Here is a 57,671-nt window from a genome sequence, read left to right on the forward strand (position 1 = left end):
GTCTCCTTGATGCGACTGGCGTTCAATGCGCCAGGCGTCGTTATAGGTCCGGCAGCAAACTCCTCTACCGGTGTCTGTGTCTAGAAGGAATGGCTGATGCCGGCCATCACGCCGAGTTGGCCGACACCCGCTGCGGGCGTTGCGCCTGGGCCACCGGCACTCAACGTGTAGTGCGCTTTGGCACTATTGAACAGATACCCGCTTTGCAGATAGACGCTGGTCTGTTTGGAGAGCAGATAGGTACCACGCAAAGCGGCCGATGTGGCACGCGTGTCCTGTTGCTTGTCGATGGTGTGATAGACACCGCCGTCCATCACGAAGTAAGGCGTCACGTAGTAGGAACCGGTGAGGTAGAAGATATCCGTGCGCACGTCCCGAGCTGCCGTCTCAACGCGACGACCCAGCCAGCCGCCACCGACTTTCGCTTGCCCCGCCTTGATGTAGCCATTGAGTTGCGTGCGTGCGTCCTTGTCACTGCTGTTCGCCAAGGCAATCGGTGCCAGGCCATTGAAGAAATTGGCTGCTGCGCCTGGGCCGCCGTGCTGTTCGTCATAGGAGGCGGCCACGCCGAACGCACTGGCGTCGTAGCGCAGCATCGCGGACCATTGGCGGCACGCCTGCGAATTGCCCGGGATCGATCCCGCACAGGTCCCTTGTCCAGGTGAGTTGCCGGTGCCGCTCGAGTCGCGTCCGAACGAATACGTCGCGCCGACCGTCACGCCGTAGAACGTGCCTTTATAGGCCACCGTGTTGTCGCTGCGTGAGTTGGGAATATAGGCGTCGAGGCCACCCACGCCACCGTAGATATCCGGACCCAGAATGTCGGAATCGGTGATGGCCCAAAAACTCATGGTGTACTGGCGCCCAAAGGTCAATGCACCGTACCGGCTGGACAATCCTACCCATGCCTGACGTCCAAATAGCCGGCCGCCCTGATTCATGTCACCTGCACGAGTATTGAAGCCATTTTCCAACACGAAGATGGCCGCGAGCCCGCCACCTAGATCCTCCTTGCCGCGCAAGCCCCAGCGAGACGGCACGGAGCCGGTAATGCCGGGCATCCGAATCACCTTATCGCCTGCGGCATTCGCATGAGTGACGAGCTCGATACCGGTGTCGAGAATCCCGTAGAGCGTCACGCTGCTTTGCGCGAACACGGGACCGCTGATGGCGAGCATGGCCGCCGCTGCAATAGTTGTGTATTTCATGTCTCCAGACCTGATATTTTATTTTCTTCGACTGAATTGCGCTTTACATGACGTCAGTAATCGTCATGATTCGTCACGCTTTGGCGTTGCAAATAGGGTGACAAGTACTACGAATTGATTGATGCAGACCATCAATCCAGCCAGGACCTCTCAGGCGACCAGAGGACGTACCGGGGCTGAGATGGTGCCGATGTCCGTGGGCAGGTGCCCTACTGCCCTGAGCGCCACCGTTTCAAAACCGCGATTCAGCACATCGCCACGCCAGGCGACATGCTGGTCGGGGCGGATCAGTACGAACCTGGCCTGATAGAGCTCCGCGACGGCTGCTTCGCCGACGTGCACGACGGCGAGTTGAGGCAGCGCTGCGCCGGCGCGTTGCAGCGCCAGTTGCTGTTCGTCGCTGAATCCGCCCGCTCCCGTGCAAAGCAGCGTGAAACCGCTGCCAAAGCGGTCATATAAGGAACGACCGTCGGCGAGCCATGCGTGTGGCGCACGATGGCCCGGCCGTGCGCATGGCACATACAGGTTGGCCGGGTCCGGAGAAGCAGGGCCTGCTTCAGCCTCGAGGAGCGGAGACGACTCGTAGCGTGTCCCAAGATGAACACCCGGAATCACGAACTCCGAAGTCGCATGGAACATCAGGTAGTCACCGAATGCCGCGCGTGCGGAGTTGCCAGCGGGGCCGGACTCATACACTTCACGAGGCACACGCAGGTGGCCGATACTATCGGCAAAGCCGCGTGCAAATGCCGTGTTTCTCAGCGCAGCGGGACGACGCTCCGCTTCATAGCTCGCCCCCAGCGCCTGGCCGGCGTGGCCCTTGATCATGGCTTCGAGCTTCCATGCGAGATTGGCGGCATCGTCGATGCCGGTGTTGTAACCGAGGCCGCCGGTCGGCGTAAACAGGTGCGCGGCGTCGCCCGCAAGAAACACCCGTCCAGCCTGAAACTGTTCCGCCACCAGCGTGAACCCCGCAGTCCATGTCGAACTGCTCTTCAGCTCGAAAGGAATATCGGTGCCGATTGCTTCGGCAATCCTCTGCCGCACGCTGTCGTCGTCGGGGCGTTCATCGTCGCGCATCTGCACGTTCATGATGAAATGACCGTGGCCGTCAACGGCGATGATGAGGGCGCGCTGTTTGGGGCTGAAGGTCCAGTATTGCCAGGCGGGTGCGTGCGGGCTCACGCGATAGAGGTCGGGTGCGTAGAAATAGACGGCGTCCATCTGGCCGCCCATGAATTCCCGCTTCTCGCCGGCCACACCTTCATAGCGGATACCGAGCGATTTGCGCACGAAACTGCGTGGACCATCGCAACCGATCAGGTAGCGCGCGGTGACGGTGCGGGTTTCGGCAGCACGCTCGGCAGTGGCCTCGAACTCGACGGTTGCAGTGACCCTGTCGTCGCTTTGCGAGATATCGACCACACGCGTGCTGAAATGCACCCGGCAGCGGGTATGACTGCGCGCCGCTTCAAGCAGAACCGGCTCGACATACAGTTGCGAACAGCGATGCGGTGGCTCGGGCGTTGCCCAGGTGAACGAATGTGCCTTCGCCCATTCCACCGCGTCCTGCGATGCGGGTTGATGAAGCCGGGCCAATTCGTGACCCGTAATCGACGTGAAGTACGCAACGTCCGGCGCATAGTCGCGCGGCAGCCCCAGCGAGCGGATTGCCGCAGAAATACCGATGCGGCGGAAATGCTCCATCGTGCGTGCGCTGTTGGCATTGGCGGCGGGATGGGTGCTGGTGCCGGGTTTCGCATCGAATACCTCGACACTGATGCCGCGCTGGCCGAGCTCAGCGGCCAGAAACAAACCTACCGGGCCACCGCCCACGATGATCACGTCGCAGTCCACCACATCCATCTCCTCATTCTTTTAAAGTGTGGATGCGACGTTAAACGCTGGCGGGCTATAAATCTATACAATGGATTTCATACTCACCATGAAACAGGTGCATAGATGCAACCGCCCGATCTGAATTTCCTGTACGTGCTTCAGGCCCTTGCTGATGAACGAAGCGTGTCGCGGGCTGCCGATCGGCTCGGGCTTACGCAACCAGCGGTCAGTCATGCATTAGGGAAATTGCGGACCCTGTTTCAGGACGATCTGTTCGTCCGCGCCGGACCGGTTATGGCTCCTACCCCTGTTGGCGAGCAACTGATCGAAGGTGTCGCACGCGTGCTGGCCATGGTGCAGCAGGAAATCTGGAGCACGAAAGCGTTTGACGCCACGACCACGGAACGTACATTCTCTGTATGCCTAAGTGATATGGGCATGATCGTGATACTGCCGCGGCTCCTGGCAGCGTTCCGTGAGCGGGCGCCACTTGCGACGTTAAAGCCGATCCAGCTGCCGTCGATGGAACTGGCGGGCGCACTACAGGATGGTAAGGTCGATCTGGCAATCGGCTATCTAGGCAAACTCGGTGACAATCTGCATCAGCAGTCGCTGTTTCGCCGCTCGCTGGTCGGCATCGTCAAGGCTGGCACCAAACGCAAGAAGATCAGCATGACGCTCGAGCAATTCGTTGAGCGAAAGCATGTTGTCGCCGGCACCCTGGCGCTGACCAACCAGTTGTTGGAGAGGGAGTTGCGCCAGCAAGGCGCGCGTTTGAAAGTGGGCGTAGAAGTGCCTTTTCTGCTGGCTGTCCCGAACCTCGTCGCCACGTCCGATTTCATCGCAGCCGTGCCCGACGAACTCGCAACCCTGTTCGCGAGGCTTGCAAATGTTGAAGTGTTTCCCCTGCCGATCAAGCTTCCCGACCTTACCGTTCAACAATTCTGGCACGCCCGCTTTCACAACGACGCAGGGCATCGTTGGCTCCGAGGTGTCGTTGCGGAAACGCTAGGACAGGGTTGGAAAGATCAGGCCTAGCGCTCGCCGTCGCCTTATCGAATGGCCCACGGCGGATGTGGATTGAATGCGTCGAGAAGGAAATCAGTCATGACCCGCACCTTCGCCGGGGGAGCCCGATCCGGCGCGCGAACCAGGTGTATGCCGCCGAGGTCCGCGGTGCGGACTTCGAGCGTGATCTGCTCCAGTGCGCCTTGCCGGATTGCATCGGCAACGATGAACTCGGGCTCGTAAAGAACGCCGAGACCGGCAACGGCTGCTGCAACGAGTGCATCGCCGTTATTGGCCCGCATGGTTCCCTTGACGGCCACATGCTTGTCCCCATCTTTGCCGAACCGCCATTCGTCGGGTCGCGAGATGTTGGAGAAAGTAACGCTCAGGCAATTGTGGCCAGCCAGTTCGGACCAGCGTTTCGGGCGCCCATGCCGCGCCCAGTAGCCCGGAGCCGCACAGACAATCATCGCGCTCTCCGCGAGCCTGCGTGAGACGAGACGACTGTCCTTCAGACGCCCAACCCGGATCGTCAGATCCCAGCCCTCTTCCATGAGATCGACGACGCGATCGTTCAGCCCGAGGTCGATGGTGACCCCGGGATGCTTGTTTCTGAAGGCAGGGATCAGCGGCGCGATGTAGCGAACGCCAAACGAAAGCGGCGAATTCAGCCGCAGCACTCCGCTCGCCTCCACGCGCTGGGACGCGATCGTCGCCTCCGCTTCTTCCAGATCGGGCAGGAGGCGGGCACAGGTCTCCAGATACTGCTGTCCCGCTTCGGTGAGCGTGAGCTTGCGCGTGCTGCGGTGAAACAGACGCACGCCCAGCCGGTGCTCCACCGCATCCAGATGCTTGGTCGCCATGGCGGGAGACAGGCCGAGTTGCCGGGCGGCCGCGGAGAGGCTTCCGGCAGTAGCTGCACGGGAGAACACCTGCATTCCCGTAAGGCGGTCGAGCATTGTGATTTCTCGCTGTGGTTAAAAACTGAATCGACGAATATGCATGTTATCGCCTAAAAAGTGCAACTGTATCCTTGCGCCGTAATGTTCGAACCAGCCTGCGTGCGCCAGCAAACGGATCCTTCTGAAGTTGGCGCTTCCATTCAGTGAGCGGGTTCGGATGTACATCGAACTTCTGCGCCAGTCAGTGCCACCTTTGCCTTGAACGCCGCTAAGGGCTTCCGCGAGGCTCAGATTCAAGCAGTTCCACGAATCGCCCTGTCCGAATTTTTGACGCCACCTCTAGACGGTCTGGCGTAGCTTTGTGCTGCTCATTTGTTCAGCAATGAACATTTTATCATTTGTTTTTAGGGAATTTTTTTGCCGTGAAGGTTGAATCCGCGTTTTGGATGTGATGAATCGGCAATCTGTGCGCCTCGGTTCTGACGTGTTGTTGCCGCTGAGTGGCCAGCCTCGATTCGACTTGAGCGAGACGCATAGTATTGAAATTTATGAATTTTTTGTGAAATAAATAGTGCGCGAGAGAAGTTTCAGCATTTGATGCCAGCGCTGCTGATCGGGAAACATAGGGTTTACCCCAATCAAGATATTTGTGGTTGATGCCGTCATATCATTTGTTCATACATGATCACTTGATCATCGGTATGGCCGTAAGTCGAATGGAAGCGCAAACGTTAGCCACCAAGAATTATGGCGACCGTCGCGCGATTCAATCCGCTGTGGAAGGCCCCCATGTCAGGCGAATAACGGGGTCGATGTTGCGGGTTGGCTAGTTTTGGCCCACAGGTGCCGTCGAGCAACGCACCGAGGCGGGCAACATTGAATTGCGCGCTGCTCGCGGCGAAGCAAAACCACACACGCTCGAAAAAAACAGGATTTCGCCATGCGCGATCGCGTTTGGAAGGTTACGGGGCAGCTTGCCGGTTTGTTTGCTTTGCTGTGGGTCTTGCTGGTGTTCGCCGCAGTTCATGCAGTCGCGAGTGACGATCTGCCGGCATCGAACCGCATCAGGATCAATCTGGGGCAGACGCCCTGGCGGTACGTCAAGGACGTCGACGATCCTGGTTCGATGCAGCCGGGTTTCGACGACTCGGGTTGGCAATCGGTGGGCGTGCCGCAAACGCCGTCCGACAACGACACTTTCATCAACACGAAATCCGGTGGCGACCAGTTGTACCTGACGGGCAACATCAACTGGTACCGCAAACACTTCACCGTGGATCCGTCCTACGCGAACCGCAAAATATTCGTCGAGTTCGAGGGCGCACACACGGGGGCACAGGTCTACATCAACGGCCAGTTCATTCCCGGCAACAGCCTGATCAACCCCAAAGCCACTCACGTGATCGGCTTCGTTCCGTTCATCGTCGACATCACGCCTTACGTGAAATTCGACGGGACGGATAACGTGATGGCGGTGAAGGTTGCGCGCGGCGACAGCTTCTTCGAGTCGCCGAGTTTTTCGGGCGCCTTCCGCTTTGGTCAGGACGATACCGGTCTGTTCCGGCCCGTGTGGATGTACATCACGGACAAGGTTCACATTCCGGAGAATGTCTATGCGGTCCTTGGCACCTGGGGAACTTATGTCTCCACGGTCGCCGCGAGTACCGCTTCGGCCACGATCCGTGTACAGACCAACGTGCTGAACGAATATCCGACGGACCAGCAGGTGACGTTGACGACGCAGATCGTGAACGCCAGCGGTAACGTCGTGGCAACCGCCCAGGATACCAGTACGGTGCCGGCCAATGCGCCGCCGGGTTTGCATCCGGGCCTGTTCGATCAGGTGCTGACAGTCGCGAACCCGACCCTCTGGTTTCCGAATAACAGTATCTTCGGCAGTCCATATCTGTATCACGTGATTCACTCGGTCAGCGTCGGCGGCACCGTCGTGGATTCCACGGAGACTCCGCTCGGCATTCGCACGATCACGTGGGACCAGAACTTTCCGATCATTAACGGCCACCCGCACTATCTGTGGGGAGCCTCCGGGCGCTACGATTACCCGGCGCTCGGATCGGCTGTGCCGGAAGAGCTGCAATGGCGCGATCTGAACCTGCTCGCGCAGGCGGGCGGCAGCCTCTACCGGCCCGGCCACTCCAGCCAGGGCCCGGAATTCCTCGACGCCGCGGACGCCTACGGCGTGATGATGATTCAACCCAGCGGCGACGGCGAGAACGGATTTTCGATCCTCTGCACGAGCACGGTCACGACGGGCTGCACGACGGCTGACAACGTGGAACTGAAGAAGGAGCTGCACCGGGACATGATCGTGCACGATCGCAATCATCCCTCGGTGCTGGCATGGGAAGCCGACAACGGCTCGACCGATACATCGCTCGCGCAATCCCTGAAGGCATTGTCGCAAGTGTGGGACCCGATTCTCACGCGCGCCCAGGCCGACCGCATGCCGAACCCGCTTAACGGCGACATCCTCGGCTGCAGCGGCGAAGGGTGTGACATCAATGTCAAACAAACCTATCCGGATTCGCCTGCGTGGGGGTCCGAATATTGGGGAGACGGTGTCGGCCGCGCGCTGTATGACTATGAACTCGCGTTTGCCGCGCCTTACCTGAACGATTGGGTGCACAGCGTGGCCGGCAAGTCGTTCGGCATCGCGCACTGGTACCTGGCCGATACGCCAGGTGAAATCAACCAGCAGATCGATGGTCCCGGCTCGCCGCAAGGAAACGCGAACGGCACCACCCCGGAGATGGTGCGCGGCAATGGCGCATCGATGATGGATGCCAACCGCATTCCACGCCTGCTTTACTACATCTATGAAGCGGCCTGGACGCCGTTCCAGATCAAGCCGGTGGTCAAACTCGCCTACCACTGGAACCGTTCTGCTGCCGGCCCCGTGACCGTCAATGCGTTCAGCAATTGCGCCACGGTGCGGCTGCTGCTCAACGGCCAGCCGGTTGGCCCCGACCAGACTCCGAACCCGCCGACGTCGGACCCGAGGGCGGACCTGAGCGAGAACACGACGCTGCTGCCGGCCCAGGTGCACTGGAATAACGTCGCGTGGGCACCCGGCACGCTGCTGGCTGAATGCCTGGACGGCAATGGCCAGGTCGCCGCGACGGACACCCAGGTGACGGCCGGTCCGGCCGACCATATCGTGCTCACGGTCGAGCCCGAACTCGTCAAGCCGGACGGCGAGGTTTTCGCGCTCACGGCCAACGGTACGGACGCGGCCCTCGTGACGGCGACCGTGGTGGATGCGAACAACGTTCGCGTGCCTGACGCGAGCCCGATCATTACTTTCAACGTCAGTGGCCCCGGTACCTACCGCGGCGGCTCCGACCACCTGGTCACGGCGAACCAGCCGCTTGGTTACCATGCGCCTGGCGATCCTAACTTGTCGGCTGAAGGCGGCCTGACCCGAATCGCAGTCAAGACGCAGTTCATGCCCGGCATGGTCACCGTGACGGCAAGCGCGCCTGGCCTCGGTGGCGGCACGACCACGTTCAACGTATTGCCGACCGGCAGCCAGCAGGTGTTCAACGGCAATGCCCTGGTTATCGGTCCGCAACAGGCGAGCAGTCTGCAGATCATCACACAGCCGCTCAGCCAGACGGCCGCCGTGGGACAAACGGCGCAGTTCACCGTGCTCACGGCCGGCGCTTCGCCGAACTTCCAATGGATGAAGAATGGCGTGCCGATCGCCGGTGCGACCAGCTTTACCTACACGACGCCGGCTGTTCTGAGCGGCGACAACGGCGCAAGCTTCAGCGTCGACGTGAGCAACGCCAGCGGCAGCATCACGTCGAGTGCGGCAATCCTGACGGTGGTGGCGCCGGCGGTGCCGACCATCGTCACGCCTCCCGCGCCGCAAAGCATCACGAGCGGGCAGGGGGCTGAATTCACCGTGGTGGCGGCCGGCTCGCCAGTGCTGACCTATCAGTGGCTGAAGAACGGCGCCGCCATCCCGGGCGCGACGCAAGCGGTGTACGACACGCCGATCATGCAGACGTCGGACAGTGGCACGGTGTACAGCGTCGTCGTGACCAATAGCGCAGGTACGGTCACGTCGGGCGGCGCCACCTTGACGGTGGGCGCCGCGACCCTGCCGTCCATCCTCTCGCAACCGCGCAGCCAGAGCGTGCCGGTTGGCCAGAGCGTGACCTTTAACGTGCTGGCCAGCGGCTCGGCACCCCTCCAATACACGTGGACGAGAGACGGCACGCCGGTCGGCACGAACGCCTCGAGCATCGTCATTGCATCGGCGCAGAACGGCGACGCCGGCAGCTACGTTGTCACGGTTACCAATAGTGCCGGTAGTGTCACGAGTACGCCGGCCACGCTCGCCGTAAGCGGCGGCGGTGATACCAACCTGGCGCTGGGTGCGAAGGCTACGGCCAGCAGCGAGCAAAATGCAGGCCTTTCGGCTAGCTTTGCCGTGGACGACAGCTTCACGTCGCGCTGGTCATCCGCACCAGGTATCGACCCGTCCTGGATCGAACTCGATCTCGGTTCCGTGCAAACCTTCGACGAGGTCGCGCTGGTGTGGGAGAACGCCTTCGCCAGGGCCTACCAGATCCAGGTGTCCAACGACAACCAGAACTGGACGACCGTCTTTACGCAGAACGCAGGCGTGGGCGGCACCGAGACGATCAGCTTCCCGAGCACCTCGGCCCGCTACGTGCGCATGTACGGCACACAGCGCGCGACGGACTACGGCTATTCACTGTTCGAGTTCGAAGTCTTCGACGCACCGCAATGCGGCAGCGCAGCCGAGCGCTATACGCCGCTGGGCGCGGCGCCCGGTCAGTACACATCGACCATTCCGGGGCTGCCGTCCGGGCCGAACGTCCCGACCGTGCGTGACAATCTGAGCGGTCTGGTCTGGCAGCAGTTCCAGACGACTTTCCCGGCCCAGGGCGCGCAGTTCACGCAGACAATCGCCGCGCAATACTGCGCGTCGGTCGGCATGCGTCTGCCCACGCAGAACGAAGCGTTGACCGTGGCCCGCTCCAACTACGGCGCATGTGCGTTTCCGGCCCCGTGGGGTACGTGGACGACAACCGGCGTGCCGAACGATCCGACCAACGCGTACCTCGTGTTTTCGTCGGGCCAGTCGGTACCGGGCATCATCAACAACACGCCGGGTTGGGCGCTGTGCGTCGCGGGCACATCCGCCGCCGCCCCTGTGATTGCCGCGCAGCCGGGCAGCCAGAGTGTGGCCCAGGGCCAGACGGCCCAGTTCACGGTGGGCGTTACGGGCACCGGTCCGTTCAGCTTCAATTGGCTGAAGAACGGCACGCCGGTTGCCATCACGACCACACCGGTTTACACCACGCCGGCAACGGTAGCGGCCGATAGCGGCGCAGTGTTCACCGTTGTCATCGCCAACGGCGGCGGCAGCGTTACCAGCGCGCCTGCAACGTTGACGGTGACCGCGGCAATCGACACCGGCACGGGCACGGGAGATGGCGGCAATCCGGTCGCCGGCGGCAATCCGGGAGATGGCGGTAATCCGGGCGCTGGTGCGCCGGGCGCCGGCAACCCCGTGCCGAGCGCCAACCTTGCAATCGGCCATGTCGCGACGTCGAACGGTGTGGAAGGCGACGCGTTCCTGCCGGCAGCGGCTGTGGATGGCAACGACGCTACGCGTTGGTCATCGTCGTTCGTCGACCCGTCATGGATCCAGGTGGATCTGGGCTCGGCGCAGACGTTCGATCGCGTCGTGCTGCGCTGGCAGGACTCGTATGCCGTCGCGTACCAGATTCAGGTATCGAACGACGAGGGTGACAACAAGAACTGGACGACGGTCTACTCGCAGGCGACCGGCAAGGGCGGCACCGAGGACCTCCGCTTTACGGCCACCACGGCCCGCTATGTGCGGATGTTCGGTACGCAGCGAGCCACCCAGTTCGGCTACTCGCTGTTCGAGTTCGGCGTGTACAACACCGCGACCACGCCGCAATACGCGGTCACGGCGAGCGCGAGCGGTAACGGCGCGATCACGCCGGCCGGCACGACCCAGGTGTTCCAGGGCGGTCCACAGACGTACTCGTTCACGCCGGCGGCAGGCTTCGCGGTCACGGGCGTGCAGGTGGACGGCAGCAGCATCGGGTTGGTCAACAGTTACACGTTCGACGACGTGCTGGCGCCGCACACGATCAGCGTGACGTTCGGACCGAGTTCGGCCGCGGCGAATCTCGCACTCGGCGCGAAGGCGAGCGCAAGCGGTCTCGAAGCCGATGCGTATCCGGCATCGGCCGCGGTGGATGGCAATCTGGCTACGCGCTGGTCGTCGGCCTTCGTCGACCCGTCGTGGATCCAGCTCGATCTCGGTTCGGTGCAGACGTTCAACCGTGTGATTCTGTTCTGGCAGGACGCGTTCGGCGTGGCCTATCAGATCCAGACCTCGAACGACGGGCAGAACTGGACGCCGGTGTTTACGCAGACTGCCGGCAAGGGCGGCACCGAAGACTTGTCGTTCCCGACCGTCAGCGCACGCTATGTGCGGATGTTCGGCACGCAGCGCAATACGGCGTATGGCTACTCGTTGTGGGAGTTCCAGGTGTACAACATGCCAGTGGCGCCGGCCATCACCGCGCAGCCGGCGGCCGTCACGGTGAATCAGGGCGATCCCGCGCAGTTCGCAGTGGTGGCGAGCGGTACCGCACCGCTCAGCTATCAGTGGCTGAAGAACGGCACGCCGGTTGCGACGACGACAACGCCGTCCTATACGACGCCGCCGACGGTGGCGGGCGATAGCGGCGCGACGTTCAGCGTGATCGTCAGCAACGCTGCGGGCAGCGTGACAAGTACCGGCGTGACGCTGTCAGTTAACGCGCCGCCGGGCAGCGCGAACGACGGCACTGGACAGGACACCGGCGGTGGCACGGCCGGAACGGCCAGCGCGAATCTGGCGCTGGGCAAAGTCGCCACCGCGAGCGGCGAGCAGGGCGACGGTTACAGCGCAGCGAACGCCGTCGACGGCAACCTCGGCTCGCGCTGGTCGTCAGACTTCAACGACAACGCGTGGCTCACGGTCGACCTCGGTCAGCCGATGCGCTTCGACCGCGTCGTGCTGCGCTGGGAGAACGCGTACGGCAAGTCCTATCTGATTCAGGCGTCGAACGACAACCAGACGTGGACGACCGTCTCGACGCGCGATGCAGGCGCGGGCGGCACGGAAGATCTGCCGGTGGTGGCCACGACCGCGCGTTACGTTCGCATGCAAGGTGTGCAGCGTGCCACGCAGTACGGGTACTCGCTGTTCGAGTTCGAGATCTACAACTCGGCTGCGACACCCGCCGTCACGATCGCCGCGAGCAGCGGTCCGAACGGCGCGATCAGCCCGTCGGGCAGCGTGAGCGTGGGTGAAGCGGGAACGCAGACCTTCACGGCGGTGCCGGCGGCCGGTTTTGCCGTAGGCGCATTGACCGTGGACGGCCAGTCGCAGGGTGTGCAGTCGACCTACACCTTCACTAACGTGACCGCGCCGCACAGCATCAGCGTGAGCTTCGTACCGCTCGCTGCAGCCGTGAACCTGGCGCTGCACAAGACGGCGACCGCCAGCGGCCTCGAAGCCGATGCGTATCCGGCGTCGGCAGCAGTGGATGGCGATGCGGCTACCCGCTGGTCGTCGGCTTTTGTCGACCCGTCGTGGATCTCAGTCGATCTCGGTACGCGGCAGACTTTCGATCGCGTCGTGCTGAACTGGGAAAACGCGCATGCGGTGGCGTATCAGATCCAGACCTCGGACGACAACCAGAACTGGACGACGGTGCTCACGCAGACCGCGGGCCAGGGGGGGATCGAAGACCTGAAGCTGCCGGCACCTGCGGCCGGACGTTATGTCCGCATGTTCGCGACGCAGCGCTCGACGCCGTACGGTGATTCGCTGTACGAATTCGAGGTGTACAACACTGCGGCAGGGACGTCGGCGGCGGCGAGCTTCATCGAGCAGCCGGCCGACCAGACAGTACCGGCCGGACAAAACGGCCACTTCGCGGTGATCGCGTCGGGCAGCGGTCCGTTCAGCTATCAGTGGCGCCGCAACGGGACGCCGGTCAGCGGTGCGACGTCCCGCACGTACGACACGGCGGCTACGACGAATAGCGATGACGGTTCGGTGTACAGCGTCGTGGTCACGGGGCCGAACGGCCCGATCACGTCGAACTACGCCAGGCTCAGTGTGGACAGCACGATACCGAACTACACGGTGACGCCGGGCTTCGTCGGCGTCGATCTGCTCAACAACACCAAGGGTGCCTTCACCGACGACCAGGTGTATGTGGAGATCATCGGACGCGACCCGCAGAACGGCGGCAGGTTCGTGTGGCTCAAGCCGGACGGCACGATGGTGCCGATGGCCCTGTCGGACAACGACGCGCCGGGTCACCTGAGCGCCGCTGGCCAGAACTACAGCAACTACGCCTTCACACTCGCGCAGGCCAAAACGCTGCAGTTCCCGCACGTGTCGTCGGCTCGCATGTTCGTGTCGCTCGGCAGTCCGCTGTTCATCAAGGTGCTGGACGATGCGAACGGCAATGTCGCTTTTGCCGGGCCGAATCCGCAGAACCCGACCGATCCGAACGTCAATGTCGTTTTCGACTGGATCGAATTCGACAACGGCGGCGACACGCTCTTCATCAACACGACGCAGGTGGACGAGTTCGGCATACCGCTGGTCGAGGACATTTACGGCATGAATCACACCACGCACATGCAAACAGGCACCACGCTGAGCAGTGCGGAAATCTTCGCGGCCTACGCGCGTGAAGTGCCGCCGGAGTTCCAGTCCCTGTCGGCTTCGAAGATCCGCATCATGGCGCCGGCCAAGGGCAGTTTCGGCGCGGGGCAAGCGAACGGCAATTACTTCGACGGCTACGTGAATCAGATGTGGCAGCTCTATGCGAACCAGGATCTGGTGCTGAACCTGTTCAGCAATAGCCGGCGCTTTGTCGGCAGGACGCAGGGTGACCAACTGGTATTCACGGAAGTCGACCTGAGCAACGGCGCCTTCGTCGGTGGGACGTATAGCGTCAGCAAGCCTTCCACGCAGGACGTATTGCTCGGGGCCGGCACGCTTGCCACCGGTGACTCGGTCACCCTGCAGATCGAAGCGCAGATCTGCGCGGCGCTCAACCGTCACGTGATGGAAGACGTGACCAAATGGGCGGTGCCGACCGCCTGGTGGAGCCAGTCGCCGACCAACGAGTACGCCCGCTTCTTCCATGACCACAGCGTCAGCGGACTCGCGTACGGATTCGCCTACGACGACGTGTCGAACGGCAGCTCGTCGATCGTCGCGCAGAAGCCTGAGCACATGGTGCTGGGTATCGGCTGGTGATGCCCGGCTGAGGGTTTGTTGCAAGCGCAACGGGCGCCCGCACGGCGGGCGCTCACTATTTCTTGAGAGGCGTGTAAATGCGGTTTGGGACAGTGAGCCGGGTGCTCGACGGTGCAGGGGCGCGGCGCGCGCGAGTGGTTAAACAGCGAGGCTTCACGCTGCTCGAACTGCTCGTGGTGCTGGTCATCATCGGCATGCTGGCGGCCATCGTGGGGCCGCGCTACTTCTCGCAACTGGGCAAGTCGCAGGTCACGATTGCCCGCGCGCAGATCGATGTCCTCAGCAAGGCGGTCGACAACTTCCGGCTCGACGTGGGCGTCTATCCGACGGCTCAGGAAGGGCTGAACGCGCTGGTCGTCAAGCCGGCCAATGCCGACAAGTGGAACGGACCGTATCTCAAGAAGGACGTGCCGCTCGACCCCTGGGGACACTCTTATGTTTATCAGGTGCCCGGCACCAAGGGCGACTACGCGGTGATCTCATACGGTCGCGACGGTCAGCCAGGCGGTACCGGCGAGGACGCCGACATCAGCAGCGAATGATGCGGTACAGGCACTGGCACAGGCAATGCGAGCGCGCCCGTCCGGGCGCGTGACAACGTGGCAACCATCGGCAGCACGGCAACATGCAATACGAAGTGAAAGCGCTTTCGTCCGACAACCAGATCATCGCCCTTGTCATCGACGCGCAGGATGAAAACGATGCGCGACGCCAGCTCGAAGCGCGCGGGCTGCACGCAACGCGGCTTGTTCCGCAACGCTCGCTGCGTTTGCCGTCGGCGTCGCGGGGTGGCCTCTCGCTGGTGCTGTTCAGCCAGGAGTTGCTGGCGCTGCTGACGGCCGGCCTGTCGATTGTGGAAGGTCTGGAGGCGCTGCTGGAGCGCGAGGGCGGCGGCCGGCTGCGCGGCGTGCTGGAGCGGCTGCTGGCGGGTCTGCGCGAGGGCAAGCGCTTCTCGAATCTGCTGGCCGAGCAGCCGGACGCGTTCCCGCCGCTCTATGTCGGCATCGTCCGTGCCGCGGAGGGCACGAGTGACTTGCCGCGCTCGCTGCAACGCTATGTCGACTATCAATCGCGTATCGACACGGTGCGCAACAAGCTCATCAGTTCTGCGATCTATCCGTGCATCCTGCTGGTCGTGGGCGGCGGCGTGGCGGGTTTCCTGATTGCTTACGTGGTGCCGCGCTTCGCGACCATCTACGAAGGCACGGGCCGGTCATTGCCGTGGATGTCGCAGGCTTTGCTCGACTGGGGTACGTTCGCCGCGTCCCACGGTTTGGCGCTGTTTGCCGGCGCCGTCACCGTCGCGGTGGCCGGCGGTATGTTTCTGCGCGCCGCGATCGCGAGAGCCGGCCTCGTCACCCTGTTGGGACGTATTCCGCTGCTGGGTCCGCACTTGCGCATTTACCAGTTGTCGCGACTGTATCTGACGCTCGGCATGCTGCTCGGAGGCGGCATTCCTATTGTCGCTGCGATGGAGACGGCCGGCGGGACGATTTCGCCGGCCTTGCGCGAGCGCCTCTCGCAGGCCCGCGCCGCCGTGCAGGCCGGCGCGACATTGTCCAGTGCGTTTGACGCCGAGGAACTGACCACGCCCATCTCGTTGCGGATGTTGCGGGTCGGCGAGCGTTCGGGAGAAATGGGCAACATGCTCACGAAGTCGGCGGCGTTCTACGACGGCGAAATCAGCCGCTGGATCGACCGCTTCACCCGGCTGTTCGAACCGCTGCTGATGTCGGCTATCGGGCTGGTCGTCGGCACGATCGTGATCCTGCTTTATATGCCGATCTTCGATCTCGCGGGGAGCCTGTCATGACTGTGCAGGAGACAACGGCGCCGCTCTTCGACGCCGATTTGCTGGTCCGCGCACGCACGGCCGCGGCAGCTACGCAGCGTCATCTGCTGGTCGAACTGGAGGCGCTGACTGGCGCGGACCCGCGCGAGCTGATGCAGGCGCTCGCACAGCGGGTCGCGATGCGCGTCATCGAGACTGCGGAGATGCTGACGCTGCAGCCGGCCTTCGACCGCGTGCCCCTATCGCGTGCCATGCAGCGCCGCTGCGCGCTGCTGCGCGACACCGATGGCGGCCTGATCGGCGTGCTGACCAGCCCGTTCGATCTCGACCTGCAGACCTGGCTGGGCGCGCAGGCGGGGGCGCTGATCGACGTGCGGCTCACCCTGCCGTCCGATCTTCAGGCTTACCACACGCGCATGGAGAAGTCCGCGCGCGCCGTCGACAGCCTCGTGACGGACGGCGGCGCGACGCAGGCCGATGGCAGCACGGCGCAGGTGCTGTCCTTCGAGTCGATCAACGAGGTGGCCAGTCCGGCCGTCAAACTGGTGAATTCGACCCTGTACGACGCGCTCAAGGCCGGCGCCTCCGATATCCACCTGGAGAGCACCGCGAGCGGCCTGGCGTTGAAATACCGCGTGGACGGCGTGCTCGACGCGGCGGCGACCGTCAACGGCATCGAGACTGCGGAGCAGGTGATCTCGCGGCTCAAGGTGCTGGCGGAACTGGACATCGCCGAGCGGCGCGTGCCGCAGGACGGCAGCTTCCGCGTGGCGGCGGGCGGCCGTGACATCGACCTGCGCGTGTCGATCATGCCGAGCATTCACGGCGAGGACGCGGTGATCCGGATTCTCGACAAGCGCGCGATGATCGAGGCCTATGGCTCGCTGACGCTCGAGGCGCTGGGCTATGACGGCGAATCCCTCGCGGCGCTGCGCCGTCTCGCAGAGGAGCCGTACGGCATGGTGCTCGTCACCGGCCCGACAGGTTCGGGCAAGACGACGACGCTCTACGCTGCGCTGACAGAAATTCACAACGGACGCGACAAGATCATCACCATCGAAGATCCGGTCGAATACCAGCTACCCGGTATCCTGCAGATTCCCGTCAACGAGAAGAAGGGGCTGACCTTCGCCCGTGGTCTGCGCTCAATCCTGCGGCACGATCCGGACAAGATCATGGTGGGCGAGATCCGCGACCGGGAGACGGCCGAGATCGCCGTGCAGTCGGCCTTGACGGGCCACCTCGTGCTGACGACCGTGCACGCCAACAACGTGTTCGACGTGTTCGGCCGCTTCAGCCATATGGGTATCGATCCCTACGCGTTCGTGTCGGCGCTCAACGGCATCTGGGCGCAGCGTCTCCTGCGCGTCAACTGCACCCACTGTGCCGCATCCTATGTACCAGGGGACGCCGAACTAACACGTCTCGGGCTGAGCCGCGCGGACGTTGCCGATTTTGATTTCCGCCAGGGCACCGGCTGCGGCGACTGCCGCGGCACCGGCTACCGCGGACGCCGCGCGATCGCGGAAATCCTGATTCTCGACGACGAGATCCGCGACATGGTGGTCGAGAAGCAGCCGATCCGGTTGATCAAGGAAGTCGCCCGCAGGAACGGTACGCGCCGCTTGCGCGACGTAGCGCTCGTCCAGGTCCGGCGCGGCGAGACGACGCTCGCCGAAGTCAAGCGAGTCACCCTCAATGCGTAAGCCCTTGATGCCTCGCTGGCTGCGCGGACATTGCAGGCTCAGCCTGTCGCGTGGGGCTGTTTCGGTGCTGCGTATGGGCACGTCGCGCAAGTCCGCGCCGGTCGTCGTGGACCGGCCATGGTCCGAACCGCCCGGAACGGCGCCCGATGAACTGGCCGCGCAGATCGCCGCGACGCTAGCCGCAGCCGGCGGCAGCGGACTGCCGGTCTACGCCACCTTCGCGGACAACCTCGTACGCTATTTCATCGTCACGCCGCCGGGCAACAGCGCGCGCATGCAGGATCTGCGCGCCGCCGCCGAGGTGCGCTTCGTGGTGCTCTACGGCGAATCCGTGGCAGGCTGGCAGCTCGTTGCCGACTGGCAGGCCGGCGCGCCGTTTCTCGCATGTGCCGTGTCGCGGGGTCTGCATACGGCATTGCAGCTTGCGGTGCGGACAGGGCGCGGCTGCCTTGTATCGGCGAGCCCGAACTTCGTTTGTGCATGGAATCGCGAGCGGCGCCGTTTCAGCGCCGATGCGTGGCCGGCGACGCTGCACGAGGGCACGCTGACGCTCGGCCTCCTCGCCGGCGGCACTCGGCCTCGTCTTGCCGCTGTGCGCACGCTCGAACTGCCGGAGGATGCCCCGCCGCTCGAATGGCTGCGCGAACAGGTGGCGCGCGTCGCGTTGCTCGACAATCTGCCGGCTCCGTCCGTGCTGCATCTTCATGGTCCGTTGCTCGACGCCTGGCAGCCGCGCGTCGCGTCGTCCGGCGGCGCAGGCATGACCGTGCACTGGTGTGCGGCCGATCATGTCGTGGCTGGACCGGCCAGCATCGGCATGACGGCGGCGCAGCGCGCCGGCAGCGGGGCGACGCCATGAAGCGCCTGCACATCGACCTTGCGCCGTTCAGCGTTCGGCGCCCGCTGTATCGCATGCATCCGGCTGCGCGCTGGCTGGCGCTGGCCGGACTGTTGCTGTGTGTGCTGGCGGGCTTGCGCGCGCAAAAGCAGTTGACCCGCCTTCACTCGCTCGATCAGGAGGCGATGCACCTCGCGGCGCGCGCGGCGCAATCCGCACGCTCGCTCGTGCGGGTCTCTAACGAACCGATCGACGCGAAGCAGGCGAGCGCAATCAATGCGGCCGTGGCCCGCCTCAACCTGCCCTGGGACGACATTCTCAACGCGGTCGAAGCCGCCACGCCCCGCGAAGTCGCGCTGTTGTCGATTACGCCAGAACCCGCTCGCGCGCTGCTCAAGATCGAAGCGGAGGGCAGCAGCAGCGACGCAATGATCGCTTACCTGAAGGCGCTCGAGCAGCAGCCGCTGTTCGGACGCGTCTATCTGGTCAGGAACGAGCGTGCCCGGGACCAGACAGATGGCGTCATCCGTTTCCAGATCGAAGCCGAGTGGCGCAGGAGCGGATTGTGAAGCTGCCGGATCTGCCGCATGCCCTGTTAGGGCTGAGCCTTGCGCTAAGACGCTCCAGTGCGGGCGCGCTGGTCGCCGGCGGGCTCTTGCTGGCGGCCGCTGTCATGTGGTTCGCGCTGCTGCCAGGCCTGTCGGCGCGCATTGTGCAGCAGACGCGCGAGGTGGCGCGCGCGCGCTCGGCGCCCAAGCCCACGCCGGTCGTTTCGTCATCGACGCTGGCTACCCAGCGGCTGGCGGATTTCTATGCGGCGCTGGGTGACGCAGGGCACACCGAACAGATCGTGACCCGGCTGTTCGAGGCCGCCACCGAGGCGGGCATCGTGCTCGACAAGATCGACTACAAACCGGCGCTGGATGCCGCCGGGCGCTTCGAGAGCTATACGATCGTGCTGCCCGTCAAGGGCGACTATCCAGACCTGCGGCGCTTTTGCGAAAAGGTTCTGCTGACGGTTCCGTACGCCGCGCTCGACGACATGCGCTTCAAGCGCACCTCGGCCAACGACCACGTTGTCGAAGCCGGCCTGCGTTTCACGGTCTTCCTGCGGCCTGCCATACCGGCGGCCGCGGGTGCCGCAGGTGCCGCGGCGAGCGAGGTGCCGCGATGAAGGCGATGAAGCGCAGCCACGTCGCGCTGGCGTTCGTCGTCTGCGCCGGCGTGCTCCTGTTTGCGGACCGCAATCCGGCGAACCAGATCGTTGAAGCCGCGCCGCGCACCAGCAGACCTGACGCGACGCGGGCTGCCGGCTCAGGCGCCGCGGCGGGCGTCAGCATTGCGGCACTGCGTGCACGCGCCGACCTGTTCGGCTCCGATCATGGTGAACACCATGATCTGTTCGGCAGCCAATCGTGGGCCCCGCCGTTGCCATCGCTGGCGCCGGCGCATGCGGAGGTGCCCCCGCTGCCGCCGTTGCCGCCGTCGTCGTCGGCGCCCGGTTTGCCCTTCACCTATCTCGGCAAGAAGGCGGCGGACGGCCGCTGGGAAGTGTATCTGGCGAGTGGGGACGAGACGGTGATCGTGAGTGAGCAGACCGTCATCGGCGCGACCTATCGTGTCGACGCGATCAAGCCGCCCACCATGACGCTCGTCTACTTGCCCCTGAAACTGGTCCAGACCCTGGACATCGGCAGCGCTGATTGACCGGCGCGCTGCGAGGAAACGAATCGTTCCACATGCAACTCTCCCTCCAATGCAAACTCCGCGAAATCGCGCGGTTCATCGTGTTGCCGGTGCTTCTGACCGGCTGCGCGGCGCAACAGGCCTTTCGCGACGGCCAGAACTTCGTCGCCGAGGGCAAGACCGATGAAGGGCTGGCCAAGTTGCAGGAGGCGGTCACGCGGGAGCCGCGCGACGCGCAATATCGTTCGAGCTGGCTGGCGGCGCGCGAAAACGCGCTCGTGCGTTACGACGAGCAGGGCGACCGCCTTGCCGGCAGCGGTGCGCGCGAGGCTGCACGCAAGTCCTACCAGCATGCGCTTACCATCGACCCCGCCGACGAACGCGCGCTGACCGGGCTGGCCGCGCTCGACAGCGCGGCACGTCTGGATGCCCTGGTCGATCGCGCGCAGGCCTTGGCCGCGAAAAAGGACAGCGACGGTGCGCGCCGTCTGCTCGCCCAGGTGTTGACCGAGGTGCCGGCGCAGCCGCGCGCCCTGGCGCTGCAGCGCAAGCTGACTGGCGACGCGGGTGTGTCGAGCGTCGAGGCGGCACTGGCGAGCGCCTACCGCAAGCCGATTCGCATCGATTTCAAGGACGCCACGCTGAAGCAGGTGTTTGAGGTCATCTCGCGTACCTCGGGGCTGAACTTCCTGTTCGACAAGGACGTGAGGACGGACCAGCGTACGTCGATTTTTCTCAGGAGCAGCACCATCGAGGCGGCCGTGCGCTACGTGCTGGCAACCAATCAGCTCGCGCAGCAGGTGCTCGACGAGAACACGGTGCTGATCTACCCGGCCACGCCGGCCAAGCTGAAGGACTACCAGGAACTGGCGGTGCGTACCTTCTTCCTCTCGAACGCCGAGGCGAAGACGGTTGCCAACACGCTCAAGACCATCGTCAAGTCGCACGACATCGTCGTCGACGAGAAGCTCAACATGGTGATCGTGCGTGACACGCCCGAGGCCATCAAGATGGCCGAGAAGCTCGTCGCGCTCGAGGACGTTGCAGAGCCGGAAGTGATGCTCGAGGTCGAGGTACTGGAGGTACAGCGCGACAATACACAGGACCTCGGCATCCAGTGGCCGAACTCGGTGACGTTCACGCCGCTGCCGGCCGGCAGCGTGCTCGGTTCCGCGAGCAGCACGGTCGGCAGCACGGTGGGAACACTCGGAACGCCGTCCACCGGAAGCGGCGCGTCGCCTTCCCTGTTGCTTAGCGATCTGCTGCACCAGACTTCCCGCACCGTAGGTGTTTCGTCGATGCAGGCCACGCTGAACGCGAGCCTCGTGGATTCCACCGCCAAGTTGCTGACCAACCCGCGTATCCGTGTGCGCAACCACGAGAAGGCCAAGATCCTGATCGGCGAGCGCGTGCCGAACATCACGTCGACGGCGACCTCGACCGGCTTCGTTTCGCAATCGGTCAACTACCTCGACATCGGCCTGACCCTGAACGTAGAACCGACCATCTACCTCGACGACACGGTCGGCATCAAGGTAGCGCTCGAGGTCAGTAGCCTGCTCAATCAGGTTACCGGGACCTCCGGCACGACTGCCTACGAAATCGGCACGCGTACTGCCAGCACCGTGCTGCAATTGAAGAACGGCGAGACTGACGTGCTTGCCGGTCTGATCGACAGTCAGGAGCGCACCTCGGGTAACAAGCTGCCCGGCCTCGGCCAGCTGCCGGTCCTCGGCCGGCTGTTCGGGGCGACCACGGACGACGACAAGAAGACGGAAATCGTCCTGTCGATCACGCCGCATCTGGTTCGCAACATTCAGCGTCCGGATGCCGGTCTTGCCTACTTCACGGCCGGCACGGAATCGAACATGCGGAGCATGATTCAGTCGAATGGGCTCGCCTCCACTTCCTCGAGCGCTTCGACAAGCGCGTCGTCCGGAACCGCCACCATTGCCGCCCCGAGTTTGCCGTCGAACTATCCGCAAAGCGGGGCGAATGGCGCAAACGGCATGACGGGCGGCCTCGCCGCGGGCAGCGCAATTGATCCGGACGTAGGCGGCGCTGCGCCCGGCGCAGGCACGGCCCAGATGACGATCCAGGGGCCGCCGCAGGTCAAGGTGGGCGATTCGCTCACGGTGGCGCTGCTGATGCAGGCCGACCAGCCCGTGACCAGCGTGCCCGCGACCGTCAGTTTCGACAGCACGAAGCTGCAGTTCACCGGCGTGACCGAAGGCGACTTCCTGAAGCAGGGCGGCGCGCCGACCAGCTTTTCCAGCCGCGTGGGCCAGAACGGCCAGTTGACCGTGGCCGACACGGTCGCGGGCGGAGCCGGCGCATCCGCGCAGGCTACCTTCGCCGTGCTGAGTTTCAAGGTGCTGGCGCCGGCCGCACAGACCGCGATCCAGGTGCAGCCCGGTGCGCTTGTCGGCGTGGGCGGCGTCCCCGTCACGATGGTGCCGCCGTCACCGTACGACTTCGGGATCCTGGCCCGATGACGAGCGGCGAGAGGCACGGCGTATTCGGTTGCAGGCGCGCCGGCGGCGCGGGCGGTTTTACGCTGATCGAGCTGCTGGTCACTCTCGCCATTCTGGGCGTGCTCGCCTGTATGACCGTACCCGTGGCGCAGGTGATGCGTCAGCGCGAACGGGAGCAGGACTTGCGCGTGGCGCTGCGTGAAATACGCGGCGGCATCGACGCTTATCAGGCCGCGAGCAAGGAAGGGCGCGTGGCCAAGGAGGCGGGCGCCAGCGGCTATCCGCCCAGCCTGGGCCTGCTGGTCGACGGCGTGCCGGATCAGACCGATCCGAAGGGGCACAAGCTGTACTTCCTGCGCCGCATCCCGCGCGATCCGATGAACTACAACGCCGAGCTCGGCGATGCGGCCACGTGGGGCAAGCGCAGCTACGCGAGCGAGGCGGACGACCCGCAGGAAGGCGACGACGTGTACGACGTCTACTCGACCTCCACGGGCGTCGGACTCAATGGCATTCCCTACCGGAAATGGTGACTCGATGAAAGGGCGCTTGCGTACAGCCGGCTTCACGCTGATTGAGCTGCTGATCGTACTGGCGGTGATCGCGTTGATGCTGACGCTGGCGTTGCCGGAGTATTTCCATTCGATCGACGCGTCGAAGGAGAAAATCCTGTCGGAAAACCTGCACGTGACCCGCGACGCCATCGACAGGTTCTACGGCGACATAGGGCGGTATCCAGAGTCGCTGCAAGAACTCGTGGATAAGCACTACCTCCGGTCGCTGCCTGTCGATCCGATCGCAGACAGCACGACGGCCTGGCACATCGTTCCCCCGGACGAGCAGTTTCCCGGCAACGTCTACGACATCAAGAGCGGTGCCCAGGGTACGGATCGCGACGGACAGCCGTACGAGGCTCGCTAGACATGCGAATCGGCAGCCGCAGGCGGCATAGGAAGCAAGGGGGCTACGCGTATCTGGCGCTGATGATCCTGATCGCCATCATTGGCGTGGCCGCTGCCGCCGGAGCCCAGCTCGGCGCGATCTATCAGCGGCGAATGGCCGAAGAGAATCTGCTCGCCATCGGCGGCGAATTCCAGCGGGCGCTGTTGAGCTATGCCGCGGCCACGCCCTTGGGTCAAGCGACGCAGCCCCGTACGTTCGACGATCTTCTGCGCGATCAGCGCTACCCGAACGTGGTGCGCCACTTGCGCAAGCTTTACTTGGACCCGATGACGGGCAAGGCGGACTGGGTGCTGGTCAAATCACCCGACGGACAGACTATCGTGGGCATACACAGTGCGTCGAACGCGCATCCGATCAAGATCGCGAATTTTACGGGGGATTTTCAGGGGTTCAACGATAAGCATAGCTATGCAGGCTGGGTGTTCGTCGCTCGTCTGCCTTTGCTAACGTCAGGCCAGAGGCCGTCAAACAGTCAGGCATTGAGTTCCCCGTCTCCCTGAAGTCCGTGAACGACGACGGTGGGACTCCCGCGCGAAGTAGGCTCGCACCTACTTCGCGGTCCTTCTGACTTCAATCTTGTCGCGCGGGGGGAGGCTTGCCAGGATTTTTTCCATTCGAGCTTCGTCGGCCGAAATAGCGGCGTCGATACGCGGATCGAAGGTGCAATCGAGTCGGACACAGGCAAGGTTAAGCGCACGCGTAATTTCGTCGATCATTTCCTGAATGGATTCGCTGTGCTTATGCTCGCGAAGTGCGACACGCAGATCGTCCAGCTTGCGCGTGAGCAGTGGCACGACCACGATGCGAACTACCATTCGCTGGTCCCTTTTTGCTGGATCGAATGTGGCGCACGCTTTGGAAAGCGCGGTCAGTTCATATTCTTTTAACAAAGCGGTGCTGGTCATGGTGATTCGGGCGTTGTGCGGGAGCGATTTTTCGAATGAAAAAATAGCGTCGTGCTAACTAAGCACGACGCCAAAACGTTCTGACTCGGGGCGAATCGGAACGTGAGAGACAGTGCGATATTGCGGGTTCTGACTAGACGCTACCGATGAGCCGCGCTTCGCGCATGCAACATATTCAGCAGGGCATTTGTCTGAGCCAACAGCATTGAGTGGTATTCCGCAGGCAGAGGTACATCGTCCATGAGCGACATGGTCCTTTCAACCTCATGCCGAAATGACTTTGTGATCTTCGCGCACTGAGCCGCTGTGAGGTGTGGGAATGTGGCGTCAAGGAAATTGCCCATCACCACGATCTGCGCGCCGAAACTGGAAATAGTCTCGCTGTTGGACGCGACAAGGGTAGTGAGTGATTTCAGAAGCGCGTTGGTATTCTTCAAAACCAGAACTCCTCAGAACCCTGCCCAGCCGGGATGACGCTCGTCTGCCGGGATGAGTGTGCCGGCGCCGGTCGTGGTCGCGGTGTTGGGTGATTGACGAACTGTTCCCGGTTTAGCCGATTCCGTGCGACCGTTGGTCATTGTCCTGGGGACGGGCGGGCGCGGTTTGCTTTGTGGAATCGCTGTTCGTGACGCGGAGGTCCCTGTCGCGGCGACCTTGAATACCGAGACAGCGTCTTTCAAGTTCATGGCCTGCTCTTCAAGTGATTGCGCCGCTGCGGCAGCTTGCTCGACGAGCGCCGCATTCTGCTGAGTCACTTCGTCCATTTGATTGACGGCCTGATTCACCTGTTCGATGCCATGGCTCTGTTCTTCAGAAGCGGCTGCGATCTCACCGACGATATCGGAGACCTGCTTGATTGCCTGCTTTACCTGCCCCATGGTTGCGCTAACCGCCGTCGCCTGTTTCGATCCATCCTGAATCATGGCTACGGACGACCCGATCAGCTCCTTGATTTCTTTCGCGGCAGTGGCTGAGCGTTGAGCCAGACTACGAACTTCGCCGGCAACGACAGCGAAACCGCGTCCCTGTTCGCCGGCACGGGCAGCTTCGACGGCAGCGTTTAACGCCAGAATGTTCGTCTGGAATGCAATGCCCTCAATGACGCCGGTAATTTCGGAAATTTTGCTTGAACTGCCGCTAATCCTCTCAATCGTTCCTACCATGCCCTGGACAGCCTCATTGCCTGTGTCGGCAATGCCGGTCGCATGCGTTGCCAACGTGTTCGCCTGACGTGCGTTGTTGGCATTCTGTTTCACTGTTTCGGTTAGCTGCGTCATGCTAGCCGCGGTTTCCTCAAGGGACGCGGCTTGCTCTTCTGTGCGAGAGGATAGGTCAGTGTTGCCGCTGGCGATTTCCCGGGATGCCACCGTGACAGATTCTGTGGATGCTTTGATCCCGTGAACCGCCTTGCTGAGCCGCTGATCCATTTTCTTCAGCGCTGTGAGAAGTTGACCAAACTCACCTCCTGAGTCCACGTCGATCTGGTTTTCCAGCTCTCCATCAGCGATATGGTTTGCAATGGACAGGGCTTTATTAAGCGGGTTCGAGATCGCACGCAGCAAGTAGACCGATACAGCGGCGGCGACTACGACACCGACGCCGAGAAGTGTGATGGCACTCCAAAAAATGGCCTTGAATGTGGCTGCGCTGTCGTCGGCGAATTTCTTGGCCTGGGCCATATTGAGCGCAGCATCCAGGTCCAGCGCGTCGTCCAACGTCTTGGACAATGGGACAATCTTTTCGATCGTCGCCGAAGCAGCGTCGAAATTGCCCGCGCTAGCGGCAACTACGGTTTCATTCGTCAATGCCGTGAACTGGGGAATGACGATTTTGATCTGCTCTGCGAACTCAAGCTCCTTGTCGCTGGATATGAGGTTCGGGTAGTAGCGATTCCAGGAGGAATTGATGAGTTCTAGGGCGGTGCGGATTCTCGCAACGGCATCTCCTGTTTTACTCAGGTCCCGGTATGCCTGAATGCGCCGTAGTTGAACTCGCACAGTCAACTCGGCTGAACGAACATCGGATAAGTCACCAATTGGAATGATGTTTCTGGAATAGGATTCGTTCATGTTCGAGTTCATTCTGTAAAGACCGAATGCGCCAAAAATCCCGATGGAAGCCATGAGAACGACGTACACGACGAATGCGAGAATGATCTTGAATTTGATTGTTTGTACTAACTTGTACACGCTTTTTCCTTTATAGCCTGATTGTAATAAGTGCTATAGGAAGGACCCATGGCCTCAACCTGTCTTTTTGTTTACGGCAGGTATGGCTATCACTGAAGGTGAAAATTGTCAGGCATTTGAAAAAATCTTCCCTGGCGAGGATTCCAGAGATTTATATTGGTATGTTAAGCAATGCTGACTATGAATGATGTTGATCGGCTGATGAGTTCCGCGAGAGAACTTCATCTTTATTTTGGTGCTCATGCACTGTCACCGTGCGCGCATGAACCCAAGCAATAGCAAACCGGTAACGAGCCCGTCAGGTGACCACGATCGACGACAGCGGCCGGCGGGGGCTTCGCGGCGCCATTGCACCGGCGTAGCCGAGGCGGAAACCGAAGATAGGCTCCCATCCGTTCCAGTCTTGCTGCAGCGCTGCACGTATGGTTGACGATGTCCGCGACGTTTCCAAGGTGCGGGTCTCGTGGTCAATCACTTCGACGAAATGGTTCATTGGTTGCATCGCCAGGTCGCGATTTGTGCCGTCGAGGTGGATGCGCTGCCAAAGCCGTCCGGCCTCAATATGCAGGCGGTGATCCTGTCTTGTGCCGCGGACCATGATCAGTCCGAACGCGGCTGCCGTTGCGCAGGCCACTGTCCGGGTTGCTTTCAACCAGTTCGCGTCGGCCCGCTGCAGGGCTTCCGCGCTCAGGGCGGACGGGTTTGCCGCGATTGCGCGTAAGCCCGCCCAGCGGCCCTCGCGCAAGTCCGGCGTGTCGATGATGAGTTGCGTCGCCTGCATCATCAGGTCCGTAAAGACCGTGCCGCCTGGTGAGGTCGCCTCGAGGAAAATGACCTGCACATCTGCCGAAGACGCCAGTCCGGCAAGCGCGTCGAGTGTCGCCTGATCGATCTTTCGATCCGTATCGTAGGGAAGGCGATTGGTGTGTCGTCGGGCAATGGCATCGTGATAGGGGTGCTTCGCTTGCCGGGTCGGCCGCAACTCGATTGCCGCGGCGAGATTGTCATTGCCGGCTGGCGACTCAGGCAACAGACGGACGACAGGGTTGAATCCTTGAGCCGGTGCGGCTACGCATGCGTTCTCAATGGCGCATCCGAGGCCCATGTAGAGCTCTCGCCGGAATGGATCGAGTTCACCGAGATTGCGGTTCTTGTCGGCCAGTACCTCGATGTGAGTGGAGCGTAGCCGGAACAGCCAGGGTTGAGTATCGTAGGGGCTGGCAGAAAGAATCGCTGCAGCCGCAATTCTGACGACACCTGCTCCCTGACCTGACGCCCAGTAATCCCAGGGGCCCTCGCCGCCGATGTCGGGGAGTGGCGGTGGTGAAGCGGTGTCGGGTCGTGTGGACGGCTGACCAAACGCGGACAGATCGACCAGCGCGGCCAGTCCACCCGCGACGAATGAGCGGCGGGAAAGCGAAGGGACTGTCATGGTATGTATTCGTGCGGGTTGTGACAGACAGAGTGCGCAACGCGGACTGGATACTGGCTGACGGACCTCCATGGTAGAGGTTCTACGGGCGGCGCCAATTTCACTGAGCGAAAATTGTGTTTTTGCTTGTAGTGAGAAGTCGGATTGTCCGCCGAGTTTTCAAACGGGATCCCGGACGGCTAAATTTCTTCTGTGGGGCGGCTGCAACCCGATGTTTGTCTACGCCGAAGAATCTGGCTGCGGAAGAACCAGATTGTGTACGTCTGACAATGTTTGCTGCCACAAATAGATATCCCCTTGTGACTTGGGTTTGTCACTCTCTAAAAAGGGCTTGAGCAGTGCAAGCAAATCCTTTGATCGCGACGTCTCGAAGGGGGCTATAGTGTCCGAGACAAGGCGACCCATCACGTATTTCGATTGACGCGTCGATTGATCGGCCGTTTGGTTCAAAGACGCATCGGTAAGCTCTCCGTTACGGCTTGCAATGTATGTTGTGCTAGCGGCTGCGTCATTGATTTGCATGTAGTAGTAATTTTGCGAGCTCCGCATTGAGGTCAATGCGAGAGGCGCGCCTGCAGACAATGACATGTGATAACTGGCTGCCAGGTGCGATCGTTGGTTTTGCGAAATAGTCCCGTACAGTTCGCTTCCTTTTATGTTGGTGTGCTGTGAAACCTGATAGGAAAAGGTGTCTTGTTCATTCAAGCGCATCGGATTTGCTTCTGTAGGCGCCTGGGTAATGGAAGCATTGAAATCGGCGAGCCCTGTCAACATGGCGTGGTCCGCGTCGCCCAGAGAGGTCGCGTAAGTTGTTCCTGGAATCTGTTGCGACGGAACACCGTAATCGCTATTCATTTGAGTAAATGCATCTTTGAACATCGTCATGAGCGATGCGTCGCCGTGACCCCGCGAGCTTGTTTTGTCAAATTGACTAAGATACTGGTTGATGGCCCCGGTGCGTTGCGCCTGATTGCCCCAGATCGCAGAGTTGCTCATATCCACACTGATTTTCATCGCACCGGTCGGGCCGATTACACTCACGGTTCTTGCCGCACTGTCCGCGTGAAAGTCGATCGATTGTAGTGGTTGTCCTTTGACGGGCACACTAGACTGGAGATCCACCGACGACAGAACCGACGGGTCAAACTGCGTTAGTCCGCTCAGATTAAGGCGCGGAGGGATAGCGCTCAGTCCGTCGATTGCATCCTGAAACGAACCTGAGAGCTTCGCAAGCGCACTACGTTCTGCATCTGTGAGCTTGCCGTTGCTTTTCACACCAACGGTCAGGCCGCCATCCTGACTGTGCAAGGTTATGTCGACTTCCACGCCGCTCTTTGTCTGGATCGTAAGCCTGATATCTGCTTGACTGCCCTGTACCGTCTGCCCGATTGAGCTCACCGGGTTTGCCGGCGCTATCTGAACCGACTGCAAAAAGTCATCGCCAGTGGTTTTGAAGCGCTCAAGTAGTGCACTTCCCAGTCCGTAGAATTTGTTGTTGGTTAGCGATGCGGATAGCACATCGCCCGCCATTGCCATTGTTATCGATTCGTTCGAGTTGTTCGCCAGGGTCAAGGTACGCGCCGTAGATTCGTTCGTGGGTGATGCGGAGTACTCCGGCAGCGGACTTGTCGCACCTGCCTGACTAATTGTGACGACTGTCGATGATTCTGGCGTTGCGGCCGTTTCTTCCGTGACAAGTTTGGTCGCCGATACAGTCGATCCGATGCTATTCAAGGATAGCAAGCCTGGTGAGAGGTTTGCCGTAATCAGTGAAGACACAGTTGTCATGTGTGGAGGTATCCGGGATTTGGCGTAAACGAGTTTGCGGGTGCTCAAGAGGTCCCCGTCCTGGACGGTTCTATAACGGCGAGGGTCGCAAAGACTTTAGCGGTTCAGTGCCGACGTCGAAGTGTTCTGTTATTGGAGTTGTCGTCACTCAGCACTCGGCAATGTGCCGCCGGCACAGTTCATGAAGAGCCGGATCGCGGCTCAGCAGCAAAAGAATCTAGCGGTATCGTGTCCGGTTTCTCGGAGAACGAAGGCCAATGCTCGGCTCGCTTCTCATTATCGGGAAAAACCGAATACACCACTGATTGAGTGTTCTGCGTCAGAGGGCAAGATGCGATGACCCGCGCATAGAAGCGCTCCGCCTGATTGAGGTAACAGATGAGTGCCCACTCAAACACAATTCTTTAGCAATCCAAAATGTGATCTGCCAATGCAGGTTGTCTGCCGTCGATCTGGCGCCTCGCACGCTCTGCAAGCCTGTGGGCGACAGGCCGAGTCGCCGGGCGGCCGCGGAGAGGGTTCGGGCGGTAGCAGCACGGGAGAACGCCTGCATTCCGGTAAGACGATCGAGCGCTGCTATTTCTCGCTCTGGTGAAAAACTGAATCGACAATTAAACATATTATCGCCTCATAGGTGAAACTGTACATTGCTCTCCATATCTTGTTAGAGGCCGCGTGAGCGGCGAGGGCAGGTAGCAATGAGAGCATCCACATCCCGGCGAGCAGTCGCGGTTCGAAAGGTATCGCGCCGTGAATTCTGTGTCGCCGCCACAGTCGGTGGCCTTGCCGCCGCGTTGACGAGTTCGGTTTCCGAGGCGACGCCATCCGCGCCGGCCATTCAGCCTCGATGGAATCGGGCGAAGGCGCTGGACGCCGTCATTCTCGACGCGGTCAACAGCGGGCATATCGTAGGCGCGACCGTGATTGCCGCAAAAAACGGAGAGATCGTCTACCGGCATGCGGCTGGTTTTGCCGACCGCGAATCCCGCCGGCCAATGACTGAAAACGAGGTCTGCCGCCTCGCGTCGATGACAAAACCGATTGTCTGCGTGGCGGCGCTGGCGCTCATCGATGGTGGCCGCCTTGGCTTGGAAGATCCCGTGATCCGGTGGCTTCCCGACTTCCGGCCGAAGCTGCCCGATGGCCGCGAGCCCGTCATCACGGTGCGCCATCTGCTCACGCATACGGCGGGGCTGACTTATGGGTTCCTCGAGGCTGAGGGTGGTCCCTATCACCAGTTGGGCGTATCCGACGGACTCGACCATTCCGGGCTGACGCTGAAAGAGAACCTTCGGCGAATTGCAGCGGCACCGCTGCTTTTCGAGCCTGGTACGGCCTGGCACTATTCCGTCGCCATCGACGTGCTCGGCGCCGTCATCGAGCGCGTAACCGGCATGACATTGCCTGATGCGGTCCAACGCATCGTGACGGATCCGCTGGGCATCTCCAGCATCCGCTTCGTTGCTTCAGCCGATACAGTGCTGGCGACGCCGTATGGCGATGCGTCGCCTCAGCCCATCCGCATGACCTATCCCTTTTCGCTCGCGTTCGGGCAAAGCGCCATCGTGTATTCGCCCGCCCGGGCATTCGATTCGAAGGCCTTTCCATCAGGTGGAGTCGGCATGGTAGGTACGGTGGAAGATTACCTCCGCTTTGCCGAAGCGATGCGCTCAGGTGGCGCGGGCATCATCCGCCCGGAGACCGTAGCGGCAATGACGTCCAATGCGATCGGTGATCTGCCCGTCGGCGCAGCCGGCCCAGGCTTCGGCTGGGGACTCGGCGTGGCCGTGCTCAGGGATCCGGCTGCGGCGAAATCGCCAGTGAGCGCCGGCGCCTGGAACTGGTCCGGCGTGTATGGCACGAACTTCTGGGTGGACCCCGCTGCCGGCATTTCTGTCGTTGCGTTGACGAACACAGCAGTCGCAGGCATGACCGGGAATTTTCCAATGGCACTGCGCCGTGCAGTCTACCAGGAGGTGTAATGAAGGCTTATCAAATCCAGGCCGGTGCTGGCCTTGACGGACTTGAACGTGTCGAACGCCCAAGCCGGGACCCCGGTGCCTACGAAATCAGGGTGCGCGTGGACGCCGCCGCGCTCAACCATCGCGATCTCAGTTTCGCGCGGGGCCAGTTCTATAACCCGCCGAGCTATCCGATCGTCCCGCTCGTCGATGGATGCGGGGACGTCATCGCCGTTGGGGAGGCGGTCACCCGTTTCAAGGTGGGTGATCGCGTCATCACAAGCTACTACCCGCGATGGATCGACGGTGCGTTGTCCTCTAACAAAACAGCCGTGTCCTTCGGCGCGCAGTTCGACGGCACGCTCGCCGAAGAGCTCGTGGCAAGTGAGGAGGCTTTCGTGCTGGCGCCACGCAGTCTTGATCCCATCATGGCTGCAACGTTGCCTTGCGCCGGCGTGACGGCATGGAATGCGTTGTTCATTGCAGGTGCGATCAAACCGGGCGGCAGCGTCCTGCTGCTGGGAACCGGCGGTGTCTCGCTCTGGGCGCTACAGCTTGCGAAAGCTGCTGGCGTCTTCACGATCGTGACATCGTCCCAGGACGAAAAACTTGAACGTGCACGCTCGCTGGGTGCGAATGCAATCGTCAACTACCGGAACAACCCGGAATGGCAGGACGAGGTCCTCCAGCTCACGGAGGGGGCCGGCGTTGATGTTGTTGTCGAGGTCGGAGGCGAGGGCACATTGGCGCGCTCGCTAAAGGCCGCGGGATCCGGTGGGACGATTGTCGTGATCGGCCGGGTCAGCGGCGGCGGGGGGGTCTCGATCGAACCCGGGGCACTCATCGGCGGAGCAAAGCGCCTCGCCGGGATTACGGCGGGTAGTCGCGCGATGCTCGAACAGCTCGTCCGTTTCGTCGACGTCAACCAGATCAATCCCGCCGTCGACAAAGTCTTCCCGTTCGATGCGGCTCCGTCCGCCTATGAGTATCTCGCGGGAGGCCGGCATTTCGGCAAGGTGGTAGTCGACGTGCGCGCATAACGCGACGCTCGCTTTCTGCTCCGGTGGCAGGGAGCTTTCGTCTGGCTGCGATCGCCAGTTAAGCCATCAGCAAGGGAATCGTGTATGAGATTGACGTCAGTGTTGTTGGCGATTGCCGTTAGCCCGGCATTCGCCGCAGACCCCGTTCACATCGGTGTCACAACCATCCTGAGCGGCCCGAATGCCGATCGCGGACAGAGCGAGCAATACGGCGTCGAGTTGGCATTACAGCGCATCAACGCATCCGGCGGTGTGCTCGGCAGACCTGTCGAGGCGTTCTATGCCGACAACGTCGCCGATCCGGCAACAGGAATTGCGGCGGCGAAGCGACTCATCGGGCAGCAGCACGTTTCCGTGTTGCTGGGCGCGCTTGCGACACCGGTCACGCGTGCCGTGATGCCGGTAGCGAATGCCGCGAAGGTGCCGTTTGTGATCGACATTTCGGCCGGGCAGGAATTCGTCGATGCCGCCGGTTCCGGGGGTTACGACTACGTTTTCAAAACCAGTCCGTCCGATGGCGACGTGGCGACTGCGATGATGCAGTGGCTGAAGGCCCGGAACGTCAAGCGTATCGTCATCCTGGCGGACGACAACGACTTCAACCGCGCCAACGCGGTGGCGATGGAAAAAGCCGCGACGGCCGCTCACATCGAGACGTTGGCCAGCGAGACCGTTGCGAAGGGAACCACGGACCTTGTTCCGTCCATCGAGCGATTGAAGGCGCTGCAACCCGATCGCATCGTTACGTTTCTTGGCGCGTCCAGTGCGGCGTTTTTCCGTGCTTATGAGCAAACCGGCGGCGGCACCCCGATAGCGGGCCGCATTGATTTCACGGCGGCGATTGCGAATTTGTCTCCGCGGTTCCTGGCGGCTGGCGGGCTTGATCAGGCTGCGGGGATTTCGGTATTTACACCCTCGGCGCCCGACTCTGGCGTGCAGGAGTTCGTGGCCGCTTACCGGGAGAAATACGGGCTCGCGCCGACCCAGCGGTCGGTCCTCGCGTTCGAGGCGACGGAGCTGGTCGTGGACGCGATCCGTCGTGCGAACTCGGACGATCCTGTTGCGATACGGCAGGCGTTGCGATCGACCCAGATGCCTTCCATGCTGGGTGGCACCTTTGCGATGGATGAGCACAATCACGCCCACGTCATGATGCAGATCGTTGGAGTGCGGGGCGGCAAGCTCGCGGTTCTCGAGCCGGTCGGGAAGTAGGCCGTCCGGACCGCGTGCAGACGCCGCTCGAGTTTGCACGCCACGCGCATGCGTACACCATGCAGACGGCCGGACTTTTACCGGGTCGCCAGCTCCGACTGTTGCGGAGAAAGCGGATTGCGAGTGGCGTCTTCCAGGCTGACAATCGATTGAGCAATGGCTTCCGTCGTTGCGAGCGTGGTGATTGCCCCTGCACGCAACGCGCCCAGGACCGCGGTTGTCTTGGTGTTTTCGCTGGCGACCGCAATAACGTTCGGAATGCGTTTCAGGTCTTCCATGCTCAGACCAATGACCCGGTCGCGCACGGGAGTGACAACGGGGCGGCCGGCAATATCGATGAAGTGGTAGCCCATCAGGTCTCCAACCGCCCCGCACTTGCGGAGTTCGGCGATCTCGTCCGGCGAAAACCAGCCGTTGCGAACCATGATGCTGTCTTCATTGATGTCGCCGACCCCAACCAGCGCGATGTGGGCTCTACGTGCCTTGTCAAGCGTGGGTTTGACCGCATCGTTGTGCAGCAGGCCCTCGCGGACGGCAGGATCGCCCACGAGAGCTGGCGCGTAAAGTGTTTCGCTGCCACCCCCAAAACGGGCGGCAAGCCGACGGCTGATGTGGTCGGCATTCATGATCTCGCCGCCCCGGTAGAAGCCGCCGATGGCGCAGACGAAGGTCGGAGAGCGCTGCGTCGACGAGATCGCATGCTCCGAGATCGCGTTGATATTACGGCCGATACCCACGGCAACGATCATGTCGTTGGTGAGAATGCGATCCAGATGGCTGGCGACCAGACCGGCAAGCAGTTCGCGCTGCTTGTCCTGGTCCTTGTGATTGACGGACACGATTGCTTTTTCGATCCCAAACCGCTCGATCAACTCACGCTCGAGGTCTCGTGTATCACGTGGATGGTGCCTGACGCGAATTTCAACGATGCCTTCTTCCTGCGCACGCTTCAGAAGACGGCCTATCTTGGCTCGCGACAGCGAGAACTGCTTCGACAGATCTTCCTGCGTGAGTCCGTCGACGTAGTAAAGCGTTGCCAGACGAGTCAGTTCGTCGGTGGTCATATGATTTGTCTCTTTCCCATTCGGCTGGATATTACGTGGCTTGCCGCGGAGCCGGTGGGTAATCGACTTATGACCGGGGCAGCCAGTTCAAGCAGGCTTGTTGTTGCGGGGTAACTGGTGGTCATCCTCGTATTCCTTGATGCGGTTCACCTTCGGGACGGAGCGTCCGCCATCGAAGCTCGCACCAAGCCATGTATCAACAATCGCTTTCGCGAGTTCGGGACCGACGACGCGAGCGCCAATTGTAATGATTTGCGCGTCGTTGCTCTTGCTCGCCCGTTCCGCCGAGTAGGTGTCGTGACATTGCGCAGCGCGAATGCCATGCACCTTGTTGGCGGCGATCGCCATGCCGATGCCAGTTCCGCACAGCAGCACAGCCCGATCGAATTCGCCTTGCGCAACCTTCTCCGCTACGGCGAACGCGATGTTTGGGTAGTGGACAGGTTCCGCCTCGTAGGTTCCGAAGTCAGTGACGTCCAGCCCCTTGCCAGTCAAATGTTGCTTGATCAGTTCCTTCAGGTCAAATGCGGCTTCATCGCACCCGATTGCCAGCTTCATATTTCACTCCAGTTGTCCAAGATTGCTCAGCGCACGATTGATCAAATGTCCGTTGATGATCAAATTCTCAATCGTGTGCGTGTGAATGTCAAGACCATAGGTGCGCGCTTTCCGTTAAGGCGTCCAAGGCGCTATTGGCCGTAATCACTGCGCTGCAGCAGATTTTGAGGTGAGATGACATTAGGGGTAAACCACGTGATCCGAGTAATTGACAGGTGCTTGGAGCGAACCTACGATGTCATCCAGATGCTCAAATGTTCAATGACGAGCAAATGTTAGGAGACAAAGTGGACGACCTTCTTGTGGATGCCAGTGGTGTACAAAAGGCATTCAATGGTGTCAGGGCGCTAGAGGACGGCCGGTTGAAGCTGCGGCGCGGAAGTGTCCATGCGCTATGCGGGGGGAACGGTGCCGGAAAGTCGACCTTCCTTGGCATCGTCATGGGTATCACCCAGCGCGATGCCGGAGAAATCCTGTTCAAGGGACAAAGCGTCAATTTCCAGACGCCGGCCGAAGCACTCGACAATCGCATCGCGATCATTACGCAGGAGCTTTCGCCGATTCCCGGCATGACCGTTGCCGAGAACCTGTATCTTGGCCGCGAACCCCGCAGGGCCGGTGTGCTGGTCAGATTCGGGGCGCTCGTGAGACAGGCGCAGGAACTCCTGGACCGCCTTGCTTTCCCGGTCGATGCCCGCGCACGCATGTCGTCGCTGAGTCTCGCGCAGATCCAGCTGGTTGAGATCGCCAAGGCATTCAGCCGCGACTGCGACGTGATGATCATGGACGAGCCGACTTCAGCGATCGGCGAGCGCGAAACCGAAGTGCTGTTCAACGCGATCCGTAACCTGACGGCGCAGGGGACCGGGATCATCTATGTCAGCCACCGGCTCTCGGAAATATTCCAGATCGCGGACGACTACACGGTCTTTCGCGACGGACGGTATGTCGACAGCGGGCGTATCGCCGACATCGACCGCTCCTATCTGGTGAGCACGATCGTCGGACGCAAGCTGCATTCCGCCGAGAAGGTTCGCAGGGCCGTGGGCGAGCCCGTACTGGAGTCGACGGGTCTTTCCCGGGAGTCGGAATTCAACGATATCTCGCTCACGGTTCACGAGGGAGAAATCCTTGGCATCTACGGGCTCATGGGCGCGGGCCGCAGTGAATACCTCAACTGCATGTACGGGCTGACCCGTCCCGATAGCGGTCAAGTCAGGCTCAAGGGCCGCGCATTGCCGGTTGGCCGCCCCGCCAAGGCCATCCAGGCCGGCCTGTCGCTTGTGACGGAGGATCGCAAGGAGACGGGACTCGTGCTGTCGGCGTCCGTGCGCGACAACATCTCGTTCTCCGCCTACAACCGCCTGTCGCGCCTGTCGCTGATCAACCGCCGGAAAGTGAAGGTCCTCGTCGACACGATGGTTGATCGCATGCGGATCAAGACCAGTTCCGTTTCGCTGCCGGTCTCGTCGATGAGCGGGGGAAACCAGCAGAAGGTCGTGCTCGCGCGTTGTCTTTCAACCGAACCCACGTGCCTGCTGTGTGACGAACCGACCCGGGGTATCGATGAGGGCGCCAAGCGCGAGGTCTACAAGCTGCTCGACGACTTCGTGTCGAAAGGCGGCGCCGCCATGGTGGTGTCTTCCGAGGCACAGGAGATTCTGGATGTCAGCGACCGCATCGCCATTTTCAAGTCGGGGCAGTTGGTCACCGTGATCGACGGCCATACCACCACTCAGGAAGATCTTTTGCACCTCGCATCATGAATACTCATACCACTTCCCTGAAAGTCCCGGCAAGCCAAAGCCGTTCCGCCCATATGCGCGATATCTACCGGCGCTACGGCATCGTTGCCGTGCTCATCGTCCTGTGCATCGTGTTGTCTTTTGCCAATCAGTACTTTCTGACGCTGGGCAACATCGCGGACATCCTGCGACAAACGTCGATCAACGGCATTCTGGCCGTCGGGATGACGTATGTCGTGCTCACGGCGGGCATTGACCTGTCGGTCGGGTCCACGCTCGCTCTCGCCGGCATCATCAGCGCCAGTCTCGTGACGGGTCCGCATCCGCACGGCGCGGCAATTGGACTGGCGGCGGGGCTTGCCGTAGGCGCTGCCATCGGTGCGATCAACGGTTTGCTCGTTGCCCGGCTCTCCATTCCTCCTTTTGTTGCGACGCTCGGCATGCTGAGCGCGGCGCGGGGGCTGACCTATATCTACAACGATGGCATGCCGGTGACCGATCTGCCGGATGGATACCTGACCATCGGCACGGGCGCGATTGCCGGGATACCGGTGCCGATCATCGTTTTCGCTCTCGTCGTTGTGCTGTTCTGGTTTGTCCTGCGCTATACGACCTACGGCCGCTACGTTTATGCAGTGGGCGGCAACGCAAAGAGCGCCAAAACAAGCGGTATTTCGACGGGGAAGATCCTCTTTTCCGTCTACGTGATCGGCGGACTGCTGGCGGGTCTTGCCGGGATCATCCTCGCCGCGCGCACGACATCGGCATTGCCGCAGGCCGGCGTGTCCTATGAACTCGATGCGATCGCGGCCGTCGTGATCGGCGGCACGAGTCTTTCGGGCGGCACGGGCTCGCTCGGCGGCACGGTGGTCGGCGCGCTGCTGATCGGCGTCATCAACAACGGACTGAATTTGCTGGGCGTGTCGTCGTATTACCAGCAAGTTGTAAAGGGCGTCATTATCGTCGGTGCCGTCCTGCTCGATGCTTCGCGCAAGAAGCAATAACGTCAATCTCAAAAGAAACATTCCGGAACTATTCAGGAGACTTCGATGATTTCGTGGAAAAAAACCTTGCTGGCCTGCGCAGTGATGGGCCTCACCTGCACTGTCGCGCAGGCGGCCAAACCCATCCGTATTGGCGCAGCGGTGTATGGGCTCAAGGGTGAGTTCATGCAGATGTGGACCAACGCACTAAAGGCTCAGCCCGCGGTCAAGGACGGTACGGTGCAGCTCACGGTATTCGACGGCAACTATGACGCGCTCACCCAGAGCAATCAGTTCGACACGATGATCACGCAGAAATACGACGCGATCATTTTCGTGCCGATCGACAAGGCAGCGGGCGCGGCCGCCGTGGCCAAAGCCGCCGCGGCGCATATTCCGGTCATTGGATCGAATACCCTGGTGTCCGGCGACAAACTCACGTCCTATGTTGGTAGTAACGACGTGATTGCGGGACAAATGGAAGCCGGGGCGATCGTCAAGGCGATCGGCGGCAAGGGTAATGTGGTCATCCTCGAGGGGCCGATCGGCCAGTCCGCGCAGATCGATCGTTCGAAGGGTATTCAGGACGTGCTGTCGAAAAATCCGGACGTGAAGGTGCTCGAGCATAAGACGGCGAACTGGTCGCGTGCCGAGTCGCTGGCGCTGGTCGAGAATTGGCTGACCGCGCATCCGGGGCAGATCAGCGGCATCATTGCGGAGAACGATGACATGGCGCTCGGCGCAATCCAGGCGCTGAAATCGAAGGGCATCGATCCGAAGAAAGTTCCGGTTGCCGGTATTGACGGAATTGTCGACGGCATCGCCGCAGTCAAGCGCGGCGAAATGACGACCTTCTTCCAGGACTCGCAGGCGCAGGCGCAAGGCGCACTGGACGTTGCGCTGCGTACGGTCATCGGTTCGTCTTACAAACCGCGCTCGGACGTCTGGGCGGGATACGGCGCGAAGATGCCTTGGGACGACGGTACGGCGAAGTCCTACGCGGTGCCCTGGACGCAGGTCACGCCGGCCAACGCCCAGGAGATTCTCAACAAGATTCCCAAGAGTAATTAATCAAGGAGTGGAGCGATGTCGGTCAATTCAACGACCCCTTTTGATATCACGGACCGCGTCGCGGTCGTGACCGGTGCGGCAAGCGGTATCGGGTTTGCCGTTGCCGAGTGCCTTGCTGCCGCGGGTGCGCGCGTTGCGCTGCTCGATATCAACCCGGCCGTCGAGGCCGCGGCCCGGACGCTTCCTGGCGGCCCGGAGCGGCACGTGGGTATCGCGGCGGATATCACGGTTGCCGGGATATCGGATGCCCTGGTGCGGCGCGTGACTGAGACGTTAGGTCCCGTCGACATCCTGGTCAACAATGCCGGCGTCGCTCTGCTTGAGAACGCGGAAGCACTGTCCGAGGAAGCCTGGGACAGGACGATGACAATCAACCTCAAAGCCCCGTTTCTCCTGGCGCAAGCCGTCGGCAAGCAGATGCTGAGCCGTGGTGGTCCCGGCCGGATTGTGAATCTGGCTTCTCAGGCGAGTGTCGTCGCACTGGAGCGCCATGTGGCGTACTGCGCGAGTAAGGCGGCAATCGTCGGCATGACCAAGGTGCTCGCGCTCGAATGGGCAAAGCGCGGCATTACGGTCAACGCCGTTTCGCCCACGGTCGTGGATACCGAACTGGGCAGGAAAGCCTGGGCGGGCGCGGTGGGCGAAGCGATGAAGGCTAAAATTCCCGCAGGGCGATTCGCACGCCCCGACGAAATCGCCGCGTTGATTCTGTATCTGGTCAGCGATGCCGCCGCTATGGTCAACGGCGAGAATATCGTGATTGATGGCGGCTACACCGCCCAGTAACAATACTCAAGATGTAAAGGAACGGTATGAATCGCGTCATTAACAATCCTGATCTCGTTGTCGAGGACATGCTTCGCGGCATCCTCGCGGCACACCCGGAGCTGCGCGCCGCACCGGAGAATCCTCGCGTTGTCTCGCATGCCCATGCTCGCCAGAAGGACCGTGTGGGTATTGTGACCGGAGGGGGATCAGGACACGAACCGGCTTTTATCGGCTATGTCGGGCGTAACCTGGTGGACGCCGTGGCCATCGGCGAAATCTTTTCGTCGCCGACTGCGAAATCATTCTTTGAAGCTTTCAAGGCGGCCGATAGCGGCGCGGGCGTAGCGTGCCTTTACGGCAACTACGCAGGCGACAATATGAACGTGAAGATGGCAATCAAGCTGGCCGAGCGCGAAGGTATTCGCGTGCGCACGGTCGTCGCAAACGACGATGCCGCGTCGGCGCCGAAAGACGAGATCGAAAAACGGCGCGGCGTTGCCGGTGAAATCGTGATGTGGAAGGTGGGGGGGGCACGGGCCGCTCAGGGCGCCACGCTCGATGAAGTGATCGCCAGTGCGCGCAAAGCGGTGGACTCGACGCGCTCGATCGGCGTCGGCCTGTCCGCCTGTACGATCCCGGCGGTCGGCAAGGCGAACTTCGTCATCAAGGATGGTGAAATGGAGGTCGGCATCGGCCATCATGGCGAACCCGGAATCCTGGTCCAGCCTACCGTTCCCGCGAGAGACATGGCGAGGCTGATGCTCGACAAGCTGTTGCCGGATCTGCCTTTTGCCCGAGGCGACAGGGTGTCGGTGCTGTTGTCCGGTCTCGGTGCGACGCCGGTGATGGAGCAATACATCCTGTACGGAGAGGTTGCCGAGTATCTGCGGGAAGCGGGAATCGACATCCAGTTCTCGTTCGTCGGCAATCTGTTTACGTCCCTGGAAATGATGGGGGTTACGCTGACGTTGACGAAACTCGACGACGAACTGAGCGCGTGCCTCGCGCATCAATGTCAAAGCATCGGACTCAATGTGGGAGACGCACGATGACTGAAATTGTTAAATTGGCCGATGCCGGCGGCGTGGTCGTCGATCTGGTTCGAACCATCAATGCGAATCGCCAGTATCTGAGCGAAGTCGACGGCGCGATTGGTGATGGCGACCATGGCATCAACATGAGCAAGGGCTTTAGCCAGTGTGGGGAGCATCTTGCGGCACGCGGATCGGCACCGTCGCTCCAGGTGGCTCTCGCTGATCTGTCCTCGGCACTCATGGACGGCATCGGCGGTTCAATGGGACCGCTCTACGGGACGTTCTTTCTCAGCATGAGCGACACGTTCGCGGACCACGCCGAACTCGACAAATTCCTTTTCTATCAGGCGCTCGTTGCCAGTATCGATTCTGTCCAGGAGATCGGCGATGCGAAGGTCGGCGACAAGACGCTGATCGACACGCTTGCTCCCGCGCGGATGGCGTATGGGGTGGCATTGGAAGAGGGCAAGAGCTTCCGGGAGTGTATCGATGCGATGGTGGTTGCCGCGGAAGCCGGGATGAATTCGACCCGCGAGCTGCGCGCCCGTATCGGCCGGGCAGCCCGTTTAGGCGACCGTTCGATTGGTGTCCTGGACGCCGGCGCATGTTCCTGCTTTCTGATTCTGCGCAGCATGGGTGAATCGATCACGCATCTGCTGGATAGTACGGCGGTGCCTGCCGCCTGAGGTCGTCACAGTACCCGAAGACTGGATGCCGGAGCCTCGTCGAGAAAAACGCGCGGGGCTCCAATATATTAATTTAGGTATACGAAACAGTGGTGATTCATGGATCATGCTAATCCGACCCGGACAGAACTTGCCAACGCAGTTCGGTTTCTAGCCATCGACGCCGTCCAGGCTGCCAATTCTGGACACCCCGGTATGCCGATGGGAATGGCGGATATCGCCGAAGTACTGTGGCGCAAGTACCTGAAGCATGATCCGGCAAGTCCGGATTGGGTCAACCGGGATCGCTTCGTGCTGTCAAACGGTCACGGGTCGATGTTGCTCTATGCCGCGTTGCATCTGAGCGGCTACGGTCTGTCGATAGACGATCTGAAGGGTTTCCGGAAGTGGCAGTCGATTACGCCCGGTCACCCGGAACGCGGTCTGACGCCAGGGGTCGAGACGACTACCGGCCCGTTAGGACAGGGTCTTGCCAATGCCGTCGGCATGGCGTTGGCTGAACGGCTGTTGGCCGCCGAATTCAACGAACCGGGTTTCGACATTGTCGATCACCACACGTATGTGTTTCTCGGCGACGGCTGCCTCATGGAAGGCGTCTCACATGAAGCGTGCTCGCTCGCCGGCACCTGGCAGCTCGGCAAACTGATTGCGTTCTATGACGACAACGGCATTTCGATAGATGGCCATGTCGAGGGCTGGTTCACCGACCAGACCCCGATGCGCTTCCGTGCGTATGGCTGGCATGTCGTCGAGGGTGTCGACGGACATGATCCGCTGTCGATCGAGCGGGCGATCGAGGCAGGGCGAGCGGAACGTGACCGGCCGACGTTGATCTGCTGCAAGACGGTGATCGGACATGGTTCGCCGAATCGGGCCGGCACGCACGACGTGCATGGCGCTCCACTTGGCGCCGCTGAAATCGCGGCCACGCGGAAGCATCTTGGCTGGCATCACGCGCCGTTCGAAATTCCCGAATCGATTCGTGACGCGTGGGATGCGCGCGCAGCGGGCCGTGAGAGCAACATGGCCTGGCGCACGCTGTTTGAAACCTATCGAACTCACTTCCCGGAAAAAGCCGGCTACTTCGAGTCCCGCATGCACGGCAGCCGCCGCGAACGATCCGCCCAGGCGATCGAAAGCCTGCTGGCGGGCGGTGACTGGTTCGAGCAGAAGATGGCGACTCGCAAGGCGTCGCAGAAATGCCTGGAGTTGCTGGTTGGTCGATTGCCCGAACTTCTGGGCGGTTCGGCAGACCTGGCGCCGTCGAATCTCACCAAGGTGCCGGCTTCGCGCGCGCTCAGGCCCGACGGCGCGAACGGGCCTGGAAACTATATCCACTACGGCGTTCGCGAGTTCGGCATGGTCGCGATCATGAATGGCGCTGCGCTCCATGGTGGTTTCCTTCCGTATGGCGGGACCTTCCTGGTGTTTTCCGACTACGCGAAGAATGCGCTTCGTATGGCGGCGTTGATGCATCTGCAATGTATTTACGTTTTCACCCACGATTCGATTGGCCTCGGCGAGGACGGGCCTACCCATCAGCCGATCGAGCACGCGGCAATGCTGCGCCAGATTCCGGGGATGAACGTGTGGCGTCCGGCAGACGCGGTCGAAACGGCATATGCGTGGGCGGCGGCATTGGAAACAACTGATGCTCCGACTGCGCTGCTGCTTTCGCGCCAGAATCTGCCGCCGCTTTCCCGTACCGCGCAGGCGAAGGCACAAATCCGGCAAGGCGGTTATGTGCTCTCGGAGGCCGTTGGCGGACCGGCGGACATCATTCTGATTGCGACGGGTTCCGAGGTGGAACTCGCGCTCAAAGCGCGGACGGCGCTCGCCGATCAAGGGATTGCCGCAAGGGTCGTGTCGATGCCGTCAACCACGATCTTCGATAGCCAACCGCTTGCGTACCAGCTTTCCGTTTTGCCGCCCAAGATCCGGCGCGTGGCCATTGAAGCGGCGGCCGGCGATTTCTGGCGGAAGTACGTTGGTCTGAGTGGCGCTGTGATCGGGTTGTCGCACTTTGGCGAGTCGGCTCCGGCTGAGACGTTGTACGAAGAGTTCGGTATTACGGTGGACGCGATCGTCGACGCGGTGAACCGCACGCTCGAAGTGGGACAAGGGGTGGTCGACTAGTTGCGTCGCCGCGTCGTGCCCAAAAGTGCCGGAATTGCCGACACCGGCGCGATGTCGTGATCATCCTCGATATCAATTTAACGACGTTCGCCGCACGGCGACATTACTTCCTGGAAATGACATGGCGCTGATTTCATTGCGGCAGTTGCTGGACCATGCGGCGGAGCACGCGTATGGCGTGCCGGCATTCAACGTCAATAACCTCGAGCAGGTTCAGGCAATCATGCAGGCGGCCGCTGACTGCGATAGTCCGGTCATCATGCAGGCCTCCGCCGGGGCGCGGAAATACGCAGGAGAGGCGTTTCTGCGTCACCTCGTCGAGGCGGCGATCGAGACTTATCCCGACATCCCGATCGTGATGCATCAGGACCACGGGGCGTCGCCGGCTGTTTGCCAGGCCGCGATCCGCAGCGGATTCAGCAGCGTGATGATGGACGGTTCACTCATGCCGGACATGAAAACCGTTGCGACCTACGACTACAACGTCGAGGTGACGCGCACTGTGGTGGAGATGGCGCATGCCATCGGGGTGTCGGTCGAGGGTGAGCTCGGATGTCTGGGTTCGCTCGAATCGGGAATGGCAGGGGAAGAGGATGGCTCGGGTGCCGAAGGCGTATTGACCCACGACATGCTGCTGACCGATCCCGAGCAGGCCGTCGACTTCGTGCAGCGTACCGGGGTCGACGCGTTAGCAATTGCTATTGGCACATCGCACGGTGCCTATAAATTCTCCCGCAAACCGTCGGGCGACATTCTTGCGATCGACAGGATCAGGGAAATTCATCGCCGCCTGCCCAATACTCATCTGGTGATGCACGGATCGAGTTCCGTGCCTCAGGAATGGCTCGAGATCATTCGTGAATTCGGCGGCGAAATCCGCGAAACGTACGGTGTTCCGGTGGAAGAGATCTGCGAGGGCATTCGCCATGGTGTACGCAAGATCAACATCGATACGGACATTCGCCTCGCGATGACCGGTGCAATACGGCGCTCACTTGCACAGCGTCCTTCCGAGTTCGACGTGCGTCGATTCTTCACAGACGCACTCGGCGCGGCCCGGGATCTGTGCCGTTCCCGCTTCGAGGCATTCGGCAGTGCCGGACAGGCGCAGAAGATCAAGCCGGTTGCGCTGTCGGCGATGGCAGGGCGCTATGACCGCGTGCACTGCGCGTAATGGGTTGCGCTGGCACGAGCGCGCGATAGGTCAAACGGCCCCAGGAATCCCGTCGGAGTCAGATTGATGAAAGTACAGATATTGGTTATTTTTGGCGGCACGGGAGATCTTGCCATGCGCAAGCTTCTACCCGCGTTGTATCAGAACCACCGGGAGGGCGCGCTTCCGGATGGCATGCGCATCGTCGGCGTCGGACGGGAGGGGCTGGAGCGGAACAGCTACCTCGATAAGGTACGTGATGCCTTGCGTCAGTTCCTGCCCGCGACCGACTTCGACGACGCACAGTGGACCACCTTCTCAGCTCGCCTCGAATTCGTTCAACTGGACGCGCGAGTGTCTGCGGACTACGCGCGGCTCGCCGCAATGTTGCGATGGCAGGACAGCCGTGGGCACATCTTCTACCTTGCCACACCGTCGGAACTGTTTATTCCGATATGCACCGAACTGAATCGGGCCGAGCTGGTCTCCGCCACATCGAAGGTCGTTCTGGAAAAGCCGCTGGGCCATGATTTGCCCTCCGCTCAACGGATCAACCGCGAGGTCGGGGCGATATTTCGCGAGCAGCAGATATACCGGATCGATCACTACCTCGGTAAGGAGACTGTTCAAAACCTGTTTGCGCTGCGCTTTGGCAATGGAATGTTCGAACGCCTCTGGAATCGCGACGGGATTCGTGATGTCCAGATTACGATTGCCGAGCAGGTGGGCGTTGAGGGGCGAGGTGCGTTTTACGAGCGCACCGGCGCAATGCGGGACATGGTCCAGAATCATCTGTTGCAGTTGCTGTGCATACTTGCAATGGAGCCACCGCTGAGTCTCGAAGCGGATGCCGTACGCGACGAGAAGCTCAAGGTCCTTCGCTCGCTCAAGCCGCTCAGCGCGGTCGATGTGGCACGGCAGACCGTACGTGGCCAGTACACGGCCGGCGAGATGCATGGCGCGCCGGTTGCCGGCTACCTGGACGAGCCGGACATCCGTGCCGATAGCCGGACGGAGACATTCGTCGCGCTGAAAGTGGAGCTGAATAACTGGCGCTGGGCAGGCGTGCCCTTCTACCTGTACACCGGCAAGCGCCTGCAGAGTCGGGTCGCGGAAATCGTCGTCAATTTCAGGGATGTGCCGCACTCGGTTTTCGGCTCTCCCGGCACGGACAGCCAAGGCAACCGCCTCGTCATCCGGTTGCAGCCGGACGAGAGCCTGAAACTCTACCTGATGACCAAGGCGCCGGGTGATGAGATGACGGTCAGGCCGGTGAGTTTGAACCTCGAGTTTTCTTCGGCATTCTCGACGAGACGAAGGGATGCCTACGAGCGGCTCCTGCTCGACGTGATCCGCGGCCGACTCACACTTTTCATGCGCGGCGACGAACTCGACGCCGCATGGCAATGGGTCGATCCTGTAATCGACGCCTGGCGCGGGCAGGATCCTCCCGAGCCTTATGTCGCGGGAGGCGGGGGTCCCGATGCAGCCCTCGCGCTGCTCGCGCAAGGCAGCGCCGCGCCATGTGATGCGTAAGCGTCCACCATTGCTGTATGCATGTCGACGGAGTCTCTCCCAACCCGTTGATTCCAATCGATCGCCAGATAGTTCCCGCCAAGCAGACCGAACATGACTCACATAGCAAGCACCCAGTACATCACGCTGTCCTCATTTCTTGCGAAAGCAGCACTTGACGAACGAGTCCCGGCAGGACTGGTTACGCTGATCGAATCTGTTGCCGACGCATGCTCCTCCATCGCAACGGCTGTTGAGCGAGGCGTATTCGACGGCGCATCCGGAATTGCTCATTCCGAGAATGTCCATGGAGAGGCGCAAAAGAAACTCGACGTCGTTTCCAACGACATTATGATCAGTACGGTCGAGTCGATTGGTTGTCTGCGCGGACTGGCATCTGAAGAGCTCGAGTCGGTTCAGGTGAGCGGGCATGAGCATGCCACGGATACCCCTGAATATCTGCTGCTTTTCGATCCGCTCGATGGATCCTCCAATCTTGAGATTAACGGCATTGTCGGAAGTATCTTTTCCGTGCTGGCGGCGCCGGTGTCTGACGCCGTACTCGACGAGCGTCATTTTCTTCAGCCGGGCGTGAAGCAGGTCTGCGCGGGGTACGCGATCTACGGTGCAACGACGATGTTCGTGCTGACCACGGGGTATGGCGTCGACGGTTTCACGTTCGATAGGGAGTCGGCATCATTCGTGCTGACCCACCCACAGCTTCAGATCCCGGAAAATACCTGCGAATTCGCGATCAACATGTCCAACGAGCGCTATTGGGAAGAACCTGTGCGCCGCTATGTCCGTGAGTGTGTGGCGGGTGCTTCCGGGCCGCGACAGACGAATTTCAACATGCGGTGGATAGCGTCCATGGTCGCGGAGGTCCATCGAATCCTGATGCGTGGAGGCGTTTTCCTCTATCCGCGGGACAACAAGAACCCTCAGCTTGCTGGACGGTTGCGGCTGACCTATGAGGCCAATCCGATGTCGTTCATCGTCGAACAGGCTGGCGGGATGAGTACGACGGGCGAGATGCCGATCATGGAAGTCCAGCCTGACCATGTCCATCAGCGCGCTCCCGTCATTCTCGGGTCAAGGCTGGAAGTGGAGCGCCTGATCCGATACCACGATGAGGTCGTGGCCGCATGGTCCTCGCTGCAAACGCATTACGAGAAGATTCGCGATGCGCACATGCGCGACTGGTTCGCCCCCGAGAACGATCCCGCTCCTACCCGTGCTGAGCGCTTTGCGTTCGCGGGCGGCGGTCTCGCGGCCGATTTTTCGAAGAACCGCATCACCGACGAAACCCTGAAGCTGCTGGTGCAACTCGCGCGCGAAGCCGGCGTCGAGAAACGCCGCGACGCGATGTTCGCGGGCGAAGTCGTCAACCCGACCGAAGGCCGCGCCGCGTTGCACACCGCGCTGCGCGCCACTGATCCGAAGGCGCCGTTCCATGCGGAAATCCAGGCGGAGCGCGCCAAGATGGCCGCATTCGCCGACAAGGTCCGCAGCGGCGAGTGGACCGGCTATACCGGCAAGCGGATTCGCTATGTCGTGAACATCGGCATCGGCGGCTCGGATCTCGGGCCGAAGATGGTCGTGCACGCGCTGCATCATCTGGCCACGCCGGAGATCACTACGCACTTCGTCTCGAACGTGGACGGCGCGGATCTGTACAACGTGATGCAGATGATCGATCCCGAAGAGACGCTCGCGATCATCGTCTCCAAGACTTTCACGACGCTTGAAACAATGACCAATGCGCGCTCGTTGCGCGACTGGTTCATCGAGAAAGGTTGCCCGGAAAGCGCACTGGCGAAGCACTTCGTCGGCGTGTCGGCCAATCCTTCTGAGGTGGTCAAGTTCGGCATCGCGAAAGAGAACGTGTTCGAGATGTGGGACTGGGTCGGCGGGCGTTATTCGCTGTGGTCGGCAGTGGGTCTGTCGATCATGATTGCGATCGGCCCGCAACAGTTCGGTGAACTGCTGGCCGGTGCCAACGAGATGGACCAGCATTTCCGCGACGCGCCGCTTGAGAAGAATCTACCCGTGCTGCTCGGCATGATCGGCATCTGGTATCGCAACTTCTTCGGCTCGCAAAGCTATCTGGTCGCGCCGTATTCGGAAGCGCTGCATTTCCTGCCGTCGTACCTGCAACAACTCGAGATGGAGAGCAACGGCAAGTCGGCGCGCCTGGATGGCGTGATGGTCGACTATCCGACTGCGGCTGTGACCTGGGGCGAACCGGGCACGAACGGACAGCATGCGTTCTTCCAGATGCTGCACCAGGGTCCGACCATCGTGCCGATCGACTTCGTCGCCGTGTTGACGCCGGAGCATCCGCTTGTCAGCCATCATCCGAAGCTGCTGGCGAACTGTTTCGCGCAAAGCGAAGCGCTGATGCTGGGCCGCACGCTCGAAGAAGCGAAGAAGGTCGCCGGTGCGGACAAGCCGGAACTGGCGCCGCATCTGGTGTTTCCGGGCAACCGTCCGACGAGCACACTGCTGGTCGATGCGCTCACCGCGCGTTCGCTCGGCGCATTGATCGCGTTGTATGAGCACAAGGTGCTGGTGCAGGCGTCGGTGTGGGACATCAATCCGTTCGATCAGTGGGGCGTCGAGCTCGGCAAGATTCTCGGCAAGGTCGTCGAGGCGGATCTGACGGCGGCAAGCGTCGATGAGAAAAAGCATGACTCGTCGACGTCGGCGTTGATCGCGCGGGCGCGTGCCAGATTGCGCTAATGGAAACGCTCCGCTGATCACGGTGGATAGCTGCTCGTTTTCCGTCTGCGCTCGCCAGCGTTATGGCATCTATGCAGCAGAGAAGATGCGACGAAAATAATTAATCCGCGTTCCGTCCGTTTGAGGCTGTCCGGGACACGGTCATCTGTAGTGTCGTGACCGGAGAGTAAGTCATGAATTTTAATAAAATGACCCTGCGCGGCAAGCTCACGGTGGCGTTCGGATTGCTTGTCTTGCTGGTGCTGCTGGTGTCCGGACTGGCCTTGCAGTCGCTGAGCAATACGAACGAACACTTCAAGACGTACGTGGACGGCATCGCTGCGCGCGCGGCGCTCGCTGAGCAGGTTCGCACGGCGGTGGACCGGCGCGCGATTGCCGAGCACGAGCTTGTGCTTGTCACGAAGCCAGAAGACTTCGAGCTGGAGAAGGCCGCGCTGACGCAGGCCCATGCGGACGTGCAGGCGCGCCTGCGAGAGTTGAAGAGGCAGAGCGCAGCCGACACAAGCCCAAAGTCCCGGGCACTCACCGCCGAAATCGATCGGGTCGAAGTCCAGTACGGGCCGGTGGCAGAGGACATCTACAACGCCGCGCTGGAAAGCCGGCACGCTGCGGCTATCGCCATCATGAACGACCAAGGCCGCCCGCTGCTTGCGGCTCTGATCAAGGCGACCAATGCGTACCATGACTACACGGAAGCTCAGTCGCGGCAGTTGATGAGCGAGTCCGCAGAACGCTACACCAGGCAGATCGTGCTCCTGATCGGGATCTGCGTGGCCGCGCTAGCTGCAGCGGTGGTTGCGGCGGTGCTGATCACACGCAGTCTGACCCGTGCTCTTGGTACGGAACCCGCTGGGCTGGGCGAGGCGACGCAGCGCGTCGCGGGTGGGGACCTGAGTCCAGTGCCGGGCGCACGCGATGCGCCACGAGGTAGTGTGCTTGCTTCGATGGGCGAGATGCAGGTAAGCCTTGTGCGTCTGATTGGTCAGGTTCGTACCTCGGCGGACAGCATCGCCACCGCATCCAGTCAGATCGCAACCGGCAACGTCGAGCTGTCGTCACGCACCGAGCAGCAGGCAGCATCACTGCAGGAGACAGCATCGAGCATGGACGAACTGACCTCGGCCGTCAGAACGAACGCCGACAACGCGCGCCAGGCAAACCAGCTTGCGGTGAACGCGTCCGACATCGCGACACATGGCGGCGAAATCGTGCTGGAAGTCGTCACGACCATGCAGGCTATCGCTGAGAGTTCGGGCAAGGTGGTCGATATCATCAGCGTGATCGAAGGCATCGCGTTCCAGACCAACATCCTCGCGCTGAATGCCGCGGTAGAAGCGGCGCGCGCTGGAGAGCAGGGACGTGGCTTTGCGGTAGTCGCAAGTGAAGTGCGCGCGCTCGCTCAGCGGAGCGCGACAGCCGCGAAGGAAATAAAGCAACTGATCGGCGATTCGGTGCAGAAAGTGCAAACCGGCTCGGCGCTCGTCGAACGCGCCGGCGCGACGATGGATCAAATCGTTTCGGCGGTCGCGCGCGTGACCGACATCATGGGTGAAATCAGCGCCGCGACCGACGAGCAGTCCAGGGGGATCGAGCAGGTGAATCGCGCGGTAGGCCAAATGGACTCGATCACACAGCAGAACGCCGCCTTGGTTGAGGAAGCGGCCGCGGCGTCGAGATTGCTCGAGGACCAGGGCCGCCAGTTGATCGCCGCGGTGACCATCTTCCGCCTTGACGGTGCTCTTCACGGTCAGCCGATGCAGATTTGAGCGGCCCCGCCACCCAAGGCTCCGGTCGTAAGGACACAAGAGCCCCAAACCTCTGCCGCGAGGGCGGCCACACCGGCGCCGGCAACTGCTCACTCGCGGACAGAAGGCTGGGAAACGTTCTGACTGGCAAATGCGGTCGCCGTTCGCTTCCTCCCTCAGGCCGCTTGCGCCGCCGGCGCACACTCGCGCGAGTCGCGCAATGCAGCGATCGTTTCCACTGTCTGGATGCAGGCGCGGGCGACCTCGGTGCCTTTCACTTCGAAGTGTGCGAGGAAGAAATTCGTGTGCTCCCCCGAGCTGTGGAAGTGATGCGGTGTCAACACGGCGGACAGGACCGGTGTTCCGGTTTCCAGTTGCACCTGCATCAGTCCGGAGATGACTGCCTGACCTACGAATTCGTGGCGATAGATCCCGCCATCAACGACCAGCCCGGCGCAGACCACCGCCGCGTACTTGCCGCTCTTCGCAAGAATTTTAGCGTGCAGCGGGATTTCGAATGCTCCGGCAACTTCGAAGAAATCGCAGTCCGATTCGCCATAACCAGCCTGAGCGAGTTCCGCGACAAAAGAGGTTCGACAACAATCGACGACGTCTTTATGCCAGCAGGCCTGGACGAAGGCGATGCGCTGGGCGCGCGATGAAGATGGTGTGTGAGTAGTTGCCACTGGGCGAGTCCTGTGTGAAAAAGGAAAAGGGCGCGCAGGGGCTAAGCCGCGTGAAGAACGCGAAAAGAAATCCTGCTCTCTCATCCGGACTGTTACCGTCGGCCCTGGAGTCACACCAGGTCTGCTGACCTTGCTGCCAGGAGAGGCGCAGCAAGCGCTCGCGGGCTACGCGTGTACACGCGATTACCGCCGGTGGGGAATTGCACCCCGCCCTGAGAACATTCGCGGCATTTACTGCCGCGTGTGAGAATCTAACATAGCGTGCTCTGCCGGTGAATGGCCGTTTATGGAGTAAGCGCACTTCCTTCCGCCGTCGTGGCGGTGCCGCTCCAGTTCGGGTAATCGCCGTATCCGCGTTCGGTGCCGCCGAACAGCGTACTTCCGTCGAAGCTGGCAAGCGGCAGACCCTCGGCCAGGCGGCGAGGAAAGTCGGGGTTCGCGACGAACGCGCGGCCGAAGGCGACCAGGTCCGCATAGCCGTGCGACAGAACCCACTCGGCGCGGGGCGAGTCGTACTTACCGGCAACAATGACGGGGTGCGTAAAACGTTCGCGGATGGCCCTGCGGAATGTTTCGGTAAACTGAGGGGCATCGTCCCAGTCGGCCTCGACGAGATGCAGATAGGCAATGCCGCGCGCCTGCAGAAACTCGGCTGCTTCGAGAATCGTCGGCAGGATGTCGGGGCAGTCCATGCCGCGTGCGGTCAGGAACGGCGCGAGACGGATGGCGGTGTGCTCCGCGCCGACTTCCCTGGCCACGGCGTTGACCACATCTTTCAGAAAGCGCAGCCGGTTTTCACGCGAGCCGCCGTATTCGTCGGTGCGTCTGTTGGAGGTCGTGCGCAGGAACTGGTCTACCAGATAACCATTCGCGCCGTGAATTTCCACGCCGTCGAAGCCCGCGTCTACCGCGTTGCGCGCCGCGCGGCGGAAGTCGGCCACGACATCCCGAATTTCCTTGACGGACAACGCACGCGGCGTCGGACACGCGACCATAGCGCCTACGCCCGTTGCCGGGTCCACTTTCCAGATCTGACCGTCGAAAGGAATGGCGGACGGCGCGACAGGCAGTTCGCCGTCGTGGAAGTCTGGATGCGACATACGCCCGACGTGCCACAGTTGCAGGAATATCCGGCCGCCGGCGGCGTGAACCGCATCGGTGACGAGACGCCATCCGGCGACCTGCGCGGCGCTATAAATGCCCGGCGTGAACGAATAGCCTTTGCCCTGTGGAGAAATCTGCGTGGCCTCGGTGACGATCAATGCGGCCGATGCGCGCTGCGCGTAGTAGCGCGCCATGATCGCATTGGGCACGTCGCCCGGCTGCGTGCTGCGCGAGCGTGTCATCGGCGCCATGACGATGCGGTGCGGGAGTTGGAACTGTGAAACAACGGTCGGCGTGAAGAGTGACGAAGCGGTGGATGTCATGGTGGAAATCTCCGGCGGCGTGAGGTAAAGAAGAGTCGCGGATTGAAGAAGTGAGCCCATTGTCTACACGCGAGCCAGTTTTGATAATTGGCCTATCTTTTGAAGGATCTTCAAAAAATATGGGAATATCGTGGAGGGCCCCGCTGATATCCGGCTCTTCGTTGAGGCAGCAAACCCGGCGGTCTTTCCGCTGCCGGCGCACGCCGGGTCTGCAGCCGTCGGTTTCTGTTACGCGTGGCGGAAGACCTGGAGGATCTGCTTGTACTCGAGGAAGTCATCGATGCCGGCGAGCCCGCCGAGCCGGCCCTGGCCGCTGTTCTTGAAGCCGCCTTCCTCGAATTCGACCTGCATCCCCGCCCACTCGTTGATGCAAATGTGGCCGGCATCGAGCTGACGCGCCACGCGGATCGGCCGGTCCGTGTCCCGCGTCCAGATGCAAGCGCTCAGGCCATACTCGCTATCGTTGGCTAGTGCGATGGCTTCGTCTTCCGTGTCGAACACCTGAAGCGTCTGAACCGGGCCGAACACTTCGTCGCGCGAGATGGCGAGACCCGACGCGGGCACTTCCAGCAGCGTGGGGCGGTAAAAGGCGCCCGCCGCGAGTGGCCCTTCGACAATCGGGCCGCCTCGCACGAGGACCGTCGCGCCTTCCGCCAGCGCGGCCGAGACCATCCGGTCGACCCGCTCGACTGACGCGCGGTCGATGAGCGGACCCATCTGGCTTGATGCATCGGCGGACGCACCCGGCTGCACGGCGACGAGTCGTGCAGCCAGCAGGTTCTTGAACTGCTCAGCGATTCGGCGCTGAACCAGAATGCGGCTACCCGTCACGCAGAACTGACCTGCGAACACGGTCGACGATGCCGCGATGGTCGGCACCGCCTGTGCGAGATCCGCGTCGTCGAAAACCAGATGCGGCGTCTTTCCGCCAAGTTCGAGCCCGACCCGCTTGAAGCGGGCGGCGGCCGCCGTGGCGATTGCACGTCCGGTTGAGGTGCTGCCCGTGAAGTTGATGGCCGGGACATCGTGTGAGTCGACGAGGAACTTCGCGCCGTCTGCACCGCTTTCAACGAACAGATTGATTGCCCCTCGGGGAATTTCCGGCACGCTCGCCAGTATCTCGGCCGAAAGCCGCGCGGTCTGTGCCGCCTGGGCCGGCAGCTTGACGACTGCGGTGCAGCCTGCCGCGAGCGCGGGTGCCAGCGCGCGGACCAGCAGGTAGGCCGGCGAATTCCATGGCACGATCAGTCCTGCAACGCCCACGGGCTGGCGGAGTACCATCGACTGCGTTCCGGGGCGCGGCTCCGAGACCCGCCCAAATGTATGCAGCGCGAGGCCGGACGCAAACCGCAGCGCGCGCACGATCTGCATGGCTTCAAAGCCGGCTTCGACCCTGGGCTTGCCGTTTTCGGTCGAGAGGCAGTCGATGATGTCCTGGGAACGTTGCTCGTAGGCATCGGCGAGATGGCTCAGCGCGGTCGCGCGCTTCATCGGATCGACTTTCCAGTCGGTCTCGAGAAAGGTCCTACGGGCGGCGGCGACGGCACGCTTCGCTTCGTCGAGTCCGCCGTCGAAATACGATGCGAATGCCTGGCCGGTTGCCGGGTCGATGCTTTCCCGGGGTGTGCCGGTTTCCAGCCATTCGCCGTTTATCCAGTGAGTTGCCTGTCGTTCCACGAAAAGTCCTGTTGCTAGGTTGCGAGTCGACTGAGGCTATCTTCGTCCCGGCAGTGCGATAAGCGGGTCATGGGAAAAAACAGTTTTAATCGGCGGTGAGAAGCGCACCGGTGCGCTTGAGCGGACGAAGCGGAGCACCCAGACCTGATCGTGAGGATCTTTGCCAGCCCAACAATCGCGTCAGTATCCGCGCGCACTACTCACGCCGCGCGGCAAAAGCCCCGTCCCCGATAGGTATTGTTCGCAATAACCGCCGCAGCGGTCTCGAAGTCGGTAGGCGCCGAGATATGTGGAGCACCGTCACTGCAGATGGCGCCACAAACGGGAGTCAGGTGGCAGCGGTTCTGCGCGCCCGCAACACGCGCTTGCCCGCAATGGCATATATCGCGTCGCTGCATACGACAGCGCTGTTTTCCACGGAGATATGAAACTCAGGGAGATTATCTACCTTGACGACGTCGACGAGGTCCCGCTGGAAAGGCTTCAACTCTCGTGCCGAGCGACACAATTGAATGGTGCTATTGAGGATGGCGAATATTTACATTGAGTCGATCCCGGACCGTTGAGGCCGGAAGAGACGGTCGGCAGTCACCTGATCTCCGCGTAGTAAATGTGGCGAGGTGCTTTGCGGCGATAACACCCGCTATCGCGGCAAAGCTCTCCAAGGTTCTATGGAGCAGGACGCCCTAAGCGCCGTCGGCGCGATTTTGCAATATGTAGGGGACGGAAGCCCGCTGGTCGGCCATTGCGGATACCAAGCCGGCTGAGTTCTGAGTCAGCAATGCGGCGGATTGCCGACGGTGGCGGCGTCATGCAGAGGACGTCCGCTTTTAGTACCCGTGAGCTCATACTCTCGATCCCTCGCGGACACTCGTCGGCCGACCACGCGCGTCCGATTCACTCGCGCAAGCTGACCCCTTAAACTGACTGCAGGCGCGCTATCTACGGGGGTATTCCTTGCTAGAAATCGAACTGAGCCGTGGTCAAACCGTTACCTCTAAGCATCGACGATGCGTGTCATAGTAAGCCAAAGCCGCGCTAGCAAATTCAACGGACACCATTAGCGTTTCGTTGGACACCGCCAGCAAAACAAGCAATCCGCAACAGCATCCTGGACGCTGGGCACTCGCGCCTCTATGAGCTAGCTGCTTATCGCGATTTCGTGTGCTCACTACTTAGCTTGTTTACGTTTGTGTTGCTTCAAGAATGCATCGGGAACGAAGGTCAAATTTCCGCGTGCTCGAGAACATGCGACATAGAGCTTGTTGCGGGTCTCTGGGTTGAGGGTCGCCAGCGCTCCAGCCTTCCAGGCATCGAGTGCGGCAGGGTGCAGCACCACACATACGTCCTCGTAATGGTCGAGACCTTTCGAAGCCCCCCAATTCTGCGAGTAGCAACCGTATTTGTAATGCTCTTGTAGAAAGAGCTTTACGATTTTGGGCGATTGATATAAATCCTGCGCGACCGCATGATCTTCGACCAATCTGACATCAGTGAGCGCGTCCGAGTGAGACTCGATCCGAATGCCAATCTGCTCAGTAATAAAATCACATACTGACTTGCTGCATCGCCGACTTTTTATCAGCGATGCGAGATCCAATTCCATTTTTGCCGCTTTAAAGCGCGCTTTGTACTTCTCATAGTCGGCATGGAGGTTGATGTTCACCGCGCCGTCGCGGCTCGTATCGTATGTATGCTGAAAAAAATCACCCACGAACATGCACTCAACCTCGCTCCGGCAAAGTGCCATTAGCAGATTGAAATCATGCCCAGCAAAGTCCTGCACCTCGTCGACGAAGAAGGCATCAAAGTATTTCTCGATTCGCGCTATCACGTCCTTGACCGTGTCGGTTTGCTCCACGTACTTCGCGAGTCGATGATGGTATAGCCAGCGCCCCTTCGTCATATAGCGGCGGTCATCGTCAAGGCCAAATTTCGGCCCCTTTTCCGAAGACCGCGCGTAGGTCACCCCTTTCGTTCGCTTCTCGCTCAGCAAGAACGGTCGATAGCAAAACGAATGCAAAAATGTGAAGTATGTGTAGAGGACAATGTTCGCTGGAAAGTATCCGAACTTTTGGATAATTCGGGTGCGCAGATTGTCCCTGTTTGCTTCAGTGTAAGTAACAATCAAGACGCGTCGAACCTCGTCCAATCGCTCGACAATCCTGTATGTTTTTCCAGAGCCCGCAACGGCGAATATCACTGTTTTATCCACGCGACCGCCTCCTGGATATAAACCGGCGCCACCAGCACATCTGCCTTTTTATCCAGGAGCTGGAACGCCGCCTCTGCCTTATTGTCTAGCATGTACTGCTGAACGGTGAGCTTCTTCCTTCCCGCTGCGAATAGGTCTTCGCATGCGACTTTGTTG

The 57,671-nt window shown here is 61.4% G+C and carries 41 protein-coding genes, 2 pseudogenes and 1 riboswitch (1 of these 44 running past the window's edge); of the genes and pseudogenes, 28 read left to right on the plus strand and 15 right to left on the minus strand.

From position 1 onward, the window contains the following. Positions 1 to 80: 80 nt before the first annotated feature. Entirely contained in the window at positions 81 to 1,208 is a 1,128-nt protein-coding gene (locus tag KHO31_RS11980; RefSeq protein ID WP_200576665.1) for a porin, read from the minus strand. A 150-nt stretch (positions 1,209 to 1,358) separates the two neighbouring features. Beyond that, the gene (locus KHO31_RS11985) at positions 1,359 to 3,074 is read right to left on the minus strand and encodes an FAD-dependent monooxygenase (protein ID WP_054042406.1); all 1,716 of its coding nucleotides are present in this window, start codon (positions 3,072 to 3,074) and stop codon (positions 1,359 to 1,361) included. Between the two features lie 96 nt (positions 3,075 to 3,170). Here KHO31_RS11985 and KHO31_RS11990 point away from each other — a divergent pair, with 96 nt between their 5' ends. Continuing rightward, positions 3,171 to 4,085: a LysR family transcriptional regulator gene (locus KHO31_RS11990; RefSeq protein WP_200576664.1), complete on the plus strand. Its 915-nt coding sequence runs from the start codon at positions 3,171 to 3,173 to the stop codon at positions 4,083 to 4,085. A 14-nt stretch (positions 4,086 to 4,099) separates the two neighbouring features. Here KHO31_RS11990 and KHO31_RS11995 read toward each other — a convergent pair whose 3' ends face one another. Then, positions 4,100 to 5,014 carry a LysR family transcriptional regulator gene (locus KHO31_RS11995; protein WP_200576662.1) on the minus strand — a complete coding sequence of 305 codons (915 nt, stop codon included), beginning with the start codon at positions 5,012 to 5,014 and terminating at the stop codon, positions 4,100 to 4,102. 883 nt (positions 5,015 to 5,897) lie between these two features. Between KHO31_RS11995 and KHO31_RS12000 the strand changes: the two genes are divergently transcribed. The 12 genes from KHO31_RS12000 to KHO31_RS12055 all read left to right on the plus strand — a co-directional run bounded on the left by KHO31_RS12000 (position 5,898) and on the right by KHO31_RS12055 (position 24,283). Then, positions 5,898 to 14,324 carry a discoidin domain-containing protein gene (locus KHO31_RS12000; RefSeq protein WP_201141255.1) on the plus strand — a complete coding sequence of 2,809 codons (8,427 nt, stop codon included), beginning with the start codon at positions 5,898 to 5,900 and terminating at the stop codon, positions 14,322 to 14,324. Positions 14,325 to 14,401: 77 nt separating this feature from the next. Further along, a complete protein-coding gene (gene gspG / locus KHO31_RS12005) occupies positions 14,402 to 14,866 on the plus strand; it encodes a type II secretion system major pseudopilin GspG (protein ID WP_200576658.1) in 465 nt (154 codons plus the stop codon). A gap of 83 nt (positions 14,867 to 14,949) precedes the next feature. After that, a complete protein-coding gene (locus KHO31_RS12010) occupies positions 14,950 to 16,137 on the plus strand; it encodes a type II secretion system F family protein (RefSeq protein WP_200576656.1) in 1,188 nt (395 codons plus the stop codon). Next, a complete protein-coding gene (locus KHO31_RS12015; protein WP_200576654.1) occupies positions 16,134 to 17,822 on the plus strand; it encodes a GspE/PulE family protein in 1,689 nt (562 codons plus the stop codon). The genes KHO31_RS12010 and KHO31_RS12015 overlap by 4 nt, the downstream gene beginning before the upstream one ends. Further along, positions 17,815 to 18,681 (plus strand): hypothetical protein, encoded by an 867-nt coding sequence (locus KHO31_RS12020; RefSeq protein ID WP_201123776.1) that lies wholly within the window; start codon positions 17,815 to 17,817, stop codon positions 18,679 to 18,681. Before KHO31_RS12015 ends, KHO31_RS12020 begins: the two co-directional genes overlap by 8 nt. Continuing rightward, complete coding sequence (locus KHO31_RS12025) at positions 18,678 to 19,229, plus strand: PilN domain-containing protein (protein ID WP_200576650.1); 552 nt, start codon at positions 18,678 to 18,680, stop codon at positions 19,227 to 19,229. Before KHO31_RS12020 ends, KHO31_RS12025 begins: the two co-directional genes overlap by 4 nt. Next, the gene (locus KHO31_RS12030; RefSeq protein WP_201123774.1) at positions 19,226 to 19,834 is read left to right on the plus strand and encodes a hypothetical protein; all 609 of its coding nucleotides are present in this window, start codon (positions 19,226 to 19,228) and stop codon (positions 19,832 to 19,834) included. The genes KHO31_RS12025 and KHO31_RS12030 overlap by 4 nt, the downstream gene beginning before the upstream one ends. After that, on the plus strand, positions 19,831 to 20,367 hold the full coding sequence (locus KHO31_RS12035; protein ID WP_236071219.1) for a hypothetical protein: 537 nt from the start codon (positions 19,831 to 19,833) through the stop codon (positions 20,365 to 20,367). The genes KHO31_RS12030 and KHO31_RS12035 overlap by 4 nt, the downstream gene beginning before the upstream one ends. 32 nt (positions 20,368 to 20,399) lie before the next feature. Continuing rightward, the gene (locus tag KHO31_RS12040; RefSeq protein WP_200576647.1) at positions 20,400 to 22,841 is read left to right on the plus strand and encodes a cohesin domain-containing protein; all 2,442 of its coding nucleotides are present in this window, start codon (positions 20,400 to 20,402) and stop codon (positions 22,839 to 22,841) included. Further along, entirely contained in the window at positions 22,838 to 23,353 is a 516-nt protein-coding gene (locus tag KHO31_RS12045; protein ID WP_200661060.1) for a type II secretion system protein, read from the plus strand. Before KHO31_RS12040 ends, KHO31_RS12045 begins: the two co-directional genes overlap by 4 nt. 4 nt (positions 23,354 to 23,357) lie before the next feature. Further along, positions 23,358 to 23,741 carry a type II secretion system protein gene (locus tag KHO31_RS12050; protein WP_128576812.1) on the plus strand — a complete coding sequence of 128 codons (384 nt, stop codon included), beginning with the start codon at positions 23,358 to 23,360 and terminating at the stop codon, positions 23,739 to 23,741. A 62-nt stretch (positions 23,742 to 23,803) separates the two neighbouring features. Continuing rightward, positions 23,804 to 24,283 (plus strand): type II secretion system protein, encoded by a 480-nt coding sequence (locus KHO31_RS12055; RefSeq protein ID WP_236071223.1) that lies wholly within the window; start codon positions 23,804 to 23,806, stop codon positions 24,281 to 24,283. A gap of 48 nt (positions 24,284 to 24,331) precedes the next feature. Here KHO31_RS12055 and KHO31_RS12060 read toward each other — a convergent pair whose 3' ends face one another. The 5 genes from KHO31_RS12060 to KHO31_RS12080 all read right to left on the minus strand — a co-directional run bounded on the left by KHO31_RS12060 (position 24,332) and on the right by KHO31_RS12080 (position 30,097). Beyond that, the gene (locus KHO31_RS12060; RefSeq protein WP_128576811.1) at positions 24,332 to 24,688 is read right to left on the minus strand and encodes a peptidoglycan bridge formation glycyltransferase FemA/FemB family protein; all 357 of its coding nucleotides are present in this window, start codon (positions 24,686 to 24,688) and stop codon (positions 24,332 to 24,334) included. Between the two features lie 140 nt (positions 24,689 to 24,828). Further along, complete coding sequence (locus KHO31_RS12065; RefSeq protein ID WP_054042389.1) at positions 24,829 to 25,125, minus strand: hypothetical protein; 297 nt, start codon at positions 25,123 to 25,125, stop codon at positions 24,829 to 24,831. Positions 25,126 to 25,137: 12 nt separating this feature from the next. Then, positions 25,138 to 26,877, minus strand: coding sequence for a methyl-accepting chemotaxis protein (locus tag KHO31_RS12070; RefSeq protein ID WP_200576638.1), 1,740 nt, complete (start codon positions 26,875 to 26,877; stop codon positions 25,138 to 25,140). Positions 26,878 to 27,175: 298 nt separating this feature from the next. Next, positions 27,176 to 28,381 carry a hypothetical protein gene (locus KHO31_RS12075; RefSeq protein ID WP_201083874.1) on the minus strand — a complete coding sequence of 402 codons (1,206 nt, stop codon included), beginning with the start codon at positions 28,379 to 28,381 and terminating at the stop codon, positions 27,176 to 27,178. Positions 28,382 to 28,528: 147 nt separating this feature from the next. Beyond that, on the minus strand, positions 28,529 to 30,097 hold the full coding sequence (locus KHO31_RS12080) for a hypothetical protein (RefSeq protein ID WP_236061789.1): 1,569 nt from the start codon (positions 30,095 to 30,097) through the stop codon (positions 28,529 to 28,531). A gap of 698 nt (positions 30,098 to 30,795) precedes the next feature. Between KHO31_RS12080 and KHO31_RS12085 the strand changes: the two genes are divergently transcribed. The 3 genes from KHO31_RS12085 (at position 30,796) to KHO31_RS12095 (ending at position 34,310) form a co-directional block, all read left to right on the plus strand. Continuing rightward, positions 30,796 to 32,079 (plus strand): serine hydrolase domain-containing protein, encoded by a 1,284-nt coding sequence (locus KHO31_RS12085; RefSeq protein ID WP_201083877.1) that lies wholly within the window; start codon positions 30,796 to 30,798, stop codon positions 32,077 to 32,079. After that, positions 32,079 to 33,098 (plus strand): zinc-dependent alcohol dehydrogenase family protein, encoded by a 1,020-nt coding sequence (locus tag KHO31_RS12090; protein ID WP_201086608.1) that lies wholly within the window; start codon positions 32,079 to 32,081, stop codon positions 33,096 to 33,098. The genes KHO31_RS12085 and KHO31_RS12090 overlap by 1 nt, the downstream gene beginning before the upstream one ends. 84 nt (positions 33,099 to 33,182) lie before the next feature. Then, complete coding sequence (locus KHO31_RS12095; RefSeq protein ID WP_211623400.1) at positions 33,183 to 34,310, plus strand: ABC transporter substrate-binding protein; 1,128 nt, start codon at positions 33,183 to 33,185, stop codon at positions 34,308 to 34,310. Positions 34,311 to 34,387: 77 nt separating this feature from the next. Here KHO31_RS12095 and KHO31_RS12100 read toward each other — a convergent pair whose 3' ends face one another. Together KHO31_RS12100 and rpiB are read right to left on the minus strand one after the other, a co-directional pair. Next, positions 34,388 to 35,374, minus strand: coding sequence for a sugar-binding transcriptional regulator (locus KHO31_RS12100; RefSeq protein WP_211623401.1), 987 nt, complete (start codon positions 35,372 to 35,374; stop codon positions 34,388 to 34,390). Positions 35,375 to 35,461: 87 nt separating this feature from the next. Continuing rightward, the gene (gene rpiB / locus KHO31_RS12105; protein WP_054042378.1) at positions 35,462 to 35,932 is read right to left on the minus strand and encodes a ribose 5-phosphate isomerase B; all 471 of its coding nucleotides are present in this window, start codon (positions 35,930 to 35,932) and stop codon (positions 35,462 to 35,464) included. A gap of 254 nt (positions 35,933 to 36,186) precedes the next feature. Here rpiB and KHO31_RS12110 point away from each other — a divergent pair, with 254 nt between their 5' ends. The 12 genes and pseudogenes from KHO31_RS12110 (at position 36,187) to KHO31_RS12165 (ending at position 51,654) form a co-directional block, all read left to right on the plus strand. Next, positions 36,187 to 37,698, plus strand: a complete 1,512-nt coding sequence (locus KHO31_RS12110; RefSeq protein WP_236071226.1) for a sugar ABC transporter ATP-binding protein — start codon at positions 36,187 to 36,189, stop codon at positions 37,696 to 37,698. Further along, positions 37,695 to 38,681, plus strand: coding sequence for an ABC transporter permease (locus KHO31_RS12115; RefSeq protein ID WP_201083888.1), 987 nt, complete (start codon positions 37,695 to 37,697; stop codon positions 38,679 to 38,681). Before KHO31_RS12110 ends, KHO31_RS12115 begins: the two co-directional genes overlap by 4 nt. 45 nt (positions 38,682 to 38,726) lie before the next feature. Further along, the gene (locus tag KHO31_RS12120; protein ID WP_201083890.1) at positions 38,727 to 39,731 is read left to right on the plus strand and encodes a substrate-binding domain-containing protein; all 1,005 of its coding nucleotides are present in this window, start codon (positions 38,727 to 38,729) and stop codon (positions 39,729 to 39,731) included. Between the two features lie 15 nt (positions 39,732 to 39,746). Continuing rightward, positions 39,747 to 40,517 (plus strand): GolD/DthD family dehydrogenase, encoded by a 771-nt coding sequence (locus KHO31_RS12125; RefSeq protein WP_201083892.1) that lies wholly within the window; start codon positions 39,747 to 39,749, stop codon positions 40,515 to 40,517. A 26-nt stretch (positions 40,518 to 40,543) separates the two neighbouring features. Continuing rightward, entirely contained in the window at positions 40,544 to 41,551 is a 1,008-nt protein-coding gene (locus KHO31_RS12130) for a dihydroxyacetone kinase subunit DhaK (RefSeq protein WP_201083895.1), read from the plus strand. Beyond that, positions 41,548 to 42,219 (plus strand): dihydroxyacetone kinase subunit DhaL, encoded by a 672-nt coding sequence (dhaL, locus tag KHO31_RS12135; RefSeq protein WP_201083896.1) that lies wholly within the window; start codon positions 41,548 to 41,550, stop codon positions 42,217 to 42,219. The genes KHO31_RS12130 and dhaL overlap by 4 nt, the downstream gene beginning before the upstream one ends. Positions 42,220 to 42,318: 99 nt before the next feature. After that, the gene (gene tkt, locus KHO31_RS12140; RefSeq protein WP_201083897.1) at positions 42,319 to 44,355 is read left to right on the plus strand and encodes a transketolase; all 2,037 of its coding nucleotides are present in this window, start codon (positions 42,319 to 42,321) and stop codon (positions 44,353 to 44,355) included. A 121-nt stretch (positions 44,356 to 44,476) separates the two neighbouring features. After that, positions 44,477 to 45,529: a class II fructose-bisphosphate aldolase gene (gene fba, locus KHO31_RS12145; RefSeq protein ID WP_201083901.1), complete on the plus strand. Its 1,053-nt coding sequence runs from the start codon at positions 44,477 to 44,479 to the stop codon at positions 45,527 to 45,529. Between the two features lie 66 nt (positions 45,530 to 45,595). Beyond that, the gene (zwf, locus tag KHO31_RS12150) at positions 45,596 to 47,044 is read left to right on the plus strand and encodes a glucose-6-phosphate dehydrogenase (protein WP_054042367.1); all 1,449 of its coding nucleotides are present in this window, start codon (positions 45,596 to 45,598) and stop codon (positions 47,042 to 47,044) included. A 93-nt stretch (positions 47,045 to 47,137) separates the two neighbouring features. After that, a pseudogene (locus KHO31_RS12155) lies at positions 47,138 to 48,145 on the plus strand (class 1 fructose-bisphosphatase); the annotation flags it as partial. A 15-nt stretch (positions 48,146 to 48,160) separates the two neighbouring features. Next, complete coding sequence (pgi, locus tag KHO31_RS12160; RefSeq protein WP_211623520.1) at positions 48,161 to 49,765, plus strand: glucose-6-phosphate isomerase; 1,605 nt, start codon at positions 48,161 to 48,163, stop codon at positions 49,763 to 49,765. A 173-nt stretch (positions 49,766 to 49,938) separates the two neighbouring features. Next, positions 49,939 to 51,654, plus strand: a pseudogene (locus KHO31_RS12165) (methyl-accepting chemotaxis protein). A gap of 32 nt (positions 51,655 to 51,686) precedes the next feature. Here KHO31_RS12165 and KHO31_RS12170 read toward each other — a convergent pair. The 5 genes from KHO31_RS12170 to KHO31_RS12190 all read right to left on the minus strand — a co-directional run. After that, entirely contained in the window at positions 51,687 to 52,196 is a 510-nt protein-coding gene (locus KHO31_RS12170; RefSeq protein WP_407945933.1) for a 6,7-dimethyl-8-ribityllumazine synthase, read from the minus strand. Positions 52,197 to 52,264: 68 nt separating this feature from the next. Beyond that, positions 52,265 to 52,420, minus strand: a riboswitch (FMN riboswitch). Between the two features lie 60 nt (positions 52,421 to 52,480). Then, positions 52,481 to 53,623: an alkene reductase gene (locus KHO31_RS12175; protein WP_211623403.1), complete on the minus strand. Its 1,143-nt coding sequence runs from the start codon at positions 53,621 to 53,623 to the stop codon at positions 52,481 to 52,483. 228 nt (positions 53,624 to 53,851) lie between these two features. Beyond that, on the minus strand, positions 53,852 to 55,300 hold the full coding sequence (locus tag KHO31_RS12180; protein ID WP_201076953.1) for an aldehyde dehydrogenase family protein: 1,449 nt from the start codon (positions 55,298 to 55,300) through the stop codon (positions 53,852 to 53,854). 1,171 nt (positions 55,301 to 56,471) lie between these two features. After that, positions 56,472 to 57,515: a UvrD-helicase domain-containing protein gene (locus KHO31_RS12185; protein WP_211623405.1), complete on the minus strand. Its 1,044-nt coding sequence runs from the start codon at positions 57,513 to 57,515 to the stop codon at positions 56,472 to 56,474. Continuing rightward, positions 57,500 to 57,671 carry the final stretch of a TOPRIM nucleotidyl transferase/hydrolase domain-containing protein gene (locus KHO31_RS12190; protein ID WP_201086613.1) on the minus strand. Its footprint extends 212 nt past the window's final position, so only the last 172 of its 384 coding nucleotides appear in the window; its start codon lies beyond the right edge, outside the window; it ends in the stop codon at positions 57,500 to 57,502. The genes KHO31_RS12185 and KHO31_RS12190 overlap by 16 nt, the downstream gene beginning before the upstream one ends.

It is taken from the genome of Paraburkholderia domus (genome assembly GCF_905220705.1).
Classification (GTDB): Bacteria; Pseudomonadota; Gammaproteobacteria; order Burkholderiales; family Burkholderiaceae; genus Paraburkholderia; species Paraburkholderia domus.

What these genes read in the sequence shown, in the direction of transcription:
- KHO31_RS11980 (WP_200576665.1), bottom strand. Translation starts at nt 1,208, where the DNA reads ATGAAATACACAACTATTGCAGCGGCGGCCATGCTCGCCATCAGCGGT.
- KHO31_RS11985 (WP_054042406.1), bottom strand. Translation starts at nt 3,074, where the DNA reads ATGGATGTGGTGGACTGCGACGTGATCATCGTGGGCGGTGGCCCGGTA.
- KHO31_RS11990 (WP_200576664.1), top strand. Translation starts at nt 3,171, where the DNA reads ATGCAACCGCCCGATCTGAATTTCCTGTACGTGCTTCAGGCCCTTGCT.
- KHO31_RS11995 (WP_200576662.1), bottom strand. Translation starts at nt 5,014, where the DNA reads ATGCTCGACCGCCTTACGGGAATGCAGGTGTTCTCCCGTGCAGCTACT.
- KHO31_RS12000 (WP_201141255.1), top strand. Translation starts at nt 5,898, where the DNA reads ATGCGCGATCGCGTTTGGAAGGTTACGGGGCAGCTTGCCGGTTTGTTT.
- gspG (WP_200576658.1), top strand. Translation starts at nt 14,402, where the DNA reads ATGCGGTTTGGGACAGTGAGCCGGGTGCTCGACGGTGCAGGGGCGCGG.
- KHO31_RS12010 (WP_200576656.1), top strand. Translation starts at nt 14,950, where the DNA reads ATGCAATACGAAGTGAAAGCGCTTTCGTCCGACAACCAGATCATCGCC.
- KHO31_RS12015 (WP_200576654.1), top strand. Translation starts at nt 16,134, where the DNA reads ATGACTGTGCAGGAGACAACGGCGCCGCTCTTCGACGCCGATTTGCTG.
- KHO31_RS12020 (WP_201123776.1), top strand. Translation starts at nt 17,815, where the DNA reads ATGCGTAAGCCCTTGATGCCTCGCTGGCTGCGCGGACATTGCAGGCTC.
- KHO31_RS12025 (WP_200576650.1), top strand. Translation starts at nt 18,678, where the DNA reads ATGAAGCGCCTGCACATCGACCTTGCGCCGTTCAGCGTTCGGCGCCCG.
- KHO31_RS12035 (WP_236071219.1), top strand. Translation starts at nt 19,831, where the DNA reads ATGAAGGCGATGAAGCGCAGCCACGTCGCGCTGGCGTTCGTCGTCTGC.
- KHO31_RS12040 (WP_200576647.1), top strand. Translation starts at nt 20,400, where the DNA reads ATGCAACTCTCCCTCCAATGCAAACTCCGCGAAATCGCGCGGTTCATC.
- KHO31_RS12045 (WP_200661060.1), top strand. Translation starts at nt 22,838, where the DNA reads ATGACGAGCGGCGAGAGGCACGGCGTATTCGGTTGCAGGCGCGCCGGC.
- KHO31_RS12050 (WP_128576812.1), top strand. Translation starts at nt 23,358, where the DNA reads ATGAAAGGGCGCTTGCGTACAGCCGGCTTCACGCTGATTGAGCTGCTG.
- KHO31_RS12055 (WP_236071223.1), top strand. Translation starts at nt 23,804, where the DNA reads ATGATCCTGATCGCCATCATTGGCGTGGCCGCTGCCGCCGGAGCCCAG.
- KHO31_RS12060 (WP_128576811.1), bottom strand. Translation starts at nt 24,688, where the DNA reads ATGACCAGCACCGCTTTGTTAAAAGAATATGAACTGACCGCGCTTTCC.
- KHO31_RS12075 (WP_201083874.1), bottom strand. Translation starts at nt 28,381, where the DNA reads ATGGAGGTCCGTCAGCCAGTATCCAGTCCGCGTTGCGCACTCTGTCTG.
- KHO31_RS12080 (WP_236061789.1), bottom strand. Translation starts at nt 30,097, where the DNA reads ATGACAACTGTGTCTTCACTGATTACGGCAAACCTCTCACCAGGCTTG.
- KHO31_RS12085 (WP_201083877.1), top strand. Translation starts at nt 30,796, where the DNA reads ATGAGAGCATCCACATCCCGGCGAGCAGTCGCGGTTCGAAAGGTATCG.
- KHO31_RS12090 (WP_201086608.1), top strand. Translation starts at nt 32,079, where the DNA reads ATGAAGGCTTATCAAATCCAGGCCGGTGCTGGCCTTGACGGACTTGAA.
- KHO31_RS12095 (WP_211623400.1), top strand. Translation starts at nt 33,183, where the DNA reads ATGAGATTGACGTCAGTGTTGTTGGCGATTGCCGTTAGCCCGGCATTC.
- KHO31_RS12100 (WP_211623401.1), bottom strand. Translation starts at nt 35,374, where the DNA reads ATGACCACCGACGAACTGACTCGTCTGGCAACGCTTTACTACGTCGAC.
- rpiB (WP_054042378.1), bottom strand. Translation starts at nt 35,932, where the DNA reads ATGAAGCTGGCAATCGGGTGCGATGAAGCCGCATTTGACCTGAAGGAA.
- KHO31_RS12110 (WP_236071226.1), top strand. Translation starts at nt 36,187, where the DNA reads ATGTTCAATGACGAGCAAATGTTAGGAGACAAAGTGGACGACCTTCTT.
- KHO31_RS12115 (WP_201083888.1), top strand. Translation starts at nt 37,695, where the DNA reads ATGAATACTCATACCACTTCCCTGAAAGTCCCGGCAAGCCAAAGCCGT.
- KHO31_RS12120 (WP_201083890.1), top strand. Translation starts at nt 38,727, where the DNA reads ATGATTTCGTGGAAAAAAACCTTGCTGGCCTGCGCAGTGATGGGCCTC.
- KHO31_RS12125 (WP_201083892.1), top strand. Translation starts at nt 39,747, where the DNA reads ATGTCGGTCAATTCAACGACCCCTTTTGATATCACGGACCGCGTCGCG.
- KHO31_RS12130 (WP_201083895.1), top strand. Translation starts at nt 40,544, where the DNA reads ATGAATCGCGTCATTAACAATCCTGATCTCGTTGTCGAGGACATGCTT.
- dhaL (WP_201083896.1), top strand. Translation starts at nt 41,548, where the DNA reads ATGACTGAAATTGTTAAATTGGCCGATGCCGGCGGCGTGGTCGTCGAT.
- tkt (WP_201083897.1), top strand. Translation starts at nt 42,319, where the DNA reads ATGGATCATGCTAATCCGACCCGGACAGAACTTGCCAACGCAGTTCGG.
- fba (WP_201083901.1), top strand. Translation starts at nt 44,477, where the DNA reads ATGGCGCTGATTTCATTGCGGCAGTTGCTGGACCATGCGGCGGAGCAC.
- zwf (WP_054042367.1), top strand. Translation starts at nt 45,596, where the DNA reads ATGAAAGTACAGATATTGGTTATTTTTGGCGGCACGGGAGATCTTGCC.
- KHO31_RS12175 (WP_211623403.1), bottom strand. Translation starts at nt 53,623, where the DNA reads ATGACATCCACCGCTTCGTCACTCTTCACGCCGACCGTTGTTTCACAG.